At 68.0% G+C, this 57671-nt stretch carries 44 protein-coding genes and 1 pseudogene (2 of these 45 running past the window's edge); 17 read left to right on the top strand and 28 right to left on the bottom strand.

Translation table 11 applies throughout. The features are described from left to right. The 4 genes from ACPTTF_RS21145 to ACPTTF_RS21130 all read right to left on the bottom strand — a co-directional run. On the bottom strand, positions 1–610 hold the 5' end (the start) of the coding sequence (locus tag ACPTTF_RS21145) for a glutamine synthetase family protein (protein WP_423368054.1). The gene continues 737 nt to the left of window position 1, outside the view; the window shows 610 of its 1347 coding nt (coding positions 1–610); it begins with the start codon at positions 608–610; its stop codon lies off the left edge, out of view. 151 nt (positions 611–761) lie between these two features. Then, the gene (locus ACPTTF_RS21140) at positions 762–1319 is read right to left on the bottom strand and encodes a helix-turn-helix domain-containing protein (RefSeq protein ID WP_089427004.1); all 558 of its coding nucleotides are present in this window, start codon (positions 1317–1319) and stop codon (positions 762–764) included. 17 nt (positions 1320–1336) lie between these two features. Further along, a complete protein-coding gene (locus tag ACPTTF_RS21135; RefSeq protein ID WP_423368053.1) occupies positions 1337–2626 on the bottom strand; it encodes an NAD(P)/FAD-dependent oxidoreductase in 1290 nt (429 codons plus the stop codon). Between the two features lie 485 nt (positions 2627–3111). Continuing rightward, positions 3112–4803, bottom strand: a complete 1692-nt coding sequence (locus ACPTTF_RS21130; protein WP_423368052.1) for an AMP-binding protein — start codon at positions 4801–4803, stop codon at positions 3112–3114. Between the two features lie 552 nt (positions 4804–5355). On the opposite strand from ACPTTF_RS21130, the gene codB reads away from it, so the two are divergent. From codB to ACPTTF_RS21115, 3 genes are read left to right on the top strand one after another with little or no spacing between them, the layout of a single operon-like run. Then, the gene (gene codB, locus ACPTTF_RS21125) at positions 5356–6651 is read left to right on the top strand and encodes a cytosine permease (RefSeq protein ID WP_166961960.1); all 1296 of its coding nucleotides are present in this window, start codon (positions 5356–5358) and stop codon (positions 6649–6651) included. Between the two features lie 46 nt (positions 6652–6697). Then, on the top strand, positions 6698–7951 hold the full coding sequence (gene codA, locus ACPTTF_RS21120; RefSeq protein WP_423368051.1) for a cytosine deaminase: 1254 nt from the start codon (positions 6698–6700) through the stop codon (positions 7949–7951). A 44-nt stretch (positions 7952–7995) separates the two neighbouring features. Then, positions 7996–8670, top strand: coding sequence for a TetR family transcriptional regulator C-terminal domain-containing protein (locus ACPTTF_RS21115; protein WP_423368050.1), 675 nt, complete (start codon positions 7996–7998; stop codon positions 8668–8670). Positions 8671–8820: 150 nt separating this feature from the next. Here ACPTTF_RS21115 and ACPTTF_RS21110 read toward each other — a convergent pair whose 3' ends face one another. Then, a complete protein-coding gene (locus ACPTTF_RS21110) occupies positions 8821–9258 on the bottom strand; it encodes a hypothetical protein (protein WP_166961953.1) in 438 nt (145 codons plus the stop codon). Positions 9259–9582: 324 nt separating this feature from the next. Between ACPTTF_RS21110 and ACPTTF_RS21105 the strand changes: the two genes are divergently transcribed. After that, the gene (locus ACPTTF_RS21105) at positions 9583–10320 is read left to right on the top strand and encodes a sulfite exporter TauE/SafE family protein (RefSeq protein ID WP_166961951.1); all 738 of its coding nucleotides are present in this window, start codon (positions 9583–9585) and stop codon (positions 10318–10320) included. A gap of 291 nt (positions 10321–10611) precedes the next feature. Further along, positions 10612–11991: an amino acid permease gene (locus ACPTTF_RS21100; RefSeq protein WP_166961949.1), complete on the top strand. Its 1380-nt coding sequence runs from the start codon at positions 10612–10614 to the stop codon at positions 11989–11991. Between the two features lie 215 nt (positions 11992–12206). Here ACPTTF_RS21100 and ACPTTF_RS21095 read toward each other — a convergent pair whose 3' ends face one another. The 6 genes and pseudogenes from ACPTTF_RS21095 to ACPTTF_RS21070 form a co-directional block, all read right to left on the bottom strand. Beyond that, positions 12207–12785: an NnrU family protein gene (locus ACPTTF_RS21095; RefSeq protein WP_166961946.1), complete on the bottom strand. Its 579-nt coding sequence runs from the start codon at positions 12783–12785 to the stop codon at positions 12207–12209. Positions 12786–12907: 122 nt separating this feature from the next. Further along, on the bottom strand, positions 12908–13648 hold the full coding sequence (locus ACPTTF_RS21090) for a hypothetical protein (protein WP_423369931.1): 741 nt from the start codon (positions 13646–13648) through the stop codon (positions 12908–12910). Between the two features lie 35 nt (positions 13649–13683). Continuing rightward, positions 13684–13848, bottom strand: a pseudogene (locus tag ACPTTF_RS21085) (TfoX/Sxy family protein); the annotation flags it as partial. 95 nt (positions 13849–13943) lie between these two features. Continuing rightward, positions 13944–15053: a malate/lactate/ureidoglycolate dehydrogenase gene (locus ACPTTF_RS21080; RefSeq protein ID WP_423368049.1), complete on the bottom strand. Its 1110-nt coding sequence runs from the start codon at positions 15051–15053 to the stop codon at positions 13944–13946. Positions 15054–15093: 40 nt separating this feature from the next. Beyond that, positions 15094–16548: a M20 family metallopeptidase gene (locus tag ACPTTF_RS21075; protein ID WP_166961937.1), complete on the bottom strand. Its 1455-nt coding sequence runs from the start codon at positions 16546–16548 to the stop codon at positions 15094–15096. Between the two features lie 80 nt (positions 16549–16628). Next, positions 16629–17699 carry an NAD(P)H-dependent flavin oxidoreductase gene (locus ACPTTF_RS21070; protein ID WP_423368048.1) on the bottom strand — a complete coding sequence of 357 codons (1071 nt, stop codon included), beginning with the start codon at positions 17697–17699 and terminating at the stop codon, positions 16629–16631. A gap of 435 nt (positions 17700–18134) precedes the next feature. Between ACPTTF_RS21070 and adiC the strand changes: the two genes are divergently transcribed. Both adiC and ACPTTF_RS21060 read left to right on the top strand, forming a co-directional pair. Next, positions 18135–19667 (top strand): arginine/agmatine antiporter, encoded by a 1533-nt coding sequence (gene adiC / locus ACPTTF_RS21065; RefSeq protein WP_423368047.1) that lies wholly within the window; start codon positions 18135–18137, stop codon positions 19665–19667. 3 nt (positions 19668–19670) lie between these two features. Next, positions 19671–22010, top strand: coding sequence for an Orn/Lys/Arg decarboxylase N-terminal domain-containing protein (locus ACPTTF_RS21060; RefSeq protein ID WP_423368046.1), 2340 nt, complete (start codon positions 19671–19673; stop codon positions 22008–22010). 201 nt (positions 22011–22211) lie between these two features. Here ACPTTF_RS21060 and ACPTTF_RS21055 read toward each other — a convergent pair whose 3' ends face one another. Beyond that, positions 22212–24644 carry a DKNYY domain-containing protein gene (locus ACPTTF_RS21055; RefSeq protein ID WP_423368045.1) on the bottom strand — a complete coding sequence of 811 codons (2433 nt, stop codon included), beginning with the start codon at positions 24642–24644 and terminating at the stop codon, positions 22212–22214. A 91-nt stretch (positions 24645–24735) separates the two neighbouring features. Beyond that, a complete protein-coding gene (gene ftrA / locus ACPTTF_RS21050; RefSeq protein ID WP_166961923.1) occupies positions 24736–25710 on the bottom strand; it encodes a transcriptional regulator FtrA in 975 nt (324 codons plus the stop codon). Between the two features lie 111 nt (positions 25711–25821). Here ftrA and ACPTTF_RS21045 point away from each other — a divergent pair, with 111 nt between their 5' ends. Both ACPTTF_RS21045 and ACPTTF_RS21040 read left to right on the top strand, forming a co-directional pair. Continuing rightward, positions 25822–26241: a rhodanese-like domain-containing protein gene (locus ACPTTF_RS21045; protein ID WP_423368044.1), complete on the top strand. Its 420-nt coding sequence runs from the start codon at positions 25822–25824 to the stop codon at positions 26239–26241. A gap of 101 nt (positions 26242–26342) precedes the next feature. After that, on the top strand, positions 26343–26669 hold the full coding sequence (locus ACPTTF_RS21040) for a superinfection immunity protein (RefSeq protein WP_166961917.1): 327 nt from the start codon (positions 26343–26345) through the stop codon (positions 26667–26669). Positions 26670–26684: 15 nt separating this feature from the next. On the opposite strand, the gene ACPTTF_RS21035 is transcribed toward ACPTTF_RS21040, so the two are convergent. From ACPTTF_RS21035 to ACPTTF_RS21005, 7 genes are all read right to left on the bottom strand, one after another. After that, the gene (locus ACPTTF_RS21035; protein ID WP_423368043.1) at positions 26685–27866 is read right to left on the bottom strand and encodes a cytochrome P450; all 1182 of its coding nucleotides are present in this window, start codon (positions 27864–27866) and stop codon (positions 26685–26687) included. Positions 27867–27967: 101 nt separating this feature from the next. After that, on the bottom strand, positions 27968–28234 hold the full coding sequence (locus tag ACPTTF_RS21030; protein WP_011354382.1) for a YodC family protein: 267 nt from the start codon (positions 28232–28234) through the stop codon (positions 27968–27970). 335 nt (positions 28235–28569) lie between these two features. Next, positions 28570–29430, bottom strand: coding sequence for an isocitrate lyase/PEP mutase family protein (locus ACPTTF_RS21025; protein WP_423368042.1), 861 nt, complete (start codon positions 29428–29430; stop codon positions 28570–28572). 171 nt (positions 29431–29601) lie between these two features. Continuing rightward, a complete protein-coding gene (locus ACPTTF_RS21020; protein WP_423368041.1) occupies positions 29602–31269 on the bottom strand; it encodes an ankyrin repeat domain-containing protein in 1668 nt (555 codons plus the stop codon). A gap of 189 nt (positions 31270–31458) precedes the next feature. Continuing rightward, the gene (locus tag ACPTTF_RS21015) at positions 31459–31884 is read right to left on the bottom strand and encodes a GNAT family N-acetyltransferase (RefSeq protein WP_166961906.1); all 426 of its coding nucleotides are present in this window, start codon (positions 31882–31884) and stop codon (positions 31459–31461) included. 55 nt (positions 31885–31939) lie between these two features. Then, positions 31940–32800 (bottom strand): MurR/RpiR family transcriptional regulator, encoded by an 861-nt coding sequence (locus ACPTTF_RS21010; RefSeq protein WP_166961904.1) that lies wholly within the window; start codon positions 32798–32800, stop codon positions 31940–31942. Positions 32801–32855: 55 nt separating this feature from the next. After that, complete coding sequence (locus ACPTTF_RS21005; RefSeq protein WP_166961901.1) at positions 32856–33209, bottom strand: YgiW/YdeI family stress tolerance OB fold protein; 354 nt, start codon at positions 33207–33209, stop codon at positions 32856–32858. A gap of 232 nt (positions 33210–33441) precedes the next feature. Between ACPTTF_RS21005 and ACPTTF_RS21000 the strand changes: the two genes are divergently transcribed. Together ACPTTF_RS21000 and ACPTTF_RS20995 are read left to right on the top strand one after the other, a co-directional pair. Further along, positions 33442–34104, top strand: a complete 663-nt coding sequence (locus tag ACPTTF_RS21000) for a response regulator (RefSeq protein WP_021159887.1) — start codon at positions 33442–33444, stop codon at positions 34102–34104. Beyond that, on the top strand, positions 34101–35477 hold the full coding sequence (locus tag ACPTTF_RS20995) for an ATP-binding protein (RefSeq protein WP_423368040.1): 1377 nt from the start codon (positions 34101–34103) through the stop codon (positions 35475–35477). Before ACPTTF_RS21000 ends, ACPTTF_RS20995 begins: the two co-directional genes overlap by 4 nt. A 193-nt stretch (positions 35478–35670) precedes the next feature. On the opposite strand, the gene ACPTTF_RS20990 is transcribed toward ACPTTF_RS20995, so the two are convergent. Continuing rightward, positions 35671–36288 carry a hypothetical protein gene (locus tag ACPTTF_RS20990; protein ID WP_423368039.1) on the bottom strand — a complete coding sequence of 206 codons (618 nt, stop codon included), beginning with the start codon at positions 36286–36288 and terminating at the stop codon, positions 35671–35673. A 65-nt stretch (positions 36289–36353) separates the two neighbouring features. Here ACPTTF_RS20990 and ACPTTF_RS20985 point away from each other — a divergent pair, with 65 nt between their 5' ends. The 3 genes from ACPTTF_RS20985 to ACPTTF_RS20975 all read left to right on the top strand — a co-directional run bounded on the left by ACPTTF_RS20985 (position 36354) and on the right by ACPTTF_RS20975 (position 37979). After that, a complete protein-coding gene (locus ACPTTF_RS20985; RefSeq protein ID WP_166961894.1) occupies positions 36354–36800 on the top strand; it encodes a MarR family winged helix-turn-helix transcriptional regulator in 447 nt (148 codons plus the stop codon). Between the two features lie 38 nt (positions 36801–36838). Beyond that, the gene (locus tag ACPTTF_RS20980) at positions 36839–37207 is read left to right on the top strand and encodes an antibiotic biosynthesis monooxygenase family protein (RefSeq protein ID WP_166961891.1); all 369 of its coding nucleotides are present in this window, start codon (positions 36839–36841) and stop codon (positions 37205–37207) included. Positions 37208–37778: 571 nt separating this feature from the next. Next, complete coding sequence (locus ACPTTF_RS20975) at positions 37779–37979, top strand: DUF805 domain-containing protein (protein WP_166961889.1); 201 nt, start codon at positions 37779–37781, stop codon at positions 37977–37979. A gap of 479 nt (positions 37980–38458) precedes the next feature. Here ACPTTF_RS20975 and blaPEN-bcc read toward each other — a convergent pair whose 3' ends face one another. Continuing rightward, positions 38459–39397, bottom strand: coding sequence for a PEN family class A beta-lactamase, Bcc-type (blaPEN-bcc, locus tag ACPTTF_RS20970; RefSeq protein WP_423368038.1), 939 nt, complete (start codon positions 39395–39397; stop codon positions 38459–38461). 128 nt (positions 39398–39525) lie between these two features. Between blaPEN-bcc and penR the strand changes: the two genes are divergently transcribed. Further along, entirely contained in the window at positions 39526–40416 is an 891-nt protein-coding gene (penR, locus tag ACPTTF_RS20965; RefSeq protein ID WP_166961884.1) for a beta-lactamase transcriptional regulator PenR, read from the top strand. A gap of 498 nt (positions 40417–40914) precedes the next feature. On the opposite strand, the gene ACPTTF_RS20960 is transcribed toward penR, so the two are convergent. The 3 genes from ACPTTF_RS20960 to ACPTTF_RS20950 form a co-directional block, all read right to left on the bottom strand. Then, positions 40915–41166, bottom strand: coding sequence for a hypothetical protein (locus tag ACPTTF_RS20960; protein WP_006482135.1), 252 nt, complete (start codon positions 41164–41166; stop codon positions 40915–40917). Positions 41167–41262: 96 nt separating this feature from the next. Beyond that, positions 41263–43485, bottom strand: a complete 2223-nt coding sequence (locus ACPTTF_RS20955) for a glycogen debranching N-terminal domain-containing protein (RefSeq protein WP_423368037.1) — start codon at positions 43483–43485, stop codon at positions 41263–41265. Between the two features lie 156 nt (positions 43486–43641). Beyond that, positions 43642–53193, bottom strand: coding sequence for an autotransporter-associated beta strand repeat-containing protein (locus ACPTTF_RS20950; RefSeq protein WP_423368036.1), 9552 nt, complete (start codon positions 53191–53193; stop codon positions 43642–43644). Between ACPTTF_RS20950 and ACPTTF_RS20945 the strand changes: the two genes are divergently transcribed. Then, on the top strand, positions 53135–53326 hold the full coding sequence (locus tag ACPTTF_RS20945; protein ID WP_166961413.1) for a hypothetical protein: 192 nt from the start codon (positions 53135–53137) through the stop codon (positions 53324–53326). The genes ACPTTF_RS20950 and ACPTTF_RS20945 overlap by 59 nt on opposite strands. A 160-nt stretch (positions 53327–53486) precedes the next feature. Here the strand turns inward: ACPTTF_RS20945 and ACPTTF_RS20940 are convergent, their stop codons facing one another. From ACPTTF_RS20940 to ACPTTF_RS20930, 3 genes are all read right to left on the bottom strand, one after another. Further along, positions 53487–53657, bottom strand: a complete 171-nt coding sequence (locus tag ACPTTF_RS20940; RefSeq protein WP_423368035.1) for a hypothetical protein — start codon at positions 53655–53657, stop codon at positions 53487–53489. A gap of 159 nt (positions 53658–53816) precedes the next feature. Next, entirely contained in the window at positions 53817–54476 is a 660-nt protein-coding gene (locus ACPTTF_RS20935; protein ID WP_423368034.1) for a YdcF family protein, read from the bottom strand. A 269-nt stretch (positions 54477–54745) separates the two neighbouring features. Then, the gene (locus ACPTTF_RS20930; RefSeq protein ID WP_166961872.1) at positions 54746–55780 is read right to left on the bottom strand and encodes a rod shape-determining protein; all 1035 of its coding nucleotides are present in this window, start codon (positions 55778–55780) and stop codon (positions 54746–54748) included. Positions 55781–56051: 271 nt separating this feature from the next. On the opposite strand from ACPTTF_RS20930, the gene ACPTTF_RS20925 reads away from it, so the two are divergent. Continuing rightward, positions 56052–57671 carry the 5' portion of a patatin-like phospholipase family protein gene (locus ACPTTF_RS20925; RefSeq protein WP_423368033.1) on the top strand. Its footprint extends 774 nt past the window's final position, so 1620 of the gene's 2394 nt are visible here — the first part of the coding sequence; the start codon lies at positions 56052–56054; its stop codon lies beyond the right edge, outside the window.

Genomic DNA, 57671 nt, shown 5'->3' with positions numbered 1-57671 from the left:
TCGCATCGACGCCCTGCTCGCACGCGGCCTCGACCATCTCGTGCAGCACGTCGGAGAAGCGCGACAGGCGCTCGATATGCATGTTCGGCTGATCGTCGCGGTCGTCGCTCAGGCGGTCGCGCGGATACTGCGGCATCCCTTCCGCGAGCTGCGCGGCGAACAGGTAGAACTCGAGCTCGAATGCGACGACCGGCCGGATGCCACGCGCCGCGAAACGCCGCAGCACGCGCGCGAGCACCTCGCGCGGCTCGAACTCGATCGGTGCGTCGGTACCGTCGGAGCTGATCAGCATCTGCGCGAGCGGCTGCCGCTCCCAGCGCACGGGCTTCAGCGTGCCGGGAATCAGCCGGCGCGGCGCGTCCGGGTCGCCGTCGTTGAAGCAGTAGTCGCCGATCTTGTAGAGGCCACCCTGCGTGCCGAGCAGCACGCAATTCTGCGGCAGCTTCAGCAACGAGCCCGACGCCACCTTTTCGAGCGCGTCGATCGGATAGCGCTTGCCGTAGAAATGCCCGGGCAGGTCGAGGCAGATCAGGTCGACATAACGGATCTCGGGGTGCGCCTGCCGGAATGCGCGGACTTCACCGACCAGCGCGGGAACGACGTCAGCCATGTCTCATCCTTTCCATGTCTTGTATGGCGGTGCCGCAGCGCGGCGAACCGGATTCACGCACATGCATCACGTCGCATGCGTCATGTCGATCAGTACTGCAAACAGGCTGCGCGGCGCGGCGGCCCGTCGTGCCGCCCGCCCCGCCGACAACTCAGGTGAAAACCCAGATCACGCGCGTCGGCGCGTCGGTCAGGTTGGCGTAACGGAACCGCTTGTGCGCGGGAAGCTGGAATGCGTCGTTCGGGCCGAGCGTGACGGGTGTGTCGTCGCCGTCGACCCAGATCGTCAGTTCTCCTTCGAGCACGAAACCGCCCTGCTCGTCGCTGTCGTCGACGGGCCGCTCGCCGCTGCTCGCGCCCGGCGCGAGATGGCTTTCGAGGATCGAGAAGCGCGAGCGCATGTTCGGCGACACTAGGATGTCGGTAATGCCGGCCGCGTAGTACACGGTGCGCCGCTCGTCGGGCCGCGTGACCCACGGCACGCTGCGCGGCTTGCTCAGGCTGTAGAAATAGGTAGTCGGCACGCCGAGCGCCTCGCCGATCGCGGTGAGATCCGCCACCGTCGGGCGCGACAGCCCGCGCTCGACCTGCGACAGAAAGCCGACCGAGCGGCCGATCCGTTCCGCGAGATCATTGAGCGTGACCTTGCGATGCTTGCGCAGGTCGCGGATCAGGATCGCCAGGCTTTCTATTTCTTCCTGTTCATTCATGGTGGGTTCCGGTGCAGTCAGACGGTATCGCGCAAACGGTACCAGGCCTTGCCGATCGCTTCCAGCGGCGCGGCGAGCCGGTCGCCGCCGGGGAAGCGCGGATTGCGGATGCGCTGGTATTGCGCGAGCAGGCGTTCGTCGCCGAGCACCGCGTCGGCCACCGCACGCGCGCCCGCGAGCGTCGGCAGCACGCCGTGCCCCGAGAAGCCCTGCAGCCAGAAACGCTGCCCGTGGCGGCCGATGTCCGGCGTGCGACGCATGCTGATGTCGATATGGCCGCCCCACGCGTAATCGAGCGGCACGCCGGCCAGTTGCGGAAACACGCGTTCGAGGTGCGGGCGCGTGGCCGCCGCGATATCGGCCGGAATGCCGCCGAGATACGTGCAGCCGCCGCCGAACAACAGCCGGTTGTCGGGGCTCAGGCGGAAATAGTCGGGCACGAACTGGTTGTCGATCACGCAACTGTTCTGCGGCAGCAGCGAACGCGCGACGTCGGGCGCAAGCGGCGCGGTCGCGACCTGGTACGTGCCGACCGGCAGCAGCCGGCGCGCGAGGTCGCGATCGAGCCGGTCGACATACGCGTTGCAGGCCAGCACGAGCACATCGGCGCGCACTTCGCCGCGCGCCGTGCGGGCAATGTGGCCGCCCGCCGTTTCGCGGCAGTCGAGCACGCGGCTCTGCTCGAAGATGCGGCCGCCCGTGCGTTCGATCGTCTGCGCGAGGCCGAGCGCGAGCTTCAGCGGGTTCAGGTGGCCGGCCTCGGGATCGTGAAGCGCCGCGAGATAGCGCGAGCCACCGATCCATTCCGGCATGTCGGACCGCTCGATCACGCGCAGCCGGTCATAGCCCCAGCGCTCGGCCGCTTCGTCGCGCGCCTGCGCGAGCATCGCGACGCGCCGCGGCCGCACCGCCGCCCACAGGCTGCCGGGCCGGTAGTCGATATCGAAACCGTGCCGCGCGGGCAGTTCGCGCACCTCGGCCGCGGCCCAGCGCATGCTGTCCCACAGCAGGCGCGCGCCGTCACGGCCGAGCGAATCCTCGAGCGGCTGCATGTCGCACGACCAGCCGAGCAGCGCCTGCCCGCCGTTGCGGCCCGATGCGGCCCACGCGACGCGGCTCGCCTCCAGCACGACGACGCGCTTGCCGGCGAGCGCGAGACGCAACGCCGTATGCAGTCCGCTGAAGCCCGCACCGACAACCAGCACATCGGCGTCGATGCGCTCGTCCAGCTCCGGACGATGCGGGATCGGCGCCGGGTAGGTGCCGGCGTAGTAGCTTGCGACGTGACGGTCGGACTGCACGAACATGCGGACTCCCGTGAAATTTACGCCAAGGAATTTCATGAAAAACTAGCATGCCAATTTCACGAGGGCAAGCGGACGGAAAAACGACGTATTGATCTGATGAATCGGCGCTGCGCCGTTGGTCAGTCGAGTTAGCTGAGGATTCGCGGCCCGGGCAGACCCAGCCATCGCGGAAATGGATTTTCGTGAAGGCCGTGAAGATCGATGGGCGCTCCAGGTCGGGCGGGTTCGGGCTTCCATCCTTGATCGCCGTTGACGGAAAGCCCGGCCGGCCAGTCACCGGCCGCACGCACCGGCCTTGCCGATGGTGCGGAAACCGGAAACATCGGCTCGAAAAGCGCCCTCGCCCGCGGCGTGAGGCTTGCCGGAGGCACACAGCATGTCCGCCCCGCCGACGAGCACCTTGCCGCCGACGGCCGCGCCTGTCCGCGCCACCGAATCGTCACGCCCGATCTCCCGGTCGCAGCCAGCGACGAAGCCGAGCCGTGTCAGTTCTCCCAGACCACCGCCTGCCCCAGCGTTTCCCACTGCCCGGCGTGCGGCATGTAGTGCGCCTCGATTGCGCTTCGCCGGATCTTCAGTGTCGGCGTCAGCATCGCGTTCTCGACGGTCCATGCTTCCTTGACCACGACGACATACTGGAGCCGTTCATGGTGTTCGACGATGTCGTTGATGCGTTCGCGCAGCGCAGCAATCTCGCCGGTCAGCACCGTTCGATCGAACGTACCTGCCGCGATCGACGCACACGTCTCGGGGGAAAGCTGCAGCAGCGCGAAAGGCATCGCGCAACCCGCGCCCGCCACGCATGCGGCGTCGACGCCACGCAGGCCGAGCAGTTTCTGCTCGATCGGCTGGGGGGCGACGTACTTTCCTTTGGCAGTCTTGAAGATGTCCTTGACCCGCCCGGTGATCGTGAGGAAGCCGTCGGCATCGATCCTGCCGACGTCGCCCGTGCGAAAGAATCCGTCCGGCGTGGTCTGCGCCGCGGTCAGCTCGGGCTGCCGGTAGTAGCCGAGCATCTGCCCGGCGCTCCTGATTTCAATCTCGCCATTCCCGGCAATGCGCGCCTCGACGCCGGCGTACGGTTGACCGACCGTACCGGCACGCACATGCCCCGGACGGTTCAAGTGGAGCAGTCCGCATTCGCTCATCCCGTAGCCGTCGAGCAATTCCAGTCCGAGAACGCGATACCAGCGCATCAGATGCTCGGGCATCGGCGCCGTTCCGGTCACCACGATGCGCGCCCGATCGAGCCCGAGTTCGCGCAGAATCCTGCCCTTGATCCGCGCGCCGACCCATGGCAGCGCAAACAGGCTCGCCTGCATCGGGCCGGGGATCTTTTCGCCGATGCGCTGGTGGAACTTGTTCCACAGCCGCGGCACCGACAGGAAGATCGTCGGCCTCGCGCGCTTCACGTCGTCGGTGAACGTCGCCAGCGAATTCGCAAAGAACACCCGATACCCGAACGCAAGCGACGCAGCCTCGACGACGGCTCGCTCGGCCAGGTGCGCCAGCGGCAGGTAGGAAAATCCGCGCTCGTCCGACGTGAGGTTGAACGCCTCGATATGCTGGATCGTCAGGAACAGCATGGCCATGCTGGCGTGCGAGTGCATCACGCCTTTCGGCTCGCCGGTCGAGCCCGACGTATAGATGATCGTGCACAGTTCGTCGGGTGGCGGCCGTCGCACGGCGACGAGCGGCGCATGCTGCGCCGCAACCTCTTCCCATTGCGGAAACGCGCCTTGCGGCGCAAGCGGCAAGCCGAGCATCGGCAGGTCGTGCGGGAGTTGCGCGCGGATGTTCGGCCAATTGTCGCTGACACCGTCGAGCTTGCCGAGAATCAGCAGTTTCGCGTCGCTGTGATCCAGCACGTACCGCACGGATTCCGCACTGAAGGTCGGATACAACGGCACGCTGACCATGCCGGCGAGCATGATCGCGAGATCGGCCATGATCCAGTGCGCGCTGTTCTTGCCGAGCAGCGCGATGCGGCTGCCTGCGGGAAGACCGAGCGACACGAGGTAAGCGGCCCCGCGTCGCGCCTGATCGCCGACCGTTCCCCACGTGTAGTCGACGACGGTGCCGTCCGGATAGGGCTGGGTGAGATACACGTCGTCGCGCCGCTCGGCTTCCCATTTGGCGAAGCGGTCCAGCAGGGTCGCATTGTCCGGAATGATCATCGAAGACCTCGCTCACGGGCTTCATGATTCGCGCCGATCGTCTGGATCGACCGAACAGCGGCCTGGGCACGACAGGTCGCCATTCGCGCGCGGCCCATATCGTCCCGGCCGGTCGGGATGGCATGCCGCGATCGAGCGGGGCCCCGGCCGAAAATGCGGGCGCAATCAGGATGGAAACGGCACGGAGCATCCGACGCGGCGCGCGGCGTCAGTATCGAACGCAAATCGCGTACCAATGCCGTCGAACGGCCGTCCGGCAACGGCCCGGACAAATGCCTTGCCGCGGCGCGCGTGGCGAAACCGCAAGAAGTGTTACGCCGATGAAACATCGCGAATCTGCCGACCGATCGGCCCGCCTATGACGCGTCACGGGCGGCCTGCACCGGTCGGTCATTTTTCCTGCGTACCACTCGGCCTGAATTTTTACGCTTGTAAAAATTTTGGCCAGAGAGAATGACGCGCAGAAACAGAAAGAGAAACAGCACGTTCTCTGCCCATGCACGGCCCCCGCCAACCCTTTCAGACCCAACCCGATCGCTCACGGGAGACAAGATGTCCACGAACCAGGATGCACGCCCGACAGCCGAGTCGAACCACGGTGAATTCGCGCTGAGCGAAGTCCCGCTCGAGAAACGCACCGGCTTTCTGTCCATCACGATGGTGTTGCTGAGCTTCACGTTCTTCACCGGGACGATGTTCGCCGGCGGCAAGATCGGCGTCGCCTTCGACGTCGTCAGCATGATCCGGATCGCCGTGATCGGTAACCTGCTGCTCGCCGCCTACGCGGCGTCGCTTGCGCTGATCGCCGCGCGCAGCGGCCTGAATGCGGTGCTGATGGGGCGCTTCTGCTTCGGCGAAGTCGGCAGCAAGCTGTCCGATTTCCTGCTCGGCTTCGCGGAGCTCGGCTGGTACGCGTGGGGCACCGCGACAGTCGCCATCGTGCTGGTCAAGCTGCTGGGCTGGCCCGCGTCGGTGACCACGCCGTTGATGATCCTGTTCGGCTTCGGATTCTCGATCACGGCCATCATCGGCTATCGCGGCATGGACGTGCTGTCGCGCGTCTCCGTGCCGTTGATGTTCGTACTGCTGATGACGTCGATGTGGATCGCCACTCGCGATATCGGCGGGTGGGCCGGTCTCAGGCACGTCGTGCCGTCTCATCCGATGCCGTTCTCGGCCGCGGTGACGATGGTCATCGGCACCTTCGCGAGCGGCGCCACGCAGGCGACCAACTGGACGCGTCTCGCCCGCAGCGCGCGCAGCGCCGTGTCGGCCAGCATGATCGGGTTCTTCTTCGGCAACGGCCTGATGATCATCGCGGGTGCGTACTGCGCGATCGTCTATCAGCAGGCCGACATCGTCGAGGTGATGATGCTGCAGGGCCTGTCGATCGCGGCGGTCGTGATGCTGTGCCTGAATCTCTGGACCATCCAGGGGCCGACGATGTACAACGTAGCGGCCGCCGGCTGCCACCTGCTGCGCACCGAACGGCGCCGCACGCTCGTCCTCGTGGGCGCGGCGATCGGCATCGTGCTCGCGGTCGGCGGGATGTACGAACTGCTGATTCCGTTCCTCGTGCTGCTCGGCTCGATCATTCCGCCCGTCGGCGGCGTGATCATGGCGGACTACTGGTATCGCCATCGCGGCGCCTACCCGTCGCTCGCCACCGCCCGCCTGCCGCGCTTCAACCTGGTCGGCCTGGCCGCCTATGCGATCGGTGCGATACTCGCCTACACGTCACCGTGGATCGCGCCGATCGTCGGCATCGCGGCGTCCGCCGCCGCCTACATCGTGCTGCTGCAGGTTGCCCGCGCGTTCTCGCGCGAACCGTCCGTCCAGGGCGAATGATTCCGCTGCGCGCCCTCCCGGCCCCACTCGAACGACAGGAACCCACATGAAAATCATCAACGCCAGCTTGCGCGGCCGTAGCGGCCTCTTCACGATCGACCTCGATGCGGACACGATCCGCGCGATCGACCTCCAGCCGTCGCCGCTGACGCCGCAAGGGAACGACGTCATCGATGCCGGCAGCAATCTCGTCATCCCGCCGCTGGTCGAGCCGCATATCCATCTCGACGCCACGCTGACCGCCGGCGACCCCGAATGGAACATGAGCGGCACGCTGTTCGAAGGCATCGAGCGATGGGGCCAGCGCAAGGCCACGATCACGCACGACGATACGAAAGCCCGCGCGCACACGACGATCGGGATGCTGCGCGACAACGGCATCCAGCACGTGCGCACGCACGTGGATGTCACCGATCCCACGCTCGCCGCGTTGAAGGCGATGCTCGAAGTCAGGGAAGAGGCGCGCGATCTCATCGACCTGCAGATCGTCGCGTTTCCGCAGGAAGGCATCGAATCGTTCGACAACGGCCGCGCGTTGATGGAACGCGCGATCGACATGGGCGCCGACGTCGTCGGCGGCATCCCGCATTTCGAGAACACGCGCGACCAGGGCGTGAGCTCCATCAAGTTCCTGATGGATCTCGCGGAGCGCACGGGCTGCCTCGTCGATGTCCATTGCGACGAAACCGACGATCCGCAATCGCGCTTCCTGGAAGTGCTCGCCGAGGAAGCGCGGGTACGCGGGATGGGCAAGCGCGTCACCGCGAGCCACACGACGGCGATGGGCTCGTACGACAACGCCTATTGCTCGAAGCTGTTCCGGCTGCTGAAGCGCTCGGAAATTCATTTCATTTCGTGTCCGACCGAAAGCATTCACCTGCAGGGGCGTTTCGACACCTATCCGAAACGGCGCGGCATCACGCGTGTGGCGGAGCTCGACCGCGCCGGCATCAACGTGTGCTTCGGACAGGATTCGATCAAGGACCCGTGGTATCCGGTCGGCAACGGCAACATCCTGCGCATTCTCGACGTCGGCCTGCACGTGTGCCACATGCTCGGTTACGAAGACCTGCAGCGCTGCCTCGATTTCGTCACCGAGCACAGCGCGAACGCGATGTCCCTCGGCGACCGGTACGGCATCGCCGTCGGGCGGCCGGCCAATCTGCTGATCCTCGACGCCGATTGCGACTATGAAGTGATTCGCAAGCAGGCCAGGGTACGTACGTCGCTGCGCGGCGGGAAGATCATCATGCAGCGCGCGCCGGAACACATCACCTACCCCGCAGCGACCGCGCGTTGAGCGGGCGGCGGCTCCGGCGCGACGTGCCGGTGGAGGATCGAGCGATGAACCCGTCCGGGCCGACTGCAGAACCGCCCGCCCGGCCTCCCGGCCGGCGGGAAGCGCTGCGCGACACCCTCGAGGCGGCCATTCTCGCCGCCGCCGAGGAAGCGTTTTCCACGTATGGATTCGAGGGGAGCTCCGTTGCGGCGATCGCGGCGGCCGCCGGCTTGTCGAAGCAGAACCTGATGTACTACTTCCCGACGAAGCTGGCGCTCTACCAACGCGTGCTGGACGACGTCTTGCGGGACTGGCTAGGCAGGATGCGGGAGTTCGCGGCGCCCGACCGCGAGCCGGCGGAAGCGATGTCGGCCTATATCCGCGCCAAACTCGAATTCTCCAGAAACCGCCCGCACGGATCGCGGGTGTTCGCGCTGGAGATCATCGGCGGCGCGAAGACTTACGGAAAGGAGATCCGCAAGCAACTGATCCCGGTGCTGCGCGACGACATCCGGGTGCTCGAACGCTGGATCGATGAAGGCAAGGTCAGGCAGGTCGATGCCGAGCACCTGTTCTTCCTGATCTGGGCAGCGACGCAGTCGTATGCGGATTTCGCGTCGCAGATGCTGCTGGTGCTCGGCAAGCGCGCGCTGGGAAGCGACGATTTCGATGCGGCCTATCGCACGATCTCGGATCTGGTGCTCAGGGCGCTGATCACTGAAAACGGAACGGCGGCTTGACCGATCAACCGCCTCGGTTGCCGTTCATGCAGCGCAACCGGGCGCCATCAGCGGAAGCCGGGGCAATGCGGGATGAAGTCGCAACGATGCACGCTTCGTTGCCATTGGGCTCGCCGTTCGCTTCACGCCAGTACGCCCGGGAACCGCCGGTCAGTCGTTGTGCTTGTAGCGCTTCTTTTTCTTGTGCTTGTTGCCGTGGTAGTGATCGTCGGAGCGCGAGTTGTTGCGCGACACGTGGCCGCCCAGCGCCGCACCCGCGCCGCCGCCCACGGCTGCGCCGACGAGGCCGCCCGCCGTGCCGCCCATCGCGTTGCCCGCCGCGGTGCCTGCGCCGCCGCCCAGTGCGCCGCCGACGATGGCGCCCGTGCGTTCGCGCTTGTTCGACGTTACCGCGCCGCCTGCGCCGCCGCCCACCGCCCCGCCGATAACGGCGCCCGTGCTCCCGCCGACCGCGTGACCCACCGCCGCGCCCGCGACACCGCCGAGCGCGCCGCCCAGTGCGTTGTTCGTGTCACCTGCAACGGCAGGCGCCGAGACCGCCACCATTGCGCCGACCATCACTGCCATTCCGGCGAATTTCTTCAGCATCTGTCTGTCCTCGCTGCATTTCGAGATATCGATGGGCGAATTTAGCACCTTTCAGGAAAGCCTATCGTAATGAAGCGTTAAATCCGGCCTTTCCGTACCTATCTCCCACGTGACCGGACATGCGTCGTTCGGGGCTCGCCGCCAGGATTGCAATCAGCGCGGCAGCCATCGACGGGCCGCGCAAGATCGCATCGACACAACGCGACATACACCGCATCGCGCTGAACTCCCTGCATTCCGCGATCCTGCATTACCATCGAGCGTCCGCCGCGCCTGCCCGCTTCCGGCAAGCGAACCTCCAGCCACCTCCCCGTTCCCGCACCCATGCTCGCTCTCGTCATCCTCGCCGGCCTGTGGGCCGGACTGCAGAACACCCTCGCCGGCGGCGGCTCGTTCGTCACGTTGCCCGCGCTGATCGTGTCGGGCATGTCGCCGCTCGCGGCGAACATCACGTCGACGGTCGCGCTGTTTCCCGCGCAGGTCACGACCGGCTGGGCGAGCCGCAACATGGTGCGCGGCGTCGGCAAGCTGTCGTTTCGCGCGATGTTCGTGATCAGCGTCGTCGGCGGCGCGCTCGGCGGGCTGCTGTTGCTGAAAACCCCTTCATCGATCTTCTCGCGCCTCGTGCCGTGGCTCGTGCTGTTCGCGACGGTCGTGTTCGCGTGGGGCAGCTTCTTCCGCAAGCCGAGCGAAGGCACGGCCCACCTCGGCACCGTCCCCGCCGCGTTCTCGCAATTCATGATCGCGATCTACGGCGGCTACTTCGGCGGCGGGCTCGGCTTCCTGATGATGGCCGTGCTGACGATGGCCGGCCTGTCGCCGCGTCACGCGATGTCGACGAAGAACGCGCTCGCGGGCGTGATGAACGCATCGGCCGTCGTGCTGTTCCTGACGTCGCCGCACCTGCACTGGGGCAAGGCGCTCGCGCTCGGCGGCGGCGCGATCGTCGGCGGGCTCGTCGGCACGTGGGCGCTGCATCGCGTAAACGAACGCGTGCTGCGCATCGGGATCGTCTGCATCGGCGCGGTGCTGACCGTCGGGTTGTTCGTCAAACCGATCTGACCCACGCTCGCCGCCGCTTTCGCGGCGGCAATTGATGAGCAAACCGCAAGACGTCTTTCGCATATCTCGTTTGCCGTGACGGCGGTGTCCGCCCACAATCCGGGGTTGCCGTCGTCATCGCCCTCTCGCGGGCACCGACCGGCACTTCGCGGCCGCCATTCCGACTCACCGCCGGCGGCCCGGCACATCGCGTCACACACGCTCCCTCGACATCGGCGCCCCATGCGGCGGCAGAACGTTGCCGCCGCGCCGCCCGATGCGTTCCCGGCCAACAATAACTAGAGGTAGGAGATGCAGGACAACTCGTTGAGGCAAAGCCTCAAGCAACGGCACATCACGATGATCGCGCTTGGCGGCGTGATCGGCGCGGGCCTGTTCGTCGGCTCCGGCGCCATCATCTCGACCGCCGGCCCGGCGGCAATCCTGTCGTACCTGATCGGCGGCGTGATCGTCACGCTGGTCATGTTCATGCTCGGCGAAATGGCATCCCGCAATCCCGACAGCGGCTCGTTCTCCACCTACGCGAGCAGCTATCTCGGCGAATGGGCCGGCTTCGCGGTCGGCTGGCTGTACTGGTTCAAGTCGATGATGACGATCACCGTCGAGGCGATCCTGCTCGGCGCGATCCTCAACGATTTCCTGCCGTGGCTGCCGATCTGGGGCGGTGCACTGTTCATGCTCGTCACGCTGATCGCGAGCAACGCGTATTCGGTGCGCTCGTTCGGCGAAGCCGAATACTGGCTGTCGTTCGCGAAGGTCGCGACGATCATCGTGTTCATGGCGCTCGGCGCATCGATCCTGCTCGGCTTCCAGCCGCGCATTCCGGCGCCCGGGCTCGTGAACCTCACGGATCACGGCGGCTTCATGCCGAACGGCATTTCGCCGGTGCTCGCCGGCGTGATGGTCGTGATCTTCTCGCTCGGCGGCAGCGAAATCGCCGCTGTGGCGGCAGGGGAATCCGAAAACCCGAGCAAGAACGTGATCCGCGCGATCAAGAGCGTGATCGTGCGCGTGATGGTGTTCTACGTCGGCTCGGTGTCGATCCTGATCCTGTGCATGCCATGGACGGACAAGGCCAACCTGAAATCGCCGTACGTGTCGCTGTTCGGCATGGCGGGCTTCACGGGCGCGGCCGTCGCGATGAAGATCGTGCTGTTCGTGTCGTTCATGTCGGTGATGAACTCGTTCCTGTTCTCGAACTCGCGCATGCTGTTCTCGCTCAGCCAGCGCGGTCACGCGCCCGCGATGTTCGGCCGCACGAACGCGAAAGGCGTGCCGATGAACGCGCTCGTGCTGTGCCTCGCGATCTGCGTGTCGATCCTCGGCATTCACTTCGTGAGCGGCGGCGACCTGTTCCTGATGCTCGCGAAGAGCAGCGGCGCGTTCGTGATGATCGTGTGGATCTTCATCATCGTCGCGCACTTCGCGATGCGCCGGCAGACGAAGCACGAGCAACGCGACCCGGCGGCGTTCCGCGCGTGGTTCTATCCGGTGTCGAACTGGGTCGCGCTGCTGGCGCTCGTCGCGGTGCTCGGGTCGCAGGCGTTCAACCCGGATTCGCGCTTCCAGTTCTGGTTCACGGTATCGACGGCGCTCGCGATCGTCGCGGCGTATTTCCTGCGCCGCAAACCGGCGCAACTCGGCGACACGGCGGGCGCGAAGCTGCGCTGACCGTTGCCTTCGAAGGGCGGGCGGCGGACGGGCCTGCCGCCGCTTAGTCGCTTGGCCGCTTGGCCGCTTGGCTGCTTGGCTGCTTGGCTGCTTGGCTGCTTGGCTGCTTGGCTGCTTGGCCGCTTGGCCGCTTGGCCGCTTGGCCGCTTGGCCGCTGGCTGCTGGCTGCTGGCTGCTTGGCCGCTGGCTGCTTGGCCGCTCAGCGGCTTGACTGCTCAGCCGAACGGCCGTACGCCGATCAGCCAGCCGTGCAGGAACAGCGCGAAGACGGCCCACACGACGAGCCCGGCCACGATCGCCACGACGTCACCCGACAGCCTGCCCGCCGGATAGCGAACGCCTTCGCGACGGTCACGCGCGCGCCACACGACGAAATCGACGAGCGACCAGACGAAGAAGGCCCCGAACAGCACGACGGCATGCAGCGTGCCGTTCGCGAGCAGGTGCGCGATTGCCCATACCGCCACGCCGGCCACCATCGGATGGCCGACGAGCGTCTTGATGCGGTTGCCGGGCACGTAGGAGGCGGCGATCAGCACGAACGCGATCGCGGTCAGCATGCCGGTGAGGTGGCGCACACCGACGGGCGACACCCACAGCAGCGTCGCGCCCTGGCGCGCCATGCCGTAACCCCAGATGATCAACACGAAGCCGATGATCGATGCGATCGAATAGGGGGCCTTCCAGCCTTTCTCGCCGATTCGCTCGATCGTCGCCGACCGCCAGCCGTCCGCGACGATCCGGATCGAGTGCACACCGAGGAAGATCGCTAAACCGAGAATCAGGACGAGCATCGGTTGTCTCCGTCTGGAATGATGGGTGGGGAAGCGTCCCGCGCGGCGTACGATGCGCCGTTCGCGGGGCCGGCGGCGAGGCCGGTGCGGGTCACGCCAGACACGGGTGCAACCCGCGCCGATCATAAACGCCGGGGCCGCCGTTGTGAAGCACGGGGGATGTGCGGTGCGGCAAGCCGGATGTTTTTGCGCACCTGTGCCGACGCGCCGCCGGGCACCAACCACGCGCCGCGCACCACGCGAATCGCCCCGACACCTTCGAGATCGAAAGAAAGGAAAGCGAAATTCGCGAAGCTGTCGCTTCGCTCGATCGGTATCAAGCTTGCTTGCGCTTCGCCGGTGGTTTTGCTGCTGGTTTCGCTGCTGGTTTCCCTGCTGGTTTCGCTGCTGGTTTCGCTGCTGGTTTTGCTGCTGGTTTCGCTGCCGGTTTCGCTGCCGGTTTCGCTGCCGGTTTCGCTGCCGGTTTCGCTGCCGGTTTCGCTGCCGGTTTCGCTGCCGGTTTCGCTGCTCGCTTCGCTACCGGTTTCGCCGCAGGCTTCGCTGCCCGTTTCGCCGCAGGCTTCGCTGCCGGTTTCGCTGCTCGCTTCGCTACCGATTTCGCCACCGGTTTCGTTGCCGGTTTCGTTGCCGGTTTCGTTGCCGGTTTCGTTGCCGGTTTCGTTGCCGGTTTCGCCGCAGGCTTCGCTGCCAGTTTCGCTGCCGGTTTCGCCGCCGGTTTCTCCGCAGGCTTCGCCGCCCGTTTCGCCGCTCGCTTCGCCGCCGATTTCGCCGCCGGTTTCACTTCCGCCACCGGTTTCGCCGCCGCCCGCGCCTTGCGCTTCGGCGGCCCGGCCAGCAACGCCGCGCGATACGCGCTGCGGCACCAGTCGAACAGCGCGCCCGCATCCTCGAGCACGTCGGCCGGTGTTTCGTAGTAGCCCTCGATCGTGACGGTACGCGTGGGCCTCACATACGAGAACCACCCCATCCCCGCCGCGACGAACGCCGGACGGTTCACGTCGTCGACGCGCAGGAACAGCGACCCGCGCGACATGAAGCCGAACATCACGCCATCGAGCCGCATCGCCGCCCCGCTGAAGAACCGCGTGACCTCGACCTTGCCGAGCGGCGCGAGCTGATACGCGATCTCCTCGCCGTGCGCCTTCTCCGACTGCCAGCTCATGCGCGCTCCGTGCAGCGCTGCGTCCACGCGTCGAGCGCCGCGTCATCGAAGCCGACCGCCGCCGCGCTCTCGCGAATCTGCCGCCACGTCGCCCGGTCGACCGGAATACCACCGGCACCGCGCGCCGCGCGGCTCGCCTCTTCCGGCTCGCCAGGCACCTGCACCGGCGCATCGCCGGCCTGCGGCGACGCCTTGGCCCATGCGACGAACGCATCGGCTTCACGCTCTGCATCGGCCGCATCGAACGCTTTCGGATCGATCAGCACCGACAGCATCCCGTTGACGATCGCGCTCGTCTTCTGCAGCGTGTCGCCATAAGTCGTATGCCCACCGACGAGCGCACCACCGAAAATCTCGCACATCGCCGCCAGCGCGTACCCCTTGTGCAGCCCGAACGGCAGCAGCGCACCGAACGGCTGCTCGTGCATCACGGCCGGATCGTCGGTCGGCTGGCCGCGATGGTCGATCAGCGACCCGGCCGGCACGCGCTTGCCCTGGTTGTACGCAACGCGCGTCTTGCCGTACGCGATCGCGCTCGTTGCGAAATCGAGCAGCAGCGGCGGCCGGCCCGCACGCGGATATGCGGCGCAGAACGGATTCGTGCCGAAACGCGGATCGGTGCCGTGCAGCGGCGCGACCAGCAGGTCGCCCGGCACGTTGACGAAATGGAACGACACGAGCCCTGCGCGCGCGCACTGCTCGGCCCAGTGCCCGATGCGGCCGAGATGATGCACGTCGCGCAGCCCGATCGCGCAGATGCCCATGCGCTGCGCACGCTCGATCCCTTCGACCATCGCCTCGAACGCGATCACTTGGCCGAAGCCGCGCCCGCCGTCGATCGTCAGCACCGCACCGCCGTCGCGGACGATCGACGCGTGCCCGTTCAGTTGCAACTGCCCTTCCCGCCACGACGCGACGTAGTTCGGGATCATCCCGATCCCGTGCGAATCGTGGCCCGCGAGATTCGCGCCGACCAGGTGATCGGCGACGAGCCTTGCCTCCCGCTCGCTGCTGCCGGCCCGTTCCCAGAGTGCCGCGACGAATGCATGCAGCGGTTCGGCGCGCATGCGCAGCGGTTCGGTATCGGGCGTCGGCAGTGCGGTCATCGGCGAGGTTCCGTCAGGTCGGGTCGGGCAGTCGTGACACTCAGCGCGCGGTCGCGATCACGTCCGCGACCGCCGCCGTCAGCTTCTTCGCGTACGGCACGTGCAGGAACTCGTTCGGGCCGTGCGCGTTCGACTTCGGCCCGAGCACGCCGCACACCATGAACTGGGCGGACGGGAAACCTTCCTGCAGCACGTTCATCAGCGGGATCGTGCCGCCGAGGCCCATGTACGCGCAATCGGCGCCGAAGTGGCGGCGCGACGCGGCGTCGAGCGACGATGCGAGCCACGGCGCGAGATCGGGCGCCGCCCAGCCGGTCGCGGCGCCCGCGTCCGGCTTGAACGTGACCTTCGCGTTGTACGGCGGATCGAGTTCGAGCAATTCCTTCAGCTGCTGCACGGCCTGCGCGGCATCGACGAGCGGCGGCAGGCGCAGCGACAGCTTGAACGCGGTGCGCGGGCGCAGCACGTTGCCCGCATCGGCAAGCGCCGGCATACCGGCCGCGCCGGTGACCGACAGCGACGGACGCCACGTCGAATTCAGCAGCGCCTCGCGCGGATCGGTCGTGGTCGGCAGCACCGGCTTGCCATCCGCGCCGCAGGCCCACGGCAGCCCCTTCCACACGGCGTCGCCGAGAATCGAGGCGGCCGCGGCCGCTTCGCGCACGCGGCTGTCGGGAATCTCGCAGTGGAACACGCCCGGCAGCAGATTGCCGTTCTTCGCATCTTCGAGGCGCTCGAACAGCTGGCGCATCACGCGGAAGCTCGACGGCGCGATGCCGCCGAACACGCCCGAGTGCACGCCTTCCTCGAGCACCTCGACCTGCAGGTCGCCGGACACCAGCCCGCGCAGCGACGTGGTGAGCCACATCTGGTCGTAGTTGCCGGCGCCCGAATCGAGGCACACGACGAGCGACACCTGGCCGAGCCGGTCGCGCAGCGCGTCGACGTACGGCAGCAGGTCGTAGCTGCCCGATTCCTCGCAGGTCTCGATCAGGCCGACGCAACGCGGCCGCTCGATGCCCTGTTCGTCGAGCGCGCCGAGCGCGGCGAGGCTCGCGTAGATCGCATAACCGTCGTCGGCGCCGCCGCGGCCGTACAGCTTGCCGTTCTCGTACTTCGGCGTCCACGGGCCGAGGTCCGCGCGCCAGCCGTCGAATTCGGGCTGCTTGTCGAGGTGGCCGTACAGCAGGATCGTGTCGGTGCTGCCCGAACGCGTGGCGGGCGATTCGAAGAAGATCACCGGCGTGCGGCCCGGCAGGCGCACGATCTCGAGCTTCAGGCCCTTCACGGGCTGCCGCTCGGCCCACTGCGCGGCATCGGTGACGACGCGCTCGAGATAACCGCGCTTCGCCCAGTCGGGGTCGAATGCGGGGCTCTTCGCGGGGATCGCGATGTAGTCGGTCAGTGCGTGGAGGATTTCATCGTTCCACTTGCGCTCGATGAAGGTAACGAGCTTGTCATGGTCGAGGACGGGGGTAGTGTCGACGGAAGTCATGGTGGGGGTGCCTGGATCGGGCTGACGAAAACCCAGATGATACGCCGATGATCCCGCGCCGGCGCCCCCTTCCCGGCCGATCAGACCGCCTGCGGAAACGCGTCGCGCAGCCCCGCCGCGCACGCCAGCGCGTCGCGCCACAGGCGTTGCGTCAGCTCGCCCGCATCCTCTTCACGCGCGAGCGCCGCGGCCTCGCCCGACCACAGCAGCGAGAAGTCGTCGCGGCCCTGCCGCTCGAACGCGCCGCGCAGCGGATCGACCGCGGCCGTCGCGAGCGGAAACGCCGGCGCGAGCGCGCTCATCGGCCCCTGTTCGCGCATGAAGCGCGTCAGCAGCCCGCGCGCGGGGCGGCCCGTGTACAGGTTGGTCATGCGCGTGCCGTCGTCGCGCGCGGCGCGCACCGCCGCGCGATGCTGCGCCGAGCGGCCGGCCTGCGGCGTCAGCAGGTAACCCGTGCCGATCTGCACCGCGCGCGCGCCGAGCGCGAACGCGGCCGCGATGCCGCGCCCGTCGGCGATCGCGCCGGCCGCGATCACCGGCGCGCGCACCGCGTCGACGATCTGCGGCAGCAACGCGAACAGGCCCGGTTGCGCATGGATGTCGTCGGTCAGGAACATCCCGCGATGGCCGCCGGCCTCCGCGCCCTGCGCGACGATCGCGTCGACGCCACGCGCATCCAGCCAGCGCGCTTCCTCGACGGTCGTCGCGGACGACACGACCTGCGCACCCGTGCGCCGCACGCGGTCGAGCAGCGGGTCGTCCGGGAGGCCGAAGTGAAAGCTCACGACGGCCGGCCGCAACTCCTCGACGACCGCGCACATCGCATCGTCGAACGGCGCGCGGCCGGGGCCGCCCTTCACGTCGGCCGGATCGAGCCCGGCTTGCGCGTAGTAGCCGGCGAGCGCCGCGCGCCAGCGCGCCTCGACCGCGGCATCGGGCGCCGGCGGCGTATGGCAGAAGAAGTTCACGTTGAACGGTGCGGGCGTGCGCACCCGGATCGCCGCGATCTCGTCGCGCAATTGCTGCGGGCCAAGTGCCGCGCAGGCGAGCGAGCCGAGCCCGCCGGCTTCGCACACGGCGATCGCGAGCGGGCTCAGCGAACCGACCATCGGGGCCTGGATCAGCGGCAAACGGGAAGGCAACGTCGTCATCGGAATCGTCCTGGGAGAAGAAGCGGTGGTCACGCGCGCCGGCGGCGCGCATTTAATAATGCGTTCGATAATAACCGACAAATCCAAACTCCGATTGCGACGCCATTTACATCACAACCCGATTTAACCGTTTCGGAAAAACGATTATCCATCGGCGCTTCGGCGGCGTGTTCTCACCTGCCAGGATCGAGACCGGAAAAAACGCGCCCCAGCCTTGCCGCACGTGCCACCCGAACCAGGGTTCAAACGCCGATTCACCGGGTTCAATGACATTCATCAATATTCAAGTTATTAAATACCAGCGTTTACCCGTATTAAAAATCACCCAGGCGATAACATGACCACGTCAATTAAAACGACGAGCCGCACCGGAATCGTCGACCGGCGCCACACCGCGCCACCTCAACCGCAACACGTTTTCTCAAGGAGCGTCGCATGTCCGATGCCAGCTCGTCCTCCTCCCGCTCCGCCGCCACACCGGCCGCGGTTTCCGCGCCGAAAATCGGCGTCATTCCCGCCACGCTGATGGTCGCGGGCAACATGATGGGCTCCGGCGTGTTCATGCTGCCCGCGAACCTCGCCGCCACCGGCGGCATCGCGATCTTCGGCTGGCTGATCACCGTCGTCGGCGCCGTGTCGCTCGCGCTCGTGTTCGCGAAGCTCGCCGCGATCGACCCGGCCGCCGGCGGCCCGTACGCGTATGCGCGCAAGTCGTTCGGCCCGTACATGGGCTACCAGACCAACCTGATCTACTGGCTCGCGAACGTGCTCGGCAACGTCGGCCTCGCGGTCGCCGGCCTCGGCTATCTCACGCATTTCTTCCCGGTACTGAAGGACCCGCTCGTGTTCGCGCTCGCGCAGATCTTCGTGATCTGGCTGTTCACGTACGCGAACATCCTCGGGCCGAACGTCGTCGGCCGCGTGCAGTCGGTCACGACGATCTTCGCGCTGGTGCCGATCCTCGGCATGGCCGTGTTCGGCTGGTTCTGGTTCAGCAAGGATGTGTATTTCGCCGGCTGGAACGTGTCGGGCACCAACAGCTTCAGCGCGATCGGCGCGACGCTGAACTTCACGCTGTGGGCGTTCATCGGTGTCGAGAGTGCGTCGGTATCGGCCGGCGTGGTCGAGAACCCGTCGCGCAACGTGCCGATCGCGACCGTCGGCGGCGTGGTGCTCGCGGCCGTCTGCTACGTGCTCAGCTCGACCGTGATCATGGGGATGATCCCGAACAAGGCGCTGCTCGCGTCGAGCGCGCCGTTCGCGGATGCCGCACGCCTCGCGCTCGGCAATACGGCCGCGAACGCGGTCGCGCTGTGCGCGGCGCTCGGCTGCCTCGGCTCGCTCGCGGGCTGGACGCTGCTGGTCGGCCAGACCGCGAAGGCCGCGGCCGACGACGGCCTGTTCGCCGGCGTGTTCGCACGCGTCAACTCGAAGAACGTGCCGTCGGCGGGCCTCGCGATCGTCGCGCTGATCATGTCGGTGCAGGTGCTCGCGACGATGTCGCCGAGCGCCAGCGAGCAGTTCGGCAAGATCGCGTCGATCGCCGTGATCATGACGCTCCTGCCGTACATCTACTCGTGCATCGCCATCAAGGTGCTCGGCTACGGCAAGATGCCGTCGCACCAGTTCACGTTCTACACGATCGTCGGCCTGATCGGCGCCGTCTACGCGCTGTGGGCGATGGTCGGCTCCGACGGCCAGCAGACGCGCTGGTCGCTGATCTTCGTTGTCGCGACGATCGTCTTCTACGAGCTGTCGATCAACCGCCAGCGCGAGATCGAGGAAACCCATATCCATCCGGGCGGCCGCTCGCCGCGCTGGGTGCGCTATCTCGCGCTCGGCGTGACCATCGCCGCGCTCGTCGCCACCTTCTGGATCTCCGTGGGCCGTCACCAGGCCGACACCCTTCACGCGCGCTCACCGGCCGTTGCCGCGAGCGTCCAGGCAACCCAGCAAACGGGGGATTAACCCATGACCGCTTCCTTGACCCAACCGGCCTTCCGCCGCCTCGGCATGAAGGCGCTGCTCGTGCAGCACGACATCGACGAACGCACGGCCACCGGGCGCGCCGCGACGGCGCTTGCCGAGGAGCTGCGCACGCGGCTCGTCGACGTCGTGATCGCGACGTCCGCCGACGATGCCTGCGCGGTGGTCGCCGCCGATCCGGCGATCCAGTGCCTGCTGCTCAACTGGGAACTCGGCAACGATGCCGGCCACGCGCCCGCGCAGGCCGTGCTCGACGCGATGCGCGCGCGCAACGCGACCGTGCCGGTGTTCCTGCTCGCGAGCCGCGCGAGTGCCTCCGCGATTCCCGTCGACGCGATGCGCAAGGCCGACGACTTCATCTGGATGCTGGAGGACACCACCGCGTTCATCGGCGGGCGGATCGTCGCCGCGATCGAACGCTACCGTGAAACCGTGCTGCCGCCGATGTTCCGTGCGCTCGCGAAGTTCTCGCGCGTGTACGAGTATTCGTGGCATACGCCGGGCCACACGGGCGGCACCGCGTTCCTGAAATCACCGGTCGGCCGCGCGTACTTCGAATTTTTCGGCGAGGCGCTGTTCCGCTCGGACCTGTCGATCTCGGTCGGCGAACTCGGCTCGCTGCTCGACCACTCGGGCCCGATCGGCGAAAGCGAACGCTACGCGGCGCGCGTGTTCGGCGCGCATCGCACGTATCACGTGACGAACGGCTCGTCGATGTCGAACCGCGTGATCCTGATGGCCAGCGTCACGCGCAACCAGGTCGCGCTGTGCGATCGCAACTGCCACAAGTCGGCCGAGCACGCGATGACGATGTCCGGCGCGATTCCGACCTACCTGATTCCATCGCGCAACCACTACGGGATCATCGGCCCGATCATGCCCGAGCGGCTGACGGCCGCCGCCGTGCGCCTCGCAATCGACGCGAACCCGCTCGTGCGCGGCCGCGACAGCATCGACCCGACGCCCGTGCATGCACTGATCACGAACTCGACGTACGACGGCCTCTGCTACAACGTCGCGCGCGTCGAGGAACTGCTCGGCCAGAGCGTCGATCGATTGCACTTCGACGAGGCATGGTACGGCTACGCGCGCTTCAACCCGATCTACCGCGACCGTCACGCGATGCACGGCGATCCGTCGCAACACGACGCGAGCAAGCCGACCGTGTTCGCGACGCAATCGACGCACAAGCTGCTCGCCGCGCTGTCGCAGGCGTCGTTCATCCACGTCCGCGACGGCCGCAACCCGATCGAGCACGCGCGCTTCAACGAGGCGTACATGATGCATGCGTCGACGTCGCCGAACTACGCGATCATCGCGTCGAACGACGTGAGCGCCGCGATGATGGACGGCCCCGGCGGCGAGGCGCTGACGACCGACGCGATCCGCGAGGCCGTCGCGTTCCGCCAGATGCTGGCGCGCCTGCATACGGAATGCGCGGAGAACAACGACTGGTTCTTCAATGGCTGGCAGCCCGACAGCGTCGTCGATCGCAAGACGGGCCGCCGCGTGCGCTTCCACGAAGCGGACGAGACGCTGCTCGCCACCGATCCGTCGTGCTGGGTCCTGCATCCGGGCGACACGTGGCACGGTTTCGGCGATATCGAGGACGACTACTGCATGCTCGACCCGATCAAGGTGTCGATCGTCACACCGGGCGTCGCATCGCACGGCGGGCTGATGCCGGTCGGCATTCCGGCAACGGTCGTCACCGCGTATCTCGACCGGCACGGGATCGTCGTCGAGAAGACGACCGACTTCACGATCCTGTTCCTGTTCTCGCTCGGCGTGACGAAGGGCAAGTGGGGCACGCTCGTCAACACGCTGCTCGACTTCAAGCGCGACTACGATGCGAACGCGCCGCTCGAACAGGCGCTGCCCGAACTCGTCGCGCGCTATCCGGAACGCTACGGCAAACTCGGCCTGCGCGACCTGTGCGACCTGATGTTCAGCGCGATGAGCGACCTGAAGACGACCGAGATGATGTCGCGCGGCTTCTCGACGCTGCCGAAGCCCGATTACAGCCCGGCCGAGGCGTTCGAGCATCTCGTGCACAACGACATCGAGATGCTGGAGCTGTCGGAGATGGAAGGCCGCACCGTCGCGACGGGCGTCGTGCCCTATCCGCCCGGCATTCCGCTGCTGATGCCCGGCGAGAACGCGGGGCCCGCTGACGGCCCGCTGCTCGGCTACCTGAAGGCGCTCGAGCAGTACGACCTGCGCTTCCCCGGCTTCACGCACGACACGCACGGCGTCGAAGTCGAGGATGGGGTGTACCGGATCGCGTGCATCAAGCAAAAGACGCGCGATACCAACACGCGGTGAGCCTGCACCGGCCGCAGTGGCACGCGGCCGTTCAGTTCAGGCGGCCGGTTTCCGGTAACCGGCCGCCTGCGCTGCACCGTCGTCGTCGGGTGGGCCGATGCATTCGCCGTACCACGGCGCGATCGCGTCGGCTGCTCGCATCGGTTTCGGAATCTCCCGGCGTTCTTCCCGCGAACGACCGACCGCAGCGTCGCGACCGTGTCAGCCCGCGTCCGGCTCGGGCACGCGTGCGGCGGCCTCGATGCGAAACAGCAGCCGGTTGTCGAGCACATCCCAGATCTCGACCTCGCCCCGCCCGCCCATCGGCAGGCCGACAAACACGGGGCGCCCGCCGATCCAGCCGGCCTGGCTCTTGAACCACTTGCGCTCGCACCAGCCGCCACGATGCAGCGCGAGCCGCCTGCCGCTGCCGCTGCCGACATCGAACTCACGCAACACGAATTTCGCGTCGCGCGCCAGCACGCGGGCACCGTCGTCGGAAAACGCGCAAGGGAAGCCATTGTCCGCCCCCGGCAATTCGCAATCGGCTTCGCCATCCGTGCGCACCGTCAGCGCCGCATCGCGGGCGAATGCACGGCGATGCCGACCGGCGCTCACCGCGAACGGCGCATCCTGGAAACGCAGGTCGGCCATGTCGTAATCGAGCACGTCGAGTGTGCCGCCGTCGGCGAGCGGCACGCGATAGAGCCGGTTGCGGATGCGCACCCACGCTTCGCGCGCGTCGGGCGACAGATGGACCCGTTCCAGATCGTCGTACGGGCCTTCGGCGCGCCAGCACACGTCCGCGGTACCGCTCGCGGCGTCGACCCGGTAGAGCGCCGTGTTGTCCCAGTACGCGACGATCAGCGTCGACAGCGCCGCATCGGCCGACGCACTCACCGGCACGTTGCGCAGTCTGTCCGTGGCACTCGCTTCCGCTTCGTCCGGCACGAACGGACGCGGCAGTTCGAACGACGCGACCACCCGCCGCTGCGCAAGATCCCAGATGTCGCAGAATCCTTCTCCGGCCACGACCAGGCGCAGGTCACCTGTCTCGTCGCGCGTCCATTCGAGCACGCACGCACGACGGGCCGCAACCGCCCCGGCAAGCGGCGACCGCGACGCTTCATGCGCCGATACCGACTCATGCACCGGGGCGGCTTCGGCCTGCGCGCCCGCTTCCGGCGCCACGTAATCCGGCGGCACGTAGTCGGGCATCGGCGTTCGATGCCGGGCGCGCCACGCAGCCAGCCACGCCTGATAGGCATATCGACGGCGGCCGTCCGTGCCGAGATCGGGCTGCTCGAGGCGAAAGCCGGCCGGCTCGACGCCCGGCAGCGGCACGAGTTCGGCGCCGTTGCAATAGACGTAGACCCGCGCACGATCCCGTGCGAAATACTCGGACAGGAACGCGAGCGTCGCCCCATCGACACCGCGCCGATACGGCTGGTTGTCGTGCAGCAACCGCCCCTCACCGTCACGCAGGAAGCCGGGCCCGATGAATTCCGCGGTCGCGCCATCGAACCGGGCCTTCACTTCCTTGCCGAAATAGAACAACCGGCCGCCATCGCGCAGATAGTAGTCGCCGACGACTTCGATCCGGGCGGGATCGATACCGCGCTTGCGGACCAGCATGCACAGCACGCCATTGCGATCCTTCGCGTAGGTATCGTTCAGGACTTCGAATGTCTCGCCATCGACCTTCGCGGCTTCCGAATGACCGCGCCACTGCTTCAGATAGCAATGGTCGCCGGCCTGATACCACGGCCCGGCCAGATGTCGCCACCGGGCAGGGTCGCCCGGAAGCGGGCCGCCGTCGAGAAAGCCCTTGTGGTACGTCGCGTATGAGTAGAGCCGCGACCGATCGGCGATGAACGAGTCGCCGAGCCACCGGACCGTCGCCGCATCCGGTTCGAGCAGCGGCAGGTCGTGCAGGTACACCTTGTTGCCGACTACCCGGTACCCGCCGCCAAGTTCCTTCGCCGGCGTGTCTGCGGCAACCTGTCCAGCCAGCGTGTGCCACCAGTAGCCTTGCAGTTCGGGATGCGCGGCAAAAAACGGTGACCAGTCGCGCTCCCACTTCTCGCGCGAGCCGGGATCGGCCGCGTGCCCGTAACGGTACGGCCGCGCCCGGTCGGTCGCGAGATCCTGTGCCACTTCATCCGCGCTGACGAAGCTCGCCGCATCGGCGCCTTCGAGCTCCCGTCCGCCATACCAGACCCGCTGCGCATCGACCAGATACGCGCCGACCCAACGCAGCGTCGCGGGATCCGCACCGCGCATGCGCTTGCCGTAGTGATACAGGTAGCGGTCGTCGTGCCCCCATGCATCGTTCAGCAACCGGAAGCGCGCAGGCGACGCGCCGGCAAGCTTGCGATTCTGGAAGTAGACATGGTTCGCGTCGACGGCATGCGATTCGTCCAGCCGCCGAAACGTCGCGGCGTCGACGTCGAGCACGGTGAAGCGCAACCACGTGAACGTGCACGCATAGGCGCGCACGCCGTCCGTCGCCAGATACTGGGACAACGGCCGGAAGCCGTCGATCACGATGCCTTCGATGAGGTTGCCGGCGCGGTCCCGCAACGGGCCGTCATGGCAATACACGTGCGCGTCATCGCGCATGAAGCCGAATCCGAGGTTCTCTCTGAGTGTCATGTTGTTGGTTTATTCCGCTTTCGTCCGGAATGCCCCGGCCAGGCGATACGCCGCCGGGTACGAAAGCCGCCACCGTGCGGATGCGCGGCGCTCAAGCGTCCTGCGATCTTACGCCACGATCCATCCCGCGCCGGTACGCGGCCGGGCTCGTCGCCGCGACGCGCCGGAAATGCCGGCGCAGCGATTCCTCCGAACCGAACCCGGCGCGCGCCGCGACCTGCGCGAGCGACAACGCGGGATGCGCTTCGAGCATGTCCTTCGCGACGTTCACGCGTTCGCGGATCAGCCACGCGAGCGGCGACATTCCCGTCGCGTCCGCGAACTGACGCTGCAGCGTGCGCGTGCTCATCGCGGCCTGCGCGGCGAGCGACGCAAGCGTGTGCGGCTCGGCCGCGTGCGCACGCATCCAGTCGATCAGCTTCGCGAGCCGGTCGGTGCCGCCCGGCGCGACCGGGCGCGGCACGAACTGCGCCTGCCCGCCGTCGCGATGCGGCGGCAGCACGAGACGCTGCGCGACCCGGTTCGCGATCGCACCGCCGTGATCGCGGCGCACGAGATGCAGCAGCATGTCGAGACCCGCCGCCGATCCCGCCGAGGTGATCACCTGCCCTTCGTCGACGTAAAGCGCATCGGGATTCACGCGCAGCGCGGGATAACGCGCCTGCAGTTTCTCCGCATAGCGCCAGTGGGTCGTCACCGTGAGGCCGTCGAGCACGCCGGCCGCGGCCAGCACGAACACGCCCGAGCAGATCGAGCAGAGCCGTGCGCCGCGGCGATGCGCGGCCCGCAGTTTCTTCAGCAACGGCTCCGGCGGCGGTTCGTCCGGATCGCGCCAGCCGGGAATCACGATGGTATCGGCGCGATCGAGCGTCGCGAGCCGATAAGGCGCGGCGACCGTGATGCCGCCCGCCGCGCGCACGGGCCCCGGCTCGCTCGCGCAGACCGCGAAGCGATACCAGTCGACTCCGAGTTCGGGGCGTTCGAGCGCGAACAGTTCGACCACGCAGCCGAACTCGAAGGTGCAGAGGCGATCGTAGGCGAGCGCGACGACGAGATGATTGTGCATGGCGCGATGTTACCGGAACTTGTCGATCGCGCCACTGCCGCGACGGCCGCCAAACCGCGATACTGCCCTTCATTCCATCGTGTTCTGCGCAACCTTCAGGAGAACCTGCTCATGTCCTACGTCACCGACGTGCCCGCCGCCGACAGCCCCGCCGCCCTCGCGCATTTCGAGGCGTCGCTGCGATTCGAGACCGATTGCTGGGACGTGCACGACGCGCTCGCGTCGGGTGCGCCCGATTTCGTGCTGCTCGACGTGCGCGGCCCCGACCAATTCGCCGCCGGCCACGTACCCGGCGCGCGCAACCTGCCGCGCCGCAAGATCATCGAGAGCAAGCTCGCCGGCTATCCGGCCGGCACGCTGTTCGTCGTCTACTGCGCGGGCCCGCACTGCAACGGCGCCGCGCGCGCAGCGATCCAGCTCGCGCGCCTCGGCCGGCCGGTCAAGCTGATGATCGGCGGCGTGACGGGCTGGCTCGACGAAGGTTTCGCGCTGAGCAACGAAGTGCAGCCGGCGAACGCCGAGGCCAGTTGATCGTCATTAAAATCGCAACAATCAATTGCCTGAGCACGGCCTGCACGCGAACGGAAAAAGCGCGACAATCGGCTCCATTGCAGTTCGGATGGAGCAGCAACATGCAGAACGCAGTCCTGATTCAAGTGGCCGGTTCCGTGGCCGCGATCGCGATCTATTTTCTGCCGGCGGTCATTGCCGACCGGCGTGGCCGGCACGACAAGCTGACGGTCGCGATGTTCAACGCGCTGTTCGGGTGGACCGGCATCGGCTGGCTGATGACGCTGTACTGGGCTTGCCAGCCGAACCCGCGCGCCGATGTCGCGCAGACGATCCTCGCCAAGCGCCGCGGCGTCAGCATGCGGACCTTTTCGACCGGTCTCGTCGAACGCGTGCAGCGCCGCGTTGCCGCCCAGGAGCAATGGGCGGAAAAGCAAGGCTGCCGTTAAGTCCCTCTTTCCCGCTCACGCCGCTGCGTCGAACTTCGGCATCCTGACGTTGGTCGACGCGCGGTAATGCCACGCAAGCCCGTCGTGCCGCGGCCCGCCGCCCGCACGCAGCCACGCGCCGAACGCCCCCGTTGTCACCGCCCGCGCGATCCGCTCGCCCGGGCAGCCATGCGGCCCCGTGCCGAAGCCGAAATTCGGCCCGGCTACGCGGCCGGGCATCAGCCGGTGCGGATCTTGATGCATGGCCGGGTCGCGGTTCGCCGCGGCGAGCACGACGAGGATCGCGTCGCCGGCTTCGACGGCCACGCCTTCGATCGTCGTGCGCGATGCGACGAAGCGGCGCGTGTTCTGCACCGGCGAATCGAAGCGCCCGACTTCGGCAACGAACGCGTCGAGCGCGGCATCGTCCGGCACGACGCGCGCGGCGCCCGCTTCCGGGTCCGTTTCCCCGTTCCACGCCACCAGCGCATTGCCGAGCCACGCGGCGGTTGCCTCGCAGGTCTGCGACAGCAGCCCGACGAGATTCGCGACCAGCGCGCCGCCCGCCTGCCAGCCCGACGCACGGGCCGCCTGCTGCACGGCAGCGACGAGCGTGCCGTCGTGCGCATGCGTCTGCGCGACGCGCTCCGTCATCCGGTCGAGCAACTGCCGCGCGGCGTCGCTCGCGCGGGCCAGTGCCGCGGCATCGGACAGCGGCGACAGTGCCGCGACGAAGTCGACGACCTGCGCCGCAATCGCGTCGAGCTGCGTCTCGTCGAAGCCGAGCAGATCGGCTACCGCGCAGACGGGCAACGCCATGCACCACGCGTTCAGCGCGCCGGCATCGCCCGGCGCCGGCAAGCGCCGCGCGGCAAGCTGCGCGGCACGCTCACGCAGTGCAGCCGTGTCGATCGGCGCGAACGCCGTGCGCAGCGCCTGCTTCGGCACGTCGTGCCGCAACGCGCCGTCGTTCATGCGCACCAGCTCGCCGAACAGCGCGCCGGCCGTCGTGCCGCGCAATGCGGGTGGCACGGGTGCGTCCAGCGGGCGCACGCGGCAGGCCGGATGGCCGAGCACGGCCGTCACGGCGGCCGCGCGGCTCGCGACCCACAGGCCGAGCGTGGCGTCGAACGCGAGCGGCGGCCCGTCGACGAGCGCCGCATAGTAGGGATAGGGATCGCGGTGCGTGACCGCTGCGATGGGATCGGTCGGGTTCATGCGGACAGTATCGGCGCCGCATGCCGCCGCATGTTTCGGGCTGGCGTGAAATGTCGCGGAACGGGCGCCGCGTGCAGCCGCATCGCAACGTCAGGTGAATGTCAGGCAGCCGACCGGTAGCGATGCGACTGCATGCGCATGCGTACGCGCCCAGCCGAAATCGCGCGCGGCTCGGGCACCACCGTGTCGTGAGGGAACATTTCCTGCCGGAATTCGCCGTTTTCGTCGAACCACTGGCAGATCAGCCAGTCGCCGTCGTCGAATACGACCGGCCCGGCATAGGTCACGGTCATGCGCGGCCCGCCCGTCTTCAGCGTCACGACATCGCCGACTCGAAACCTGACGCGTTGATTTTCTCGGTTCGTCATCGCTCTCTCAGCATTTTATATATCGATATTCCCGGCGGCCCACCAACCGTTCATTCGAACGTGCCGCAGATTATCAATCAAAAAACCCGCCGGCAACTCCCCTTTTTAAAAATGTACTGACCGGGAAAATGCAACAATGCGCGGCATCGACGCGCGCGGCGGGCCCCGATCGCCCGATCCGGCGCGGCCTGCGTGCCGGACCCGGTCGATCGGGCGGAATGCGGAGAATAGACGATGTATTTTACGTCGTCACCGACGTTTAATTCTGACGCGGAATCGGTTGATTATTGTCAATTAAAATTTCAACTGGGAACGATCCCACGATTTAATTACGCTCATTCCCCGAATAAAACCGGTGAATTATCCGGCGACGCAAACCAGCGGTTGATATCGCGCCCGGGCACGGCAGCTTGCGTAAACGTAAACGTGCCGTCCTGCGCCATCTCCTTCGCGGCGCGCAGGAACGCGCCGAGCGCGGCCCGCGCCAGTGCGCCGCCGACACTCACGCGCTTCACGCCGAGCGCCGCCAGCGCATCGAGGCTCAGCAACCCGCCCTGCAGCCCCATCACGACGTTCACCGGAGCGCCGACCGACCGCGTCACCGCCGCGATTTCGTCCGCGTCAGTGATGCCCGGCGCATACAGCACGTCGGCGCCCGCGTCGCGATAGGCAACGAGCCGCGCGATCGTGTCGGCCAGGTCGTGGCGGCCATGCAGATAGTTTTCGCAGCGTGCGGTCAGCGTGAACGGAAACGGCAGCGCGCGTGCCGCGTCGACGGCCGCCGCGATGCGCTCGATCGCCGCTTCGCGCGCGTAGATCGGCGCGTCGGCGCGGCCCGTCGCATCCTCGATCGAGCCGCCGACCGCGCCGGCCTCGGCCGCGAGCCGGATCGTCTCGGCCACCGTGTCGGGCGCGTCGCCGAAGCCGTTCTCAAGATCGGCGCTCACGGGCAGGCCGCCCGCGGCGGCGATCTCGGCGATGTGATCGAGCATCTCGTCGCGGTCGATCGCATAGTCGGGCCGGCCTTTCGAAAACGCGTAGCCGGCGCTCGTGGTCGCGAGCGCCTCGAAGCCGGCCATCGCGAGCAGGCGCGCGGTGCCGGCGTCCCACGGGTTCGGGATGATGAAGGCGCCGGCTCGTGCGTGCAGTGCGCGGAAGGCTTCGGCTTGGCGGGCTTGAAGATCGGAACGGGTCATCGCGGGCTCCAGGAGGAAGTTGACGGCTGAGCTTACGCCGGTCGTGCACACGACGTTTCAGCGTTCACCAAAATGTCGCCGCGCGACAGGAAAAACCCGGTGCGCCGACTGCGCACCGGCAGCCGGCAACGAGCGGGCCGGCGCCGCCGCCCGTCCGTTGCCGGCCCGCGGTCACGGTGCTGCAGGTGGCCCGCCGTCGATGCCGAGCAGCACGTCGGTGACGGCTTCGGAGAAACGCATCGCGCGACCGTCGATCAGCACGCCGTCCGGATTCGACGGATCCCGCGCGGCTTGCGGCACGCCGTGCGCGAGCAGCACCCGCGCGCAAGCCTCCCAGTCGGCAGCGCCGACATGCTCCGGTTCGTTGACGGATGCCCAGGACAAGGTGCCGAGCGCGTCGCTCCCGAACCCGTGCATGTCGCGCCAGCTCGCGCCGTGCGCGAGCAGGAACGCCAGCAAGCCCGCATCGCCGCGAAACACCGCGTGATTCAGCGCGCTCGCGTCCCAGTCGCCGCCCCGCGCCGCGATCGGCCAGCCCAGTTCGACCATGACCTTCACCGCGTCGCCCGAACCCCATGCGGCGGCATCCGGCAGCAGCCGCAGCCGCTCGCCGGGCAGCGCGCCGGGTAGTTCGGGATGCCGCGCCTGGATGCGCCGTGCATCGTCGGCGTCGGCGCGCGCGCAGGCCGCCACGAACGCGTCCTCCGCGTCGAGCGCCTCTTCCGCGCCCGCCTCACGCAACAACGCCGCGACATCGGGCAACCCGGTCTGCATCGCCAGCCGGTACGCACTGACACCAGCCGGGGTCCGCGCGCCGGGATCGGCGCCGGCCGCCAGCAGCGCGGCGACGTGGCGCGCCGAGCAGCGCACGCCGATCGCCCGCAACAACGGCGCGCCCCAGGTCTGCGCGAGCCCCGCGCCGGGCGGCTCGTTCGGGTCGCCGCCATGCGCGAGCAGCAATTCGAGCGCGTCCGCGTCGCGCATGTCGAATGCGCGACGCAACGCATTCGTCCCGCCCACCCGCGCGCCGTGTTCGAGCAACAGGCGCGTACAGGCCGGATTTTCCAACGAGTGATACAGCGATTCGCCGTCGTTCGGGTCGGCGCCGGCTTCCAGCAGCATCGCGGTGAGAGCCGGATCGCGATTGACGCCCGCGGCGCCGTACAGCGCCGACAGCGGCCCCGCTTCGTCGGGCGCGGCGAGCGAGGCCGGCGGAAACCGGTTGCCGATCCGCTGGTTCGGATCGGCGCCGGCATCGAGCAGATGACGCGCGCAGGCGCGCAGCCTGACGGCAAACTCGGGAAGCTGCCCGAGCCGCGAATGCGTGACGGCGACCAGCGGCGGCAGCTTCAGCACGCCGCCGGCGCGCGCGATCCATCCGGGATCGGCGGCCAGCGCCGCCTTCACGGCGTCGAGGTTGCCGGCCGCGCAGGCGACGGTCGGATCGCCTGTAATGAGATCGGGCCGGTCGAGCAGCAGTTGCGCGGCGACGCGCGGCCGGGCCGCGTCGAAACCGCCGGTCACGTCGCCGCCGTACGCGAGGTCGAGCCAGCGCCGGATCAACTGCGACCGCTGTTGCCCCGCAAGCGCATGCGTTTCGACGAATGCGCCGAGATCGGCCCAGGATGCGAAACCGTACTCGCGCGCAATGCAGGACTGCGCGTCGTGCAACCGGAGCCCGAGCGCGAGCGCTTCGTCGTGTGTGCGGTTCGAGGCGGCGGGGAGAAACCGGACAAAGCGCGCGACGGCATCGGCGTCACCCTGCCGGTACAGGCGCAACAATGCCTTGGCCTGCTTTTTCAGATGATCGGGGTTGGCCTTGGGAGGCAGCTTTTTCATGCGAATCCTCGTGCAGTTATGGCCGAAGGTCCGCAATACCGCCAGCACAAAGGACAGGAGGAAGACTCGATTTGCTGCGACAGGTGGGTTCAACCCTTTCCGCGGACCCGGAAGCGACCTGCATCGCTGACCGGTATCCTAGGCGACGGCCGGCGACCTCGTCAACCGTACCGTTCCATGCGGCGGTGCTCAGCCCGCGAGCCGCTTCGTCAGGAAAATGCGCGTGTGCCCGACCGGATAATCCGGCAGCTCGCCGAAGCGGACATAGCCGCGTTTCTCGTAGAACGGCCGCGCCTGGAAGTCGAACGTGTCGAGCCACGCGCCGTGGCATCCGCGCGCGACGGCTTCCGCCTCGGCCAGATCCATGATGCGCGTGCCCGCGCCCTGGCCGCGCGCGGCCTCGGGCACAACGAGCAGGTCGACATGCAGCCATCCGTACGCCGTGCTGCCCCACAGGCCACCGACCACCGCGCCTTCACCATCGGTCACGACCACGGCCAGCGAACGGAAGTCGTTCGGGCCCGCCTGGCTTTCGTTGAATCGGATGAGCGGCGCGACGATCTGCTTGCGAACGTTCGCGTCGCCCGCGTCGGTCACTTCGTATGTGAACGTCATCGGTCGAGTCCGGTTGAATCGTGAATGAGGAACGGTTGAAGCCGCACGTCCCGCGTCAGACGACGTAAGCGCCCTTCGCGTGCAGTTCCGCTTCCGTGCGCTCGAGCGCGGCGATCGCATCGCTGCCTTCAAGCGCCAGCAATTGCGCGACCAGCGCTTCGGCCATCGCGTGCGCGGCCACCAGCGACGGGAAGAACGACGGGCTGTCGTGCGTGAAGATCAGTTGCGCATCCGCGTGCAGCGCGATCGGCGACACCGCGCTGTCGGTGATCGCGACGATCCGGCTGCCCTGCGCCTTCGCGGCCTGCGCAACGCGCGTCGCTTCCGCCGAATAAGGGGCGAAGCTGACGACGACGGTCACGCTCTGCTTCGCGATCGTCCGCAGCTCCATTTCGAGCGAGCCGGCAACGCCGTTGAGCAGCGACACGGTCGGGCGGAACAGCCGGTAGCCGTACACGAAGCCGAACGCGACCGGGTAGCACGAACGAAACCCCGCGACGTGCACGTGCGACGCCTTGCGGATCAGTTTCGCGGCATCGGCGAGCGCGTGCTCGTTCTGCGCGGCGGTGGCCTGCAGGTTGTGCTGTTGCGCGGCGAGCAGGTCGTGCGCGAGCGACGCCTTGGCGTCGGGCCGCACGAGCGAGCGTGCCCGCTGCGTGAGCGGCTCGGGGCGCGTGCGCACACGCGCGACGCACAGGTCGCGCAGCTCGTTCCAGCCGGGGAAGCCGAATTGCTGCGCGAGCCGCACGAGCGACGCGGGCTGCACCTGCGCGCGCTGTGCGACCTTGCGCATCGACGAGGTGGCGACTTCGTCGGGATGATCGAGCAGGAAGGCAGCGCCCGCCTGGAATTGCGGGCTCAGCTCGGAAAATTGCGCCCGGATCCGGGACGCGAGTTCGTCGAAATTGGCGGCCATCTTGGTGGGAACGGGAACCGGTCGTCCATGGTATCACCGGCCCCGCGCGCACCGGTCAGCGCAGCACTTCGACGTGATCGGCGTCGACCTTCACGCTGCCCGACCACTTGCGCTCGAATTCGCCGGTCACCTTCACGTCGTTCTTGTCGTTGACGGGCTGGCCGGCCGCCCACAGCTTGTGGTCGATCTCGACGCGGATCGTGCCCGTCGCATCGGCGAATTCGTAATCCTCGCCGCCGACATGCTTGACGATGCGCCCCTGCAACTGCACGTGCTGGTCGTCCTTGCCGTTCGCGAGCAGGTCCTTCACGGTCGTCGTGGTCAGCGTGGACGGGCCGGTGTATTCCGCGTAAACGGCGGCAGGCAGCACGGCGAGTGCAACCGCCAGGATTCTCGTCAGGTGTTTCATGGTCTTGTTCCTCCGATTTTGGTCGTGTGCCGCGCTCCGTTTGAACGCGACGGCCCGAGATTACGGAGCGTAAGATTAAGCAAACCTGAAGATCGACCCGAAGCGGCGCGTGGTCGCATCGATCCGGTGCGCCAACGCACCGAGGCGCCCGCGTTTAAGCTCCCGCTAAGGCACGCGCGCTTATCATGGGAACCCCGGGCGCCGTAGCGCCCCGTTGAAGAGACACGAATCCATGCGCGTACTGCTCGTCGAGGACGATCCGCTGATCGGCAGCGGGCTCGAACAGGGCCTGAAACAGGAAGGCTTCGCGGTCGACTGGGTGAAGGACGGCGACGCCGCGTCGCTCGCGTTGCGCGCGACCGGCTACGGCCTGCTGCTGCTCGATCTCGGGCTGCCGAACCGCGACGGCCTGTCGGTGCTCGCCGCGCTGCGCCGCCGCGACGAAAACCTGCCCGCGATCATCATCACCGCACGCGACGGCGTGCCCGACCGCATCGCGGGCCTCGACAGCGGCGCGGACGACTATCTCGTCAAACCGTTCGAGCTCGACGAACTGCTCGCCCGCATCCGCGCGGTCAACCGCCGCCACGCGGGCCGCGCGCAGACGACGCTCGCGATCGGCCCGCTGCGGCTCGACCCCGTCAAGCACCTTGTCTGGCTCGGCGACGACGAAGTCACGCTGTCGCCGAAGGAGTTCGTGCTGCTGCACGAGCTGATGCGCGACCCGGGCGCGGTGATTTCGCGCGAACAGTTCGAGGAGCGGCTGTACAGCTGGGGCGAGGAAATCGAAAGCAACGCCGTGCAGGTGCACATCCACAACCTGCGCAAGAAACTCGGCCACGACATGATCCGCACGGTGCGCGGCGTCGGCTACCGGATCGGTGACGGCGCATGACGCGCGTGCAACAAGCCGTCGCGCGCTGGCGCAACGCGTCGCTGCGGCGGCGCCTGCTGATGTGGCTGCTCCCCGCCGCGTGCGTGATCGGCCTCGTCGCGAGTGCAGGCACCTACTGGGGGGCGCTGCGCGAGCTCGACGACCTGCTCGACGACCAGATGCGCAGCATGTCGAGGCAAATCGTCGTCGGCCCGAACGGCGAACTGTCGTTCAGCAACCACGCCAACGGCAAGCACGGTTTCGAGGCGAGCGACCCCGACGCCGTGCTGCTGCAAGTCTGGCGCAACGGCACGCTCGTGTATTCAACAGATCGCGATTCGAACCTGCCGCCGCCCGCGCAGAAAGGCATCGCGAGCGTCGACGTCGGCGGCCAGCCCTGGCGCACCTATGTGACCGAACGCGGCGGCACGACGATCCGGCTCGCGCAGGCGCGCCATGCGCGATGGGAAGCGATCGCGGGCATCGCCGTGCACTTGCTGTGGCCCGTGTTCTCGATGCTGCCGCTGCTCGCGATCGGCCTGTGGTTCGGCATCGGCGCGGGGTTGCGGCCGCTGCGCACGATTGCATCCGGCCTCAAACGCAGGAATGCGAACAATCTCGAGCCGGTCGACGTCGGCTCGATGCCGAACGAAGTCCGTCCGCTCGCCGAAGCGATCAACGACCTGCTCGCGCGCCTCGACCGCTCGTTCACGCTGCAGCGGCACTTCATCGCCGACGCCGCGCACGAATTGCGCACGCCGATCATGGGCTTGTCGATCCAGTCGCAGTTGCTGCGGCGCGCGTCGACCGCCGAGGAACGCGAGCACATCCTCGCGCAGATTCAGGCAGGCACGACGCGCCTCGGCCACCTCGCCGAGCAGTTGCTGACGCTCGCGCGCCTCGAACCCGATGCGCAGGCGGCCGCCGCCGCGTCGGCGCCCGTCGATCTCGCCGCGCTGTGCCGGTCGGTGGTATCGGATCGCACGCGCGTCGCCGACGCGCACCGGATCGATCTCGGCGCAATCGTGTCGACGCCCGTGATGACTTCGGGCAATGCCGACACGCTGCGCGTGCTGCTGAACAACCTCGTCGACAACGCGATCCGCTATGCGGGTGACGGCGCGCGTGTCGACGTGTCCGCGCGGATCGACGGCACGACGCCCGTGCTCGAAGTCGCCGACGACGGCCCCGGGATCCCGGAAGCCGAACGCACCGACGTGTGGGAGCGCTTCTACCGCGGCGAGGGCGCGCAGGCCGTCACGTCGTCGGGCAGCGGGCTCGGGCTGTCGATCGTCAAGCGGATCGCCGAACAGCATCGCGCGACGGTCGCGCTCGGCACGACGCGCGGCGGGCGCGGGCTGACCGTCACGGTGCGCTTTCCGCTGCCGGCCTGACGCCGCGCGACTCACGACTCACGACGCGCGGCTTTTCCACAGATTGTGTTGGCAAGCTTGTGGACAACGTTCCATTAACGGCACCAAGCCATTGATCGGAAAGGGTTTGTCAGGCATGCGCGGCAAATGCGCCATGCGGCTGCAAACCGGTGCGTGATGCACCGCGCCCGGTCGGCCACGCAACCCACCCCGCTCAATTGTCGTCAACGATCTGCTCGACCCGCAGGCCGGTCGAGGTTTCGAGAATGCTGGCGTGATGCTTCGCGCGGCAATACATACGCCCTTTCGGATAGTCATCCGGCTGCGGACGCGTGCGATCCTCGACATGAATGACGACAGTCCCGCCGCTCGGGAAAGCACCGACACGTTCGCCCATGTAATAGAGCTGACCGTTCAACTGGTAATAGCCCTGCCCGAGGTACCAGAACGAGTCCTTTCCCGTTGCGATCGGCTCGTTGCCGAGGTAGATCACGTCGCCCTTCCTGACGATCGGGAAGAACAGCAAGCCGATTTGCGATTCGATGATCGTGTAGTGATTGGCACGGATGTCGTCGATCACCTTGTCGCGAAGTTCGTCACTCAGGTAGGCGCTCTCGCCGAAATACTCGGTGTGACGGTAGGCTGGCTGACAGGCATATGCACTCGTGCCGCATACCGCCGCGATCAACGGCACGGCGATCGTTTTCCAGATCCTTCTCACTGATTTCTCTCCAGGTTCCTTATTGTTGGCCTGCAATCCGGCGCGGCAAATGTTACCGGTGCCGGATCGCGTCGCCAGTTTACCTACCCGGCCCCGTTCAGTGACGTGCATTCGTCTAATTGACAACTGGTTGTCCAATACGTAAAGTAGTTGTCAATTCATCACGCGTATCGAACATGACGAAATCCGCGAAGTTGACCGCCGTCGCGCTGTCCGTATTCCGGTTGAACGGCCTGCTGATCGAATGGGGCAACACCTTTTCCGGCCCGCACGGCCTGACCAGCGCGCGCTGGCAGGTACTGGGCGCGATCGCGATGGCACCCGTTGCCCCGAACATCCCGCAGATCGCCGATGCAATGGGCATCACGCGGCAGGCCGTGCTGAAGCAGATCAACGTGCTGACCGACGAAGGGCTGGTCGAGTCGCTACCCAATCCGGCACACAAGCGCTCCCCCTTGTACGCGCTGACGCCTCGCGGCGATGCGGCGTATCAGGCCGTGGTCGAGCAATGGCAACGGCATGTCCGCGACATCGCCGGCGACTTCAGTTCGGCTGACCTGGACGCGGCGATCCGCGTTCTGTCAGCGATGTCCAGCGCGCATGGCGCCGATGCACCGACGTGAGCGCTCAATCCCCCTCACCCCTACCCGAAGGAGTTCCCATGCCTCATTTCAAGCCGATGGATCCGGCCTTTCCGATCCAGCAACAGATCGGCATCGACGCGGAGCCGGTCGTCCTCGTCAACGTGTTCACTTTGGCTCCCGACGACGAAGCGGACTTTCTCGCCGTGTGGAAGGACGATGCCGAATTCATGAAGCAGCAGCCGGGATTCATCTCGACCCAGTTGCATCGCGCGCTCGGCGACAGTCCGACTTACCTGAACTACGCGATCTGGGAATCGACCGAAGCGTTTCGCGCGGCCTTCACGCATCCCGAGTTCGTCGCCAAGCTGTCGGCCTATCCGTCGTCCGCCGTCGCGAGCCCGCACCTGTTCCAGAAAGTCGGCGTGGCCGGTATCTGCACTGCGTGAGTGCACGCCCGAATCGCGGCAACACGTGGCATTCGCGGGTGTCCCGTGCGTCGCGGGCGCACCCCGACTTCTCCACAGAAAATGTTGGCAAGCTTGTGGATATCCTGCGCACCGCAACGCTAAACCGTTGATCCGATGGACTTTGGCACGCGTGATGCAGACGAAGCGCCGTTGACGGCCGCCGCGTACACCGCTTCGCCGCACTTCGCATCACGACGCCACGACGACGCACGTCGCAGCCGGCGCACACGCGCCAGCCATGCGCTGCGCCACTTACCCACAGATTTTGTTGGCAAGCTTGTGGATATCCTGCGCAAGGCTGCGCTAACTCGTTGATCGGCCTGCGGTTCATGCGCCGCGTCACGGTTGCGGCAACGTGCAGCCCGGACAGGCGTGCATGCGGACGCTCCCGCGCGACAGACGCGCACCCGCCGCGCACCGCCCTCGCCTTGACGCTCGCGCCCGCCACACGTCAAGATCACGCGAGCCGCACGCGGCCGCGCATCGCCGGCACCGCGCGACGGCTCGACGGGCCGGCCGCTCCGCCCGACACTTCACTCCGAGGAAGGCCATGGAACACTTCACCGCGTGGCAGCTGGTCGTCTCACTCGTGCTCGTCGCCGTCGTCATTTATCCGTACGTCCGCATCGTCCGGCGCACCGGGCATTCGGGCTGGTGGATCCTGACGATGTTCGTCCCGGTCCTGAACTTCGTCATGTTGTGGGTGTTCGCGTTCGTGCGCTGGCCCACGGTCGACGATCGGCAGCCCTGACCGTCGCCATCGCGGCCGCCAGGCTTGTCCACAGATTGTGTTGGCAAGCATGTGGATAGCCTGCGCATACCGCGACCAAGCGCTTGATCCGAAAGACTTTGTCCGCGCTGCCTCAAATGCGGCACGCGGCCCGCAAAGTGCCGCCCGCACGCCGTCTCGCCACATGACGGGCCGCCTTCCGCGCGGGCAAGGCGGCTTGTCCACAGATTGTGTTGGCAAGCGTGTGGATAGCCTGCGCATACCACGCTCAAGCGCTTGATCCGAAAGACTTTGTCCGCGCCGCCTCAAATGCGGCACGGTGGCCCGCGCCACGTCTTGCGCGGCCGCGCACGGGCTTGTCCACAATTTTTGTTGGCAAGCATGTGGATATCCTGAGCATGCGTGACCTAAGTCGTTGATCGCACAACGTTTGATCGCACGGGTCACGACTGCGGCACGGCGCGCATGCGCATCGCGTCACGCACGCCGCGCCGCCCACCTCAACCGAGTGCCTGGACCACGATGCGCGCGACCGATGCGATCACGTCGTCCTTCGCGCGCGCATCGGCACGCGCCTGCGTGTAGTACACGGCCACTGCGATCGGCGCACGCGACGGCGACCACACGACACCCGCGTCGTTGGTCGTCCCGTAGTCGCCGGTGCCCGTCTTGTCGCCGACCGTCCACCCGGCCGGCACGCCCGCACGGAGCCGCTTGTCGCCAACCTTGTTGCCCCGCATCCACGTCACGAGCTGCGCACGCTGCGCGGCCGGCAGCGCATCGCCGAGCATCAGCACGCGCATGCTCGCGGCCATCGCGGCCGGTGTCGTCGTGTCGCGCAGGTCGCCCGGCAGTGCGGTATTCAGTTCGGTCTCCCATCGATCGAGCCTGAACGTGTCGTCGCCAATCGAGCGCGCGTAGGCCGTCACCGCCGACGGGCCGCCGAGCAGCTTCATCAGCAGGTTCGCGGCCGAGTTGTCGCTGTACTGGATCGCGGCCTCGCACAGCGCGGCGACCGTCATGCCTTCGTCGACATGCTTCTCCGACACCGGCGAATAGTTGACGAGGTCGGCCCTGGTATATGTCACGCGCTGTTGCAGCAACGCCGGACGCTCGACGCTCTGCGCAAGCACCGCCGCACTCAGCATCGCCTTGAACGTGCTGCAGAACGGGAAGCGTTCGTCCGCGCGATGCTCGACGACCCGGCCGCTCGCGATGTCGATCGCGCACACGCCGAGGCGGCCGCCCACGCTGCTTTCGAGCTCGGCCAGCATTTGCCCGGCGGCAGCGGGCGCCACGGCCGCCGCAGCGGCTGCGGCCGCGGCGGTTGCCTCGTCCGGCGCGGCGGCCTGCCGCGACGCGCACGCGGTGACGGTGAGAACCAGCGGCGCCGTCGCAGCGGCCAGCAACAGGGTTCGACGTTTCGATGAGTAGGTCATGTCGGTTGTCTCGTGGTGGAATGGAGGCGAATCGATGTTGAAAACGGCCGGCCGCCGAGACAGCACTATCGTGACTTTACGGTTGCCTGACAAGCAACGATAATTGAGCGCTGACAAAAGAAATTCTTATGACCAAGCTCCGCCCTCATCTTCCGCTCAATGCCCTGCGCGCGTTCGAATCGTCGGCGCGCCACCTGAACTTCACGCGCGCCGGCCTTGAGCTGAGCGTGACCCAGGCCGCGGTCAGCCAGCAGGTGCGCTCGCTCGAGGAGCGGCTCGGCTGCACGCTGTTCACACGACTGCCGCGCGGGCTCGGGCTCACCGACGAGGGGCGCGCGCTGCTGCCCGTGCTGAGCGACGCGTTCAGCCGCATCGAGACGGTGCTCAAGCAGTTCGACGGCGGGCGCTTCCGCGAGGTGCTGACGCTCGGCGTCGTCGGCACCTTTGCCCTAGGCTGGCTAATGCCGCGATTGAAGCAGTTCGGCGATACGCACCCGTTCGTCGAGCTGCGGCTGCGGACCAACAACAACGTCGTCGACCTCGCCGCCGAGGGCCTCGACTTCGCGATCCGCTTCGGGGAAGGCAGCTGGCCGGCGACGCGCAACGAGCGCCTGCTCGACGCGCCGCTCACCGCGCTGTGCGCGCCGGACATCGCACGGCGCCTCGCACAACCGGCCGATCTCGCGAACGAAACGCTGCTGCGCTCGTACCGCACCGACGAATGGCTCGGCTGGTTCGATGCCGCGCAGCTCGCACCGTGGGCGGTCAACGGGCCCGTGTTCGATTCGTCGCGGCTGATGGTCGAGGCCGCGATGCAGGGCGCGGGCGTCGCACTCGCGCCGGCGTGCATGTTCGCGCGCGAACTGCAGCTCGGCCTGCTCGCACGGCCGCTCGACATCGACGTGCGCGCCGGCGGCTACTGGCTCACCTCGCTGAAGTCGAAGCCGCTCACGCCGGCAATGACGCTCTTTCGCGACTGGATCGTCGCCGAAGCGGCCGCTACGGCGCAAGCCGAATGACACGGCCCCGCTTGTCCACAGAAAATGTTGGCAAGGATGTGGATATCCTGGGTACCCGGGGCCTAAGCCCTTGATCGCGCACGAATTAGCGCGCCGACGCAGACATCGGGCAGCCCGTGTGCACGGGCTTCGCGAGCCGGTCCCCCGACGGCCCGATCCTCAACTGTCGCGACGCAATCGATTGCAAGTTATCCACAGAATATGTTGGCAAGCCTGTGGATATCCCTCCAATGCGACGCGTAACACGCTGATCCAAAAGGGGATTCATTACGCGGACCTTGCGCGGTCAACCGCGTGGCAGCGCACGCGCTTTCGCACGGCACGCGCCGCACACCCGGCCCGGGGCCGGCCGGTTCTCCACAGATTGTGTTGGCAAGCTTGTGGATATCCTGCGCATCGGACACCTAACTCGTTGAGCGCACGGGGTTTTGTGCTTCGTCTGCGGAATCGGGCAGCGCCGGTGCAGCCCGTGAGGCCAGCGCCGGCGCCATCCGCGCATCAATGCCGGTCAAGCCCGCCGCGCAGTTCGCTCGCCTTGTCGCGCAGCGCCTCGTAACCCGAGCGCGCGTGCTCGGGCAGGTCGGGATCGCCGATCAGCGCGCCGAGCGTTTCGATCAGGCTGAACAGGATGCCCTTCGCCGCGCCGACCGCGATGCTCTGCGATTCGATCGACTTGTGCAGGTGGTCGACCGCCGCTTCCAGGTTCTCGAGCTTGTGCTCGCCGTCGTCGGGCCGGTTGTCGGTCGTCATCGTCTACCTCCGCCATCGTTCAAGGGTCATGTCACGATTCTATGCCGCGTCGCGCGAACGTGGCGCGACATCGCGCAACGTTCGTGCGGCGCCGCACTACAGCACCGCGACCACCTTCACGCGGCCCGGCTGCTCCGCCGACGCGACGACCTGGCCGTCGACGCGGCGGAAGGTGAGCGACACGGTTTCGTCACCGACGTGCAACGCGTCGATCCGCAGCCAGTCGACACCTTCCGGCAGCGTCGGGCGCTCGACGCGCACCTCGTGGCGCGACGCATCGATGCTCACGCCGAGGCAGGCCTGCAGCATCATGAACGGCGCGCCGGCAGCCCACGCTTGCGGCAGGCAGGCGACCGGGTACGCGGTCGGCGGCTCGCCGCGCCGGCGCGGGAACCCGCAGAACAGCTCGGGCAAGCGCATCTCGAAACTCACCGCCGCCTCGAACAGCGCGCGCAGCAGGTTCACCGCGGCCGTCTTGTCGCCGTAGCGCGCGAGGCCGCGCGCGATCAGCGCATTGTCGTGCGGCCATACCGAGCCGTTGTGATACGCCATCGGGTTGAAGCGCGGCTGGCCGGCCGCGAGCGTGCGGATGCCCCAGCCCGTCTGGAACAGCGCCGAGCCGAGCACGCCGGCGACCGCCGCGCCGCGCTCGGCGTCGGGCAGCCCGAACGCGAGCAGGTGGCCCGCGTTCGACGCGAACACGCGGCACAGGTCGCCATGACCGTCGAGCGCGATGCCGTAGAAATCGCCTTCCGGCATCCAGAACAGCGCGTCGACCTGCTCGCGCAGCGTCTTCGCGCGCAACGCGTAGCGCGTGGCGTCGGCCGCGTGGCCGCGCCGGTGCGAGCACGTCGACATCGCATCGAGCGCCGCGCACGCATACGCCTGCACTTCGACGAGCGCGATCGGCCCGTCCGGAAAGCGGCCGTCCGCATGGAACACCGAATCGTGGCTGTCCTTCCAGCCCTGGTTCGCCAGACCACGCTCCGACGTGCGCTGGTAATCGAGCAGTCCGTAAGGATTACGGTCGCATTTGTCGATCACCCATTGCGCGGCGCGCTCGAGCGCGGGCCACAGTTCGTCGATCAGCGCATCGTCGCCGGTGCGTTCGACATACGCGCCCGCGAGCACGATGAACAGCGGCGTCGTATCGACACCGCCGTAGTACAGCGCGAACGGCACCTCGCCCGTCGCGGCCATCTCGCTGCGGCGGAACTCGTGCATGATCTTGCCGGGCTCCGCATCGCGGAACGCGGAGGTCTCGCGCGCCTGGTGCTCGGCCAGGAACCGCAGCACGCCGCGCGCGAGCGACGGCTGCAGCCAGAGCATCTGCAACGACGTGATGACCGCATCGCGGCCGAACGGCGTCGAGAACCACGGAATGCCCGCATACGGGTACGGCCCCGTGTCGAGCTGCGTCGTGAGCAGCCCGAGATCCGCGAGCGAGCGGTCGAGCCACGCGTCGAACAGCGGATTGCCGGTGTTCACGCGCGCCATCGATTCACGCCGCGCGCGCATTTCGCGGTGCACGCCGACGAGCGCGGTACGCAGCGCGACGCGGCCGCATCCCGGCTCCTCTTCACGCACCGGGCCGAGCGTCGCATCGACGGTCAGGTAGATCGACACGCATGCCTGCGCGGCGATCGTCAGCGTGTAGTCGGCACGATCGACCGCCAGCGCGTCGGGTGCCGGCGAGAAATGCACGGTCACGTTGCGCTCGACGCTGTCGAGGCCGTCATAGCGCAGCCGCACCGCGCCCGCGTCGACGCGCGGCGCCGCCACGGTGCCGCGCTTCGGGCGTTGCGTGCCGCGCACCTCGAACATGTCCTTGAAATCGGCCGCGAACGACAGCGACAGCGGCACCTCGGCTTCGCTCGAGCCGTAGTTCGTCAGCGTCAGCGCTTCGTAAAGCACGTCACCCGCGAGCACGCGCATCCGCTCGATGTGGATCACGCCCTCGGGCGTCTCGTGGCCGCCGAGCGGCGGCAGCGGGCGGTTCGTCAGGTGGGCGGTGAACGAAGCGTTATCGGCGCTCGTCGCACCCGACAGCAGCGACGGCGCGCGGCCGCCGAACGTCAGGCGCCATTTCGACAGCACGCGCATGTCGTCGACGAACAGGCCGTCGTCATGACCGCCGATGTCGCCGAGCGCGTCGCCGACCACGAACGCGTTGCCGGATTTCAGCACGTACTGGTTGTTGCGCGCCAGTGCCTGCGGATCGGCTTCGGGCGCGATGAATGCGGGGCCCGACGCTGGGGTCGGGGCAGCAGGCGCGACTTGCGGCGCCTGGGTCGTCGTGGCTTCGGCGTGATTCGGCATCGATGCTCCTGTGTCGAGGCGCAACGCGCGTCGCGCGCCGCGTGGTTCGCACAGGATAGGACAGAACGGGGGAGGTGCGCAGCGACGAAAAAGACGCGACGCCAGGCGACGTTGTCATCGCCGCCCGGCGTCGCGCACAGGCATCTCAAGTGCCGGTCAGAACTTCCACAGGATGTTGCCGAGGATCGCGTTGTCACGCACGCGGCTGCCGTACTGGCCGCTGTACGTGAGGCCGAGCGTCAGGCGCTTCGTGATGTTCGCGTCGATACCGGCCTCGAGCACGGCGCTGTCGCGAGCAATCGGCACGCCCGACACCTGGAACGACGTGCCGCCGTTCGCGAACGTGAACGACGACGACGGACTCGCGTTGCCGAACGCATGCCGCCAGCCGACCGTCCCGCGCGCGGTGAACGTACCGCTCGCGATCGAGCCGAGCTGCGACGCCGCGCGCAAACCGAGGGTCGAGAAGCCGACGTGGGTCGTCTCGCCGCCGGCACGCAGCGCGGCCGCGCCACCTGTTTCCGTATAACCGTCGGTATGCAGGTTCACATACGCGAGGCCCGCGAACGGTTCGATCGCCACGGGCCCGACCGGCAGCGCGTAGCCGACTTCCCCGAACACCTGCGCCGAATTCGCGTCGTAGCCGGCCGAATCGTGATCCGAGAAGCCCGCGAAGCCCGGATTGCGATCGCTGTTGATCCGGTACCACGTGTACGACGCGCCGCCGCGCACGCCGAGCGCACCGTACTGCGCGCCGCCGTACAGCGACAGGTAGTAGCTGTTCACCGACGCCGACGAACTCTGGTCGTTGTCGAGCGAGCTGTGCGTGACCCCCGCGGCCAGACCCGCACGCCACTTGTCGTTGAGCGCCATGTCGGCACCGGCGATGAAACCCGTCATGCTGCGGTTGATCGTCGACGCGTTGCCGTCGCCGGTGAGTCGGCTGCGGCCGCCGAACGCCTGCCCCCAGACAACCGGTTGATAAGGCGTGCCGCCGTAGCAGCCTTCACGCGAGCCGATCCGGCGTTCCGGCGGCAGCGTCGGGTCGACCGCGCCGGCCGTGTTGTCGCCGCACAGCGCGGCACCGCCCGACGACAGCGCGGCAAGCGGGCCCGATCCGGGCGCGAGGCCCTGGCGGACGCGATCGGTCACCGCGTCGCGCACATAGCGGCTGTCGAGCAGCAGCATGCTCTTCAGGCTCGCCTGCAGTTCGCCGTCGAGCAACCCGTATGCGCGGCGTGCGGTGGGCGCGTCGGTCGTCAGCACCGCGTCGTACAGCGGGTTGCCGGCGCCGAGCCCGCCAAGCGCGGTCGCGACCGAACGCTGGTTGGGCGTCGTCGCGACGTCCGGCAGCGACGTGCCGTTCTGGACCAGTCGCAGGTACACGTGATTCGGGTCGTAGCTGAGCGTCGGCATCAGGAACGCGTAGTTCGCATTCACCTGGCTGAACGCGCCCTGCACGCCCGACGCCGCGGTCACGATCGTGTAGGTCGTGCTCGGCTGGTAGCCGCCGCTCTGGTTCGCGAGCACCTGCACGGTGCCGCCGTTCAGTGTCGCCGTGCCGCTGGCCGCGAGGCTGCCGCTTTGCTGCGGCGTGGCCGCGACCTGGAACGTCGAACCCGGCTGGAACGTGACGTTGCCGCCCACGTTCAGCGCCGCGCCCGGTTGTGACGCGGCCGCCGTCGCGCCGCCCTGCACCACGAGGCCGCCGATCGTGCCGGTGCCCGTGACCGTCGCACCGTTCTGCACGGTCACCGTCGACTGGCCGAGCGAACCGTTGACGGCGAGCGTGCCCGCGCTGACCGTGGTCGGGCCGCTCAGCGTGTTCGTGCCCGTCAGCGTCAGTTGACCGCTGCCGGCCTGCGTCAGCGAGCCCGCGCCGGAGATCGCGCCGCCGAACGACAGGTTGTCCGAGCGGTTGAAGACCAGTGCGCCGGCATCGGCGACGTTGCCGGCGATGCTGCCCGACGTGCCGCCGTTGCCGATCTGCAGCGTGCCGGCGCTGATGGTCGTGCCGCCGGCGTAGCTGTTCGCGCCGGACAGGATCAGCGTGCTGCTGCCGCTCTTCGTCAGCGAGCCGTTACCCGCCAGCGTGCCGCCGTAGGCACCGCCGCCCTCGACCGTGAGACCGCCGGTGCCGGTGTCGAGCGTGCCGCCGCTCGCGCCGCTGAGCCCGCCGAGCGTCAGCTGGGTGCCGCCGAGCGCGACATTGCCGCCGTTCAGCGTCAGGCCGCCCGTGCCGAGTGCGCCGCTGTTGCCGATCACGAGCGAGCCGCTGTTCAGCACCGTGCCGCCCTGGAACGTGTTGCTGTTGTTCAGCGTCAGCGTGCTCTGGCCATTCTTGACGAATCCGCCCGAGCCCGACACCACGCCCGACAGCGTCAGATTCGCGGAGCCGCCGATCGTCGTGCTGGCGTTCACCGTCACGGAATTGGCGAGATTCACCGCAGTCGTCGTGTCGATCGTGCTCGGTGCGCTGACCGTCAGCGCGCCGGTGCCGAGCGCGCCGTTGCTGCCGAGCACGAGCGCGCCGCCCGTGACCGTCGTACCGCCCGTGTAGGTGTTGTTGCCCGACAGCGTCTGCGTGCCGGTGCCGCTCTTCACGAGCCCGCCTGCGCCGCCGAGCGTGCCGGCAAACGACGTGTTCGCCGAGCCGGACAGCGTCAGCGGATTCGTGCCCAGCGACACCGTGCTGCCCGCGACCCCGGCCAGCCCGCCGATCGTCTGCGATCCCGCGCCCGCGCCCAGCGTGAAGCCCGTGCCCGACGCGCCGAGATTGACGGTGGTCGAGCCGGACAGCCCGCCGCCCGCGCCGATCACGAGATTGCCCGCGTTGATCGTCGTCGCGCCGCTGTAGGTGTTCTGGCCGGTCAGCGTTTCCGTGCCGCTGCCCGCCTTCGTGATCCCGCCCGTGCCGCTGAGCGCGCCGCTGAAGGTCTGGTTCGAGCTATCGCCGAACGTGAGCGTGCCGCCGCCGAGCGTGACGCTCGTGCCGCCGACACCGGACAGCGAACCGATCGTCTGGTTCGTACCCGACGCGCCGATGTCGAGCGACGCGCCCGAGGTGGTCAGGTTGACCGCGCCCGTCGCCGCGAGGCTGCCGCCCGCGCCGATCACCAGCTTGCCGGCATTGATCGTGGTGCCGCCGGTGTAGGTGTTCGTGCCTGTCAGCGTCTCGGTGCCGCTGCCGATTTTCGTCAGCGAGCCGCTGCCCGTCAGCGCGCCGGCGAAGGTGGCACTGCCGCCGCCGTTGCCGAGCATCAGCGCGCTCGCGCCGAGCGTGACCGTCGTGTTGCCCACGCCGGACAGCGCGCCGATCATCTGGACGCCGTTCAGCGCGCTCAGGTCGAGCGTCGCGCCCGTACCCGCAAGGTTCACCGCGCCCGTCGCCGCCAGGCTGCCGCTCGCGCCGAGCGCCAACGTGCCCGCGTTGACCGTCGTGCCGCCCGTGTACGTGTTCGTGCCCGTCAGCGTTTCCGTACCCGCGCCGGCCTTCGTGATTCCGCCCGTGCCCGTAATCGCCCCGCCGAACGTCTGATTCGTCCCGTCACCGAACGTCAGGCCGTTGCCGCCCAACGCGATCGTCGACCCGCCCACGCCGCTCAGCGCGCCGAACGTCTGTGGTGTGCTCGCCGCGCTGAGATCGAGCGTCGCCCCCGTACCCGTCAGGCTCACCGCGCCGCCCGTCGCGAGGCTCCCGCCCGCGCCCAGCGCCAGCGTGCCACCCGCGATCGTCGTGCCGCCCGTATACGTGTTCGCGCCCGTCAGCGTCTCCGTACCCGCGCCGGCCTTCGTGATTCCGCCTGCGCCCGTAATCGCCCCGCCGAACGTGTGATTGCCGGCATCGCCCAGCGTCAGGCCGTTCGTACCGAGCTTGACCGTCGTGCCTCCTGCGCCCGCGAGACCGCCGATCACCTGCGGCGTGGTCGCGCCGCTCACGTCGAGCGTCGTGCCCGTATTCGCGAGGTTCACCGTACCCGTCGATGCCAGGCTCCCGCCCGCGCCGATTGCCAGCGTGCCCGCATTGACCGTCGTGCCGCCCGTGTACGTGTTCGTGCCCGTCAGCGTTTCCGTGCCCGTGCCGGCCTTCGTGATTCCGCCCGTGCCCGTGATCGCGCCGCCGAACGTCTGATTCGTCCCGTCACCGAAGGTCAGGCCGTTGCCACCCAACGCGATCGTCGACCCGCCCACGCCGCTCAGCGCGCCGAACGTCTGTGGTGTGCTCGCCGCGCTGAGATCGAGCGTCGCCCCCGTACCCGTCAGGCTCACCGCGCCGCCCGTCGCGAGGCTCCCGCCCGCGCCCAGCGCCAGCGTGCCGCCCGCGACCGTCGTGCCGCCCATGTACGTGTTCGCACCCGTCAGCGTTTCCGTGCCCGCGCCAGCCTTCGTGATCCCGCCCGTACCCGCGATCGTGCCGCCGAACGTCGCGCTGCCGCCGCCGTTACCGAGCGTCAGGCCGTTTGCGCCAAGATTGACTGTCGCACCAGCCGCGCCCGCAAGCGCGCCAATCGCCTGCGGCGTGGTCGCACCGCTCACATCGAGCGTCGTGCCCGTATTCGCGAGGTTCACCGTGCCTGTCGCCGCCAGGCTGCCGCCCGCGCCGATCGCCAGCGTGCCCGCGTTGACCGTCGTGCCGCCCGTATACGTATTGGCGCCCGTCAACGTTTCAGTACCGCCGCCTTGCTTCGTCACGCCGCCCGTGCCCGTGATCGCACCGCCGAACGTCTGGTTCGTCCCGTCGCCGAACGTCAGGCCGTTGCCGCCCAACGCGATCGTCGACCCGCCCACGCCGCTCAGCGCGCCGAACGTCTGTGGTGTGCTCGCCGCACTGAGATCGAGCGTCGCCCCCGTACCCGTCAGGCTCACCGCGCCGCCCGTCGCCAGACTGCCGCCCGCGCCCACCGCCAGCGTGCCGCCCGCGATCGTCGTGCCGCCCGTGTACGTGTTCGCACCCGTCAGCGTCTCCGTGCCACTGCCTTGCTTCGTCACCCCGCCCGTGCCCGCGATCGTGCCGCCGAACGTACCGTTCGTACTGCCACCGAATGCCAGGTTGTTCGCACCGAGGTTCACGGTCGAGCCGGCCGCGCCGGTCAGCGTGCCAATCGCCTGCGGCGTGGTCGCGCCGCTCACGTCGAGCGTCGTACCCGTATTCGCGAGGTTCACCGTGCCTGTCGCCGCCAGGCTCCCGCCCGCGCCGATTGCCAGCGTGCCCGCATTGACCGTCGTGCCGCCCGTGTACGTGTTCGTGCCCGTCAGCGTTTCCGTGCCCGTGCCGGCCTTCGTGATTCCGCCCGTGCCCGTGATCGCGCCGCCGAACGTCTGATTCGTCCCGTCACCGAAGGTCAGGCCGTTGCCACCCAACGCGATCGTCGACCCGCCCACGCCGCTCAGCGCGCCGAACGTCTGTGGTGTGCTCGCCGCGCTGAGATCGAGCGTCGCCCCCGTACCCGTCAGGCTCACCGCGCCGCCCGTCGCGAGGCTCCCGCCCGCGCCCAGCGCCAGCGTGCCGCCCGCGACCGTCGTGCCGCCCATGTACGTGTTCGCACCCGTCAGCGTTTCCGTGCCCGCGCCAGCCTTCGTGATCCCGCCCGTACCCGCGATCGTGCCGCCGAACGTCGCGCTGCCGCCGCCGTTACCGAGCGTCAGGCCGTTTGCGCCAAGATTGACTGTCGCACCAGCCGCGCCCGCAAGCGCGCCAATCGCCTGCGGCGTGGTCGCACCGCTCACATCGAGCGTCGTGCCCGTATTCGCGAGGTTCACCGTGCCTGTCGCCGCCAGGCTGCCGCCCGCGCCGATCGCCAGCGTGCCCGCGTTGACCGTCGTGCCGCCCGTATACGTATTGGCGCCCGTCAGCGTCTCGGTCCCGGTGCCGGCCTTCGTGAAACCGCCCGTGCCCGTAATCGCCCCGCCAAACGTGCCGTTGGCGCTGCCGCCCGCCGTCAGCGTGTTGCCGCCCAGGTTCACGGTCGAGCCAGCCGCGCCGGTCAGCATGCCGATCGTCTGCGGCGCACCCGCCGCGCTGATGTCGAGTGCCGTGCCTGTATTCGCGAGGTTCACCGTACCCGTCGATGCCAGGCTCCCGCCCGCGCCGATCGCCAGCGTGCCCGCATTGACCGTCGTGCCGCCCGTGTACGTGTTCGTGCCCGTCAGCGTTTCCGTGCCCGCGCCGGCCTTCGTGATTCCGCCCGTGCCCGTGATCGCGCCGCCGAACGTCTGATTCGTCCCGTCACCGAAGGTCAATCCGTTGCCGCCCAGCGCAACCGTCGCGCCAGCCACGCCGCTCAGCGCGCCGATCGTTTGAGCCGCGCCTGAGCCGCTGATGTCGAAGCTGGCACCCGCCCCGGTGAGACTCACGGCGCCGCCCGTCGCAAGCGAGCCGCCCGCACCCAGCGCCAGCGTGCCGCCCGCGATCGTCGTCCCGCCCGTGTACGTATTCGCACCCGTCAGCGTCTCCGTGCCCGTGCCTGACTTCGTGATCGCGCCCGTGCCACCGATCGTGCCGCCGAACGTGTGATTGCCGGCGTCGCCCAGCGTCAGGTTTTTCGAGCCCAGATTGACCGCCGAGCCGGCCGCGCCCGAGAGTCCGCCGATCGCCTGCGGCGTGGTCGACGCGCTGACGTCGAGCGTCGTACCCGCATTCGCCAGATTTACCGTGCCCGTCGACGCAAGCGAACCGCCCGCGCCGATCGCCAGCGTGCCCGCGTTGACCGTCGTGCCACCCGTATACGTATTCGCGCCGGTCAACGTTTCGGTGCCGGTGCCTTGCTTCACGATCCCACCCGTACCACCGATCGAACCGCCGAACGTCTGGTTCGTCGCGGTGCCGAAGGTCAGCGTGTTGCCGCCGAGTGCGATGTTCGAACCGGTCACGCCGCTCAGTGCACCGACCGTCTGGTTCGCACCCGCCGCGCTGATGTCGAAGCCCGCACCCGTACCGGTGAGACTCACGGCGCCGCCCGCCGCGAGCGAGCCGCCCGCGCCCAGCGCAAGCGTGCCGTTCGCGATCGACGTGCCGCCCGTGTACGTGTTCGTGCCCGTCAGTGTCTCCGTGCCGCTGCCTTGCTTCGTGACGCTCGCCGTGCCCGTGATCGCGCCGCCGAACGTCTGGTTCGTGCCGTCGCCGAACGTCAATCCGTTGCCGCCCAACGCAACCGTCGTGCCGGCCACGCCGCTCAGTGCGCCGATCGTCTGAGCCGCGCCTGAACCGCTGACGTCGAACGTTGCGCCCGCACCGCTCAGGTTCACCGCACCGCCCGCCGCAAGGCTGCCGCCTGCGCCCAACGCCAGCGTGCCGCCCGCGATCGTCGTCCCGCCCGTGTACGTGTTCGTGCCCGTCAGCGTCTCGGTGCCCGTGCCCGACTTCGTGATCGCGCCCGTGCCGCCGATCGTGCCGCCGAACGTGTGATTGCCGGCGTCGCCCAGCGTCAGGTTTTTCGAGCCGAGATTGACCGTCGAGCCAGCCGCGCCCGCGAGACCGCCGATCGCCTGCGGCGTGGTCGACGCGCTGACGTCGAGCGTCGTGCCCGCATTCGCCAGATTCACCGTGCCGGTCGCCGCAAGCGAACCGCCTGCGCCGATCGCCAGTGTGCCCGCGTTGACCGTCGTACCGCCCGTATACGTGTTCGCGCCGGTCAGCGTTTCGGTGCCGCTACCTTGCTTCGTGACGCCGGCCGTACCGGTGATCGAACCGCCGAACGTCTGGTTCGTGCCGTCGCCGAACGTCAATCCGTTGCCGCCGAGTGATACGGTCGTGCCGGCCACGCCGCTCAGCGCGCCGACCGTCTGGTTCGCACCCGATGCGCTGATATCGAAGCTGGCGCCCGCGCCGCTCAGGTTGACGGCGCCGCCCGCGGCAAGGCTGCCGCCTGCGCCCAGCGCCAGCGTACCGCCCGCAATCGTCGTGCCGCCCGTGTACGTATTCGCACCGGTCAGCGTTTCGGTGCCGGTGCCCTGCTTCACGATCGCGCCCGTGCCGCCGATCGTGCCGCCGAACGTCTGGTTCGTCGCATCGCCCATCGTCAGCGTGTTGCCGCCGAGCGCGACGGTCGTGCCGGCCACGCCGCTCAGCGCGCCGACCGTCTGGTTCGCCCCCGACGCGCTGATATCGAAGCTGGCGCCCGCACCGGCGAGGTTCACGGCGCCCGTCGCCGCAAGCGAGCCGCCCGCGCCCAACGCCAGCGTGCCCGCATTGACCGTCGTGCCACCCGTATACGTATTCGCGCCCGTCAGCGTCGTGGTGGCGGCCCCGTTCTTGGTCAGGCCACCGGCCCCGGACACCTGCCCCGACAGCGCGAGGTTGTTGCTGCCGCCCAGCGTGAGGGTCGCACCGGTGTTGATCGCGATGTTGTTGCCGACCGTCATGCCGGTGTTGGTGTCGAGCGTGCCTGACCCGCCGACGGTCAGCGTGCCCGTGCCGAGCGCGCTGCCGTTGCCGAGCACGATGCCGCCGCTGTTGAGGTTGGTACCGCCCGAGTAGGTATTCGCGCCGCTGAGCGTCAGCGTCCCCGTGCCGTTCTGCGTCAGGCTGCCGCTACCGTTGATCGAGCCGGACAGCCCGAGATTGTTGCCGCCCTGCACCGTGAGACCGCCCGCGCCGAGCGTCACGTTGTTGTTGAGGTTGACGGCCGAGTTGGCGCTCTGGATCGCCCCGCCGTTGCCCGTGATCGTGCCGGTGCCGAGCCCCGCGTTGTTGTCGACGATCGCGACGCCGCCGCTCAGCGTCGCGTCCTGCGCGGTGGATGCACCGCTCAGCGTCCACGTACCGCTGCCGACGTCCAGGTGCTGGAAATTGATGTAGTTGCTGCTGTTGATCGAGCCGGTCGCCGGCCCGCCGCCTTGCTGCAGGTTGAGCGTGTTGTTGCCGCCCGCGCCGCCGTCGACGACGCCCGTCGCCGCGACGTTCATCGTGTTCGGGCCGACCGTGATGTTGAACGCGCCGCCGGTGCCGCCCGCCGTGTTGACCGACGAGCCCGTCATGGCATTGAACGTGTTGTAGCTGTTCGCGCCCATCGACACGCTGCCGTTGATCGTGCCCGAGTTGGTAAACGTATTGCCCTGCCCGGGCGTGCCGTTCGAGCCGAACGCTACGCGGCCGTTGATCGTGCCGCTGTTGTTCATGTTGACCGTGCCGCCGCCGTATGCGGTGACTACCGGCGCGTCCGCGCCGACGAGGGTCGCACCGACCAGCGGATTGGACCCGATCGTGCCGGTGTTTGTAATGTTCGACGTGCCGCCGGTACCGTTCTGGACCGATAACGCCATGCCCGTCACGCCGCTGATCGCCACGCCGGTCGAGCCGTTCATCGTGCCGTTGTTGACGACGGTGGTGTTCGCGCTCGCGGACGCGTTGCCGACCACGGCCCCGCTCGACAGCACGCCGAGGCCCGTGCCGAGTGCGGACGGATCGATCGTGCCGTTGTTGGTCAGCGTGACGCCGTTGCCGGTCAGCGACATCGCGGTGCCGCCGACGCCGAGCAGCACGCCGACGCTCGCGCCGGGGTTGACCGTCGCGTGCACGTTGTTGGCGGCGTTCGAATAGCTCGGCTGCAGCGGGTTCGCGATCCCGGAACAGGTCACTGTCGTGCCTGCCGTGCTGCAGGTCGCATAGGCGGGAACAATGCCTGCGCCGGACAGCGCCAGGAAAACGCCCGTGGGCAACAGCAGTCTCGGAAACGGCTCGCCGGCTTTTTTCGAACGCGCAAGATTCATGCTTTCCCTCGTTATTGGCTTTGGTATTGGTATCTCGGCCGCACCGGGCGGCCAACAGCAGAAAATCGCGGACAAAATAATCCGCCCCGGCGGTCGCAATGCGACGTCGGCTTATTCGTGGATGAATTTTTAATCGGCCCTGGATTGCGAACGCGAAACTAGTCGAATGACATGACGGTAGCCCCTTGTTTTTCTGCAGCGACTTTCTGGTTGGTTTGATTACTGCCCTGCTTTTTGTCAGACAAGGCTATATCAAACTCACGCCATTTTCCAGTCGATGTTTACCCATCGGATCAGGGGCCTGGGATCGTGTATTTTTTACCCGCCGAGGCATGCTCGCCGACCGCATCCAGCATGTTTCCCGCGCGGCTCTTTTGATTTTTCTCAAAAAACACCGGAATCACCGCATCCGCGAAAACACCGATACACGGCCACGATTGGCGCCACACGGATTCCGTGCGCACTATATTTTTTCTTGCGAATCGCTGACGCAGATAATCCGTGCCCGGTTAATCGATCGATAAAAGCGGGGTTTTCAGGCGTTACATCAATCGCGTCAACTTCCGCGTTGCACCAATTACGCAATCCGGATCGCCATCGCGTGCGCCGCACCGACGGCCGTTTTACGAAAACAGGCTCATCAGATAAAGCATCGGCCGGAACGAGACAGGCCGCGCATCGGGGTTCACCCACAACCGCACCGCATACACCGCGTAGGCCGGCACTTCGCGCCAGCTCGAATAAACGTCGCGCAACTGGAAACGGCCCGGATACGCGGCGGAGATGTTCGCCCGCGCGATACCGACGCGCTCGAAGGCGAGGCGCGCTCGCGCGAGGTGGTAGTACTGGCTGACGATCAGCACGCGCGACAGGCCGTGCGCCTGCAGGTAAGCCAGCGTGTGCTGCGCAGTCGCGAGCGTGTTGTCGCCCTGGTCGTCGACGGCGATCCGGTCGGCCGGCACGCCGTGCGCCACGAGATAGTCGCGCATCGCGGTCGCCTCGTTCAGCCCGGGGCCGTCGATCGCGCCGCTGACCAGGAACGCCGGGCACTGCCCCGTGCGGTAGCAGCGCACGCCGACATCGAGCCTGGCGGCGAGCACCGGCTTCGGCGCGCCTGTCTCGTCGAGCGCGTTGCCGAAGATCACGGCGACATCGGCCGGCTCGCTCGGCATCCGCATCCCGTACGCGACGAGCGCAACGGCTGCGACGATCCAGAGGCAGGCAACGAAGGCCAGCAGGCGGCCCGTTCGGGCAATGAAGCCCCGTTTGGTGTGGTTTTTCAAGGTTTTCGGTCTCTCAGGTCGTCGGGCTCGCCGGGCATATCGGCTTGCCCGGCCCCGCACGGGCGCGTAACGCTAGCACGGTGCGCGTTCGGGTGTCCACGCGACGAGCCGATGCCGGGCGGCGGCCGGCCGTCCGGCAAGTCGACAGGAGACGCTTGCCCGGCGAAGCGGGCAGGCAATGCCGAGGTCTGCCGAGGTCTGCGGAGGTCTACGGAGATCGAAAGAATCTGAATGGCCGCGCCGCGATGCACGGCCCGGCACGGCCCGAATCAGTCGACCGGGCACATCGCGAGCCGCCCCATCGCCTCGCCCGCGCCGCGCACCGCGCAGGTGGCCGGTTCGTCGGCGATCCGGGCGACGAGGCCCGTCTCGTCGTACAGCAGGCGTTCGAGATCCGCGAGCAGCGCGCCGCCGCCCGTCAGCACCACGCCGCGATTCGCGATGTCGGTTACGAGTTCGGCCGGCGCGTTCTCCAGTACCGACTTCACCGCGCCGATCACCTGCTTGAGCGGCGCGGCCAGCGCGTCCGCCACATCGTGGTTGGACAGCTCGATCGAGCGTGGCAGCCCGTCGCCGACACTGCGCCCGACCGCGCGCGTCGACCGGCGCGGCACCGCGCTGGTGGCCGAGCCGATCGACTGCTTCACGTGTTCGGCCGTCTGCTCGCCGAGCAGCACGCCATACAGGTTGCGGACATGGTTGACGATCGCCGCGTCGAACTGGCTGCCGCCGACGCGAATCGCCTCGCGATAGACGATGCCGCCGAGCGCGATCACCGCGACTTCCGTCGTCCCGCCGCCGATATCGACGACCATCGAGCCGACCGGCTCGGTCACCGGCAGGCCCGCGCCGAGCCCGGCCGCCAGCGATTCCTCGATCAGTTCGACCTCCGATACACCCGCCGCGAACGCGGCCTCGCGCAGCGCGCGGCGCTCGACGGCCGTCGCATCGGACGGCACGCACAGCGTGACCTCGACGCGGCGGCCGAAACGCGAACGCGTGCGCGACATGTCGATGAAGCTGCGGATCATCTGCTCGGCCGCGTGCGCATCGGCGATCACGCCGTGCCGCATCGGCCGCACGGCTTCGAGATGCCCCGGTTCGCGGCCAAGCAGCGCCTTCGCGAGCTCGCCGACGGCCTCGAGCGTCGGCCGCGCGTCGGTCGCGCCGGCCTTGCGGAAGCAGACGACCGACGGCTGGTTCAGCACCACGCCGCGTTCGTGCGTATAAATCCGCGTACTCGCCGTTCCAGGGTCGATCGCAACGGGTTGCGCAAACAACTTTCCGAACAGCGGTGTCGACATATCAAACCTTTGTAATCGAACGGGCGCGGGGCAGCCGCGCCGCATTTCCGCCGCGCGTCCATGCCGCCCCATCACAAACTTAGCGGCAAATCGTTCCGATACTTTAGGCAATTCCGATGATTTTTTCGCGACGCAATTGTCAAATGTGCCGTTCCGGACACATCCGGCTACGCAACAGCCTCTCGCATTGCCTCTGTAAAACACGGTAATCTCTCGGTCTTGCCTGCTCCCGGCAGGCCTCAGACGCCCGATCACGCCAGGTATTTCCACCATGACAGCGACCGTTTCCTTCCGCTGGGCGCGGGTGCGCCCGCTTTGCACGACGCTCGTCGCCTTCTGGTGCTGCACGGTCGCCGCGCAACCGCTGCCGGCCCCCGAATCCGCTGCCGCCCAGGCACCCGCCGCCAGCGCGCCGGCGGCCACGCCCGCCGCATCCGGGCACACCTGCGAGGCCGACGGCGGCCCGGCAGGCCGCCCGTCGATCGGCCTTGTGCTGTCCGGCGGCGGCGCGCGCGGCTACGCACACCTCGGGGTCCTGAAGGTGCTGGAGGACAACCGCATCCCGATCGACTGCATCGCGGGCACCAGCATGGGTGCCGTGGTCGGCGGCCTGTATGCGAGCGGCATGGCCGCCGGCGAGATGCAGAAGCGGCTGTCGGAGGTCGACCTCGCGGACATCGCATTCGACGTAACGGACCGCGCGGACCTGCCGCAAACCAGCCGGGAGGACGAACGCCTGTACATCAACGGGCTGACGCTCGGCTTCGGCAAGAAGGGCGTGAAGGCGCCGGTCGGCCTCGTGCAGGGCAACCGGCTGCAGGCGCTGCTCGCGAACTGGACGGCCGCCGTGCCGACCAACCAGCCGTTCGACCGCCTGCCGATCCCGTACCGCGCGGTCGCGACCGACCTGCAGACGGGCCAGATGGTGGTGCTCGACCACGGCTCGCTGCCGCTCGCGATCCGCGCGAGCATGGCGATGCCGGGCCTGTTCGCGCCGGCCGAGATCAACGGGCGCGCGCTGGTGGACGGCGGGCTCGTCAGCAACCTGCCCGTCGATACCGCGCGGCAGATGGGCGCAAACGTCGTGATCGCGGTCGACATCGGCTCGCAGCTGCGCCCGCTCGACGCGCTCGCGTCGCCCGCCGACGTGATGCAGCAGATGGTCGGCATCCTGATCCGCCAGAACGTGACCGCCCAGCGCAAGCAGCTCGACGCGCAGGACGTGCTGCTCACGCCGGATCTCGGCTCGCTCGCGTTCACCGATTTCCAGAACGCGAAGAAGGCGATCGCCGCCGGCGCGGCCGCCGCGACCGCGGCGCTGCCGAAACTGCAGCGCTTCGCGCTCACGCCGGAACAATATGAGGCCTACCGGTCTGCGCACGCACAGCCGCTGCCGCCGCCGATCCGGATCACGCGCATCGACATCAAGACCTCCGGCGGCGTGCCGAAGCGGGTCGTCAGCAACGCGCTGCACGTGAAGCCCGGCGACACGTACGATCCGAACACCGTCAGCCAGGATCTGCTCGGCCTCACGACGGGCGGCAACTTCGAGAGCGTCACGCAGCAGATCGTGAGCCACGGCGACGAGAACGTGCTCGAGATCGACGCGCGCGAGAAATACTGGGGTCCGAACTTCCTGCTGTTCGGGCTCGGCATGTCGAGCAGTTCGACCGACGAGGGTGGCTTCCGCCTGCATGTCGGCTACCGGCGGCCGTGGCTCACCGAATCGGGGCTCGAATTCCGCGCGGACACGACGATCGGCAGCGACCTGCAATCCGCGCGCATCGAGTTCCGCCAGCCGCTGTCGATGGCTTACGGCGTCTATCTGTCGCCCTACGCGGAATACCAGCGCCGCTACGCGAACCTGTACGACGACAGCGGCGACGTGAAG

Source organism: Burkholderia crassaminum, from assembly GCF_964265005.1.
GTDB lineage: Bacteria > Pseudomonadota > Gammaproteobacteria > Burkholderiales > Burkholderiaceae > Burkholderia.
Note: the sequence above shows the minus strand (reverse complement) of the source record. Positions and strands in the feature narration are given on the sequence as shown.

Excerpts from the sequence above, each read along its gene's own strand:
- ACPTTF_RS21140 (WP_089427004.1), bottom strand. The coding sequence starts at position 1,319 with ATGAATGAACAGGAAGAAATAGAAAGCCTGGCGATCCTGATCCGCGAC.
- ACPTTF_RS21135 (WP_423368053.1), bottom strand. The coding sequence starts at position 2,626 with ATGTTCGTGCAGTCCGACCGTCACGTCGCAAGCTACTACGCCGGCACC.
- ACPTTF_RS21130 (WP_423368052.1), bottom strand. The coding sequence starts at position 4,803 with ATGATCATTCCGGACAATGCGACCCTGCTGGACCGCTTCGCCAAATGG.
- codB (WP_166961960.1), top strand. The coding sequence starts at position 5,356 with ATGTCCACGAACCAGGATGCACGCCCGACAGCCGAGTCGAACCACGGT.
- codA (WP_423368051.1), top strand. The coding sequence starts at position 6,698 with ATGAAAATCATCAACGCCAGCTTGCGCGGCCGTAGCGGCCTCTTCACG.
- ACPTTF_RS21115 (WP_423368050.1), top strand. The coding sequence starts at position 7,996 with ATGAACCCGTCCGGGCCGACTGCAGAACCGCCCGCCCGGCCTCCCGGC.
- ACPTTF_RS21110 (WP_166961953.1), bottom strand. The coding sequence starts at position 9,258 with ATGCTGAAGAAATTCGCCGGAATGGCAGTGATGGTCGGCGCAATGGTG.
- ACPTTF_RS21105 (WP_166961951.1), top strand. The coding sequence starts at position 9,583 with ATGCTCGCTCTCGTCATCCTCGCCGGCCTGTGGGCCGGACTGCAGAAC.
- ACPTTF_RS21100 (WP_166961949.1), top strand. The coding sequence starts at position 10,612 with ATGCAGGACAACTCGTTGAGGCAAAGCCTCAAGCAACGGCACATCACG.
- ACPTTF_RS21095 (WP_166961946.1), bottom strand. The coding sequence starts at position 12,785 with ATGCTCGTCCTGATTCTCGGTTTAGCGATCTTCCTCGGTGTGCACTCG.
- ACPTTF_RS21080 (WP_423368049.1), bottom strand. The coding sequence starts at position 15,053 with ATGACCGCACTGCCGACGCCCGATACCGAACCGCTGCGCATGCGCGCC.
- ACPTTF_RS21075 (WP_166961937.1), bottom strand. The coding sequence starts at position 16,548 with ATGACTTCCGTCGACACTACCCCCGTCCTCGACCATGACAAGCTCGTT.
- ACPTTF_RS21070 (WP_423368048.1), bottom strand. The coding sequence starts at position 17,699 with ATGACGACGTTGCCTTCCCGTTTGCCGCTGATCCAGGCCCCGATGGTC.
- adiC (WP_423368047.1), top strand. The coding sequence starts at position 18,135 with ATGTCCGATGCCAGCTCGTCCTCCTCCCGCTCCGCCGCCACACCGGCC.
- ACPTTF_RS21060 (WP_423368046.1), top strand. The coding sequence starts at position 19,671 with ATGACCGCTTCCTTGACCCAACCGGCCTTCCGCCGCCTCGGCATGAAG.
- ACPTTF_RS21055 (WP_423368045.1), bottom strand. The coding sequence starts at position 24,644 with ATGACACTCAGAGAGAACCTCGGATTCGGCTTCATGCGCGATGACGCG.
- ftrA (WP_166961923.1), bottom strand. The coding sequence starts at position 25,710 with ATGCACAATCATCTCGTCGTCGCGCTCGCCTACGATCGCCTCTGCACC.
- ACPTTF_RS21045 (WP_423368044.1), top strand. The coding sequence starts at position 25,822 with ATGTCCTACGTCACCGACGTGCCCGCCGCCGACAGCCCCGCCGCCCTC.
- ACPTTF_RS21040 (WP_166961917.1), top strand. The coding sequence starts at position 26,343 with ATGCAGAACGCAGTCCTGATTCAAGTGGCCGGTTCCGTGGCCGCGATC.
- ACPTTF_RS21035 (WP_423368043.1), bottom strand. The coding sequence starts at position 27,866 with ATGAACCCGACCGATCCCATCGCAGCGGTCACGCACCGCGATCCCTAT.
- ACPTTF_RS21030 (WP_011354382.1), bottom strand. The coding sequence starts at position 28,234 with ATGACGAACCGAGAAAATCAACGCGTCAGGTTTCGAGTCGGCGATGTC.
- ACPTTF_RS21025 (WP_423368042.1), bottom strand. The coding sequence starts at position 29,430 with ATGACCCGTTCCGATCTTCAAGCCCGCCAAGCCGAAGCCTTCCGCGCA.
- ACPTTF_RS21020 (WP_423368041.1), bottom strand. The coding sequence starts at position 31,269 with ATGAAAAAGCTGCCTCCCAAGGCCAACCCCGATCATCTGAAAAAGCAG.
- ACPTTF_RS21015 (WP_166961906.1), bottom strand. The coding sequence starts at position 31,884 with ATGACGTTCACATACGAAGTGACCGACGCGGGCGACGCGAACGTTCGC.
- ACPTTF_RS21010 (WP_166961904.1), bottom strand. The coding sequence starts at position 32,800 with ATGGCCGCCAATTTCGACGAACTCGCGTCCCGGATCCGGGCGCAATTT.
- ACPTTF_RS21005 (WP_166961901.1), bottom strand. The coding sequence starts at position 33,209 with ATGAAACACCTGACGAGAATCCTGGCGGTTGCACTCGCCGTGCTGCCT.
- ACPTTF_RS21000 (WP_021159887.1), top strand. The coding sequence starts at position 33,442 with ATGCGCGTACTGCTCGTCGAGGACGATCCGCTGATCGGCAGCGGGCTC.
- ACPTTF_RS20995 (WP_423368040.1), top strand. The coding sequence starts at position 34,101 with ATGACGCGCGTGCAACAAGCCGTCGCGCGCTGGCGCAACGCGTCGCTG.
- ACPTTF_RS20990 (WP_423368039.1), bottom strand. The coding sequence starts at position 36,288 with ATGCACGTCACTGAACGGGGCCGGGTAGGTAAACTGGCGACGCGATCC.
- ACPTTF_RS20985 (WP_166961894.1), top strand. The coding sequence starts at position 36,354 with ATGACGAAATCCGCGAAGTTGACCGCCGTCGCGCTGTCCGTATTCCGG.
- ACPTTF_RS20980 (WP_166961891.1), top strand. The coding sequence starts at position 36,839 with ATGCCTCATTTCAAGCCGATGGATCCGGCCTTTCCGATCCAGCAACAG.
- ACPTTF_RS20975 (WP_166961889.1), top strand. The coding sequence starts at position 37,779 with ATGGAACACTTCACCGCGTGGCAGCTGGTCGTCTCACTCGTGCTCGTC.
- blaPEN-bcc (WP_423368038.1), bottom strand. The coding sequence starts at position 39,397 with ATGACCTACTCATCGAAACGTCGAACCCTGTTGCTGGCCGCTGCGACG.
- penR (WP_166961884.1), top strand. The coding sequence starts at position 39,526 with ATGACCAAGCTCCGCCCTCATCTTCCGCTCAATGCCCTGCGCGCGTTC.
- ACPTTF_RS20960 (WP_006482135.1), bottom strand. The coding sequence starts at position 41,166 with ATGACGACCGACAACCGGCCCGACGACGGCGAGCACAAGCTCGAGAAC.
- ACPTTF_RS20955 (WP_423368037.1), bottom strand. The coding sequence starts at position 43,485 with ATGCCGAATCACGCCGAAGCCACGACGACCCAGGCGCCGCAAGTCGCG.
- ACPTTF_RS20950 (WP_423368036.1), bottom strand. The coding sequence starts at position 53,193 with ATGAATCTTGCGCGTTCGAAAAAAGCCGGCGAGCCGTTTCCGAGACTG.
- ACPTTF_RS20930 (WP_166961872.1), bottom strand. The coding sequence starts at position 55,780 with ATGTCGACACCGCTGTTCGGAAAGTTGTTTGCGCAACCCGTTGCGATC.